We start from the raw sequence: 56,173 nt of genomic DNA, 5'->3' as shown, positions 1-56,173 counted from the left end.
ATTCGAATCAGGCAGCCCATGCGCGTCTTCAGTGTTCCCGTTTCTGCGCCGTTCCTGCGGACCGTCATCTCGGCGCTGGTCGATGGCCGGCTGGTGGCGGGATTCGAGGCGCGGAGCGATCCGGCAAGGCTCGCCAACGCCACGCTGTATCTGCCGACCCGCCGTGCCGGACGGCTGGCGCGGGAAATCTTCCTCGATGTGCTCGAGTCCGACGCCGCCGTGCTGCCGCGCATCGTCGCGCTCGGCGACATCGATGAGGACGAACTTGCCTTCGCCGACCAAAGCGAGGACGTCGGCGGCGCCGCGCCGCTGGAGATTCCGCCAAGGCTCGGCGAGCTCGAGCGCCGGCTGACGCTGGCGCATCTGGTCGCGGCCTGGGCCAAGACGCCGGTATCGGCGCCGCTGGTGGTCGGCGGCCCGGCCTCGACACTGCAACTCGCCGGCGATCTGGCGCGGCTGATGGACGACATGGTGACGCGCGGCGTCGACTGGCGCGCGCTCGACCGCCTGGTGCCGGACCAGCTCGACAAATATTGGCAGCACTCGCTCGACTTCCTGCGCATCGCGCGCGACGCCTGGCCGAACTACCTCAAGGAGATCGGCCGGATCGAGCCCGCGGCGCGGCGCGATCTCCTGATCGAGGCGGAAGCGGCGCGGCTCACCGCGCATCACGTGGGCCCGGTGATCGCCGCCGGTTCGACCGGCTCGATGCCGGCGACGGCGAAATTCCTGCACGCGGTGGCGAAGCTGCCGAACGGCGCCGTGGTGCTGCCCGGGCTCGACACCGATCTCGACGAGGACTCCTGGGGCACGATCGGCGGCGAGCGCGGCGACGACGGCAGGTTCACCACGCCGCCCTCGTCGAACCATCCGCAATTCGCGATGCACGCTTTGCTCGACCGCTTCGGCATCAAGCGCCGCGATGTCGAGAGCCTTGCCGAGCCCGCGCCACTCGGCCGCGAGGTGCTGGTGTCGGAGACGATGCGTCCCTCGACCGCGACCGCGCAGTGGCATGATCGGCTGGAGCGGCCGGAGATCGTGGCGCGGATTTCCGCAGGGATGACTAACCTCACCGTGGTCGAAGCGCCCAATCCGGAAATGGAAGCGCTGGCGATCGCGGTCGCGATGCGCGAGGCGCGGCACCTCGGCAAATCGGCCGCGCTGGTGACGCCGGATCGCGCGCTGGCGCGCCGCGTGATGGCCTCGCTGACGCGCTGGAAGCTCGAGTTCGATGATTCCGGCGGCGATGCGCTGATGGAAACGCCGGCCGGCGTGTTCGCCCGCCTCACCGCGGAGGCCGCGGCCAAGGGGCTGGAGCCGCCGACATTGCTCGCGCTGCTCAAGCATCCGCTGTTCCGGCTCGGCGGTTCGCATGGGGCGTTGCGGCGCGCGATCGAGGTGCTGGAGATCGCGCTGCTGCGCGGCACGCGGCCGCAAGCCGGGACCGGCGGTCTCGCCCGCGACTTCGCGCGTTTCCGCGCCGAGCTGGTCAAGCTGCACGGCGGCGAGACCTCGTCGCTGCACGCCATGGAGCCGCGCGCCCGGCTGCGCGACAACGAGCTCAACCAGGCCGAGGGCCTGATCGGCAGATTGCAGGCGGCGCTGGCGCCGCTCGAAGGCATGGCGTCGTCAAAGCCCTACGACTTCGCGGAGTTGGCGGCGCGCCATCGCGAGGCGCTGATCGCGCTGTCCGGCGACCAGAACGGCGTTGCGCTCGTGTTCGAGGAGCGCGCCGGTGCGTCGCTGGCGTCCGCGTTCGACGAGTTGCTCGCCAAGCAGCAGCCGAGCGGGCTGATGACGCCGCTCGCCGATTATCCCGAGGTGTTCCAGACCGCGTTCGCCGACCGCACGGTGCGGCGGCCGGAATCGGCGCGGGCGCAGCTCAACATCTTCGGCCAGCTCGAAGCACGTCTCACCGAATCCGATTGCGTCATCCTCGGCGGCCTGGTCGAGGGCGTCTGGCCGCCGGCGCCGCGGATCGATCCCTGGCTGAGCCGGCCGATGCGGCACGAGCTCGGGCTCGATCTCCCCGAGCGGCGCATCGGCCTGTCCGCGCACGACTTTGCGCAGCTGCTCGGCCATCACGAGGTGATCCTCACCCACGCCGCAAAGGTCGGCGGCGCGCCGGCGGTCGCCTCGCGCTTCCTGCACCGGCTCGAAGCGGTGGCGGGCGAAGCGCGCTGGAAGGCCGCGACATCGGCCGGCGAAACTTACGTGCAATATGCCGCCGAGCTCGACCGGCCCGACAAGGTCGAGCCGATCCCGCAGCCGGAGCCGCGGCCGCCGCGCGAGGCACGGCCGCTGAAAATGTCTGTCACCGCGATCGAGGACTGGCTGCGCGATCCCTACACGATCTATGCGCGCTACATCCTGAAGCTCGATCCGCTCGACCCCGTCGACATGCCGCTGTCGGCGGCCGATCGCGGCTCGGCGATCCACGAGGCGCTCGGCGAGTTCACGCAGGTCTATGCCGATGCGCTGCCCGCCGACACTCTGCGCACGCTGCGCGAGATCGGCGGCAAATATTTCGCACCGCTGATGGAGCGGCCCGAGGCGCGGGCGCTGTGGTGGCCGCGCTTCCAGCGCATCGCAGGATGGTTTGCCGAATGGGAGCAGGCCCGGCGCGGCCAGATCGAGGCCATCAAGGCCGAGATCCGCGGCGAGATCGGGATCCCGCTCGACGACGCCAGAACCTTCACCCTCTCGGCGCGCGCCGACCGCATCGAACGGCGCGATGACGGCAGCTTTGCGATCCTCGACTACAAGACCGGCCAGCCGCCGACCGGCAAGCAGGTGCGCATGGGCCTGTCGCCGCAGCTCACCCTGGAAGCCGCGATCCTGCGCGAGGGCGGCTTCGCTGAGATCCCGGCGGACTCCTCGGTCGGCGACCTCGTCTATGTCAGGCTGAGCGGCAACAACCCGCCGGGCGAGCAGCGTTCGCTGGAGCTGAAGATCAAGACCAGCGACACGCCGCAGCCGCCCGATGAAGCCGCCGACAGCGCGCGGCGCAAGCTCGAGGCCCTGATCCGCGCCTTCGACGACGAGCAGCAGGCCTACACCTCGCTGAACCTCTCGATGTGGGCGAACCGCTACGGCGCCTATGACGACCTCGCACGCATCAAGGAATGGTCCGCCGCCGGCGGCCTGGGGATCGAGGAATGGTGAAGGCTATCAGGCCCATCCCGCCCGCCGTGCGCGACGCGCAGGCGCGTGCGTCCGATCCGAAGGCGTCGACCTTCGTGTCGGCCAATGCCGGCTCGGGCAAGACCCATGTGCTGGTGCAGCGCGTGATCCGCCTGCTGCTGTCGGGCGTGCCGCCGGAAAAGATCCTCTGCATCACCTTCACCAAGGCCGCCGCGGCGAACATGGCCGAGCGCGTCTTCACGACGCTCGGCCATTGGGTGACGCTCGACGACGCCGGGCTCGACGCCGCGATCCGCGAGGCCGGTATCGCGCATCCAGATTCGAAGCTCCGCAAGGAAGCTCGCAAGCTGTTTGCCTGCGCGCTGGAGACGCCGGGCGGCTTGAAGGTGCAGACCATCCACGCGCTGTGCACCCGCCTGCTGCAACAGTTTCCGTTCGAGGCCAATGTGCCGGCGCGCTTTGCCGTGCTCGATGACCGCGACCAGAACGAGATGATGGAGCGCGCCAATCTCGCGGTGTTCCTCGAAGCGTCGCGGATTCCCGACAGTCCCATCGGCCGCGCGCTGCGGACGGCGATGGCAAATGCCGCCGACGTCACTTTCAAGGAGGTGGTCCGCGAGGCCTGCCTCAGCCGCGACCATTTCATGGCCTGGACCGATGCCGCCGGCAACGCCGCGGCCGCCGCCGCGCAGATGTCGGCCGCGCTCGGCGTCTCCGCCGATATTCGCATCGAGGATGTCGAGCGCGAGATCGTCGACGGCCCGAACCTGCCGCGGTCGAGCTGGAAGGAGATGGCTACACTCCTCGACACCAGCAGCAAGGCGGATCAGAAGCAGGCCGAGCGACTGCGAGCCGCGCTGACCTTCACCGGTGCAGCCCAGGTCGACGAGTATCTCGGCGTCTTCCTCACCGACGACCGCGCGCCGCGCGCGTCTGTTGTCACCAACAATTTCATCAAGAAGAATTCGGCCGCCGGCCATCGGTTCGAAGCGGAGATCGACCGTCTCGGTCCGTTGATCGAGCGCCGCCGCGCCGTGGTTGCACGCGACCGCACCGAGGCGCTGATCCACATCGCGACCGCGGCGGCCGCGCATTACCGGCGCGAGAAGCTGGAGCGCGGCCTGCTCGACTACGACGACTTGATCGACAAGACGCTGGCGATGCTCGACCGCGTCTCGTCGGGCTGGGTGCATTACAAGCTCGACCGCGGCGTCGATCACGTGCTGATCGACGAGGCGCAGGACACGAGCCCCCGGCAATGGGACATCGTCGCGCACATCATCTCGGAATTCACCTCCGGCGCCGGCGCGCGCGACGGCCTGGTGCGCACCGTGTTCGCGGTCGGCGACGAGAAGCAGTCGATCTTCTCGTTCCAGGGCGCGGCGCCGCGCGAATTCGACCTGCGCCGGCGCGAGTTGAAGCGGCGGTTCGAGGAAGCCGGGCTGAAATTCGACCCGGTGTCGTTCACCTATTCGTTCCGCTCGGGGCCGGTGATCCTGCACTCGGTCGACCATGTGTTCCGCGAGCAGGACATCTTTCGCAGCATCCATGCGGTCGAGAACGGCTACCCGATCCACAATGCGATGACTGACGCCGGCCCGAGCCTGATCGAGCTCTGGGATCTCGCGGTTGCCGACGATCGCCAGGACATCGAGGGCTGGCGCGCGCCGTTCGACGGCGTCTCGGTGACCAGCCCCGAGGTGAAGCTGGCAAGGCGCATCCAGGCCGAGATCAAGCGCCTCGTTGCCAGCGGCACCATGACCGGCAGCGCCGGCGGACGGCGGCCACTGAGCTACGGCGACATGCTGATCCTGGTGCGGCGGCGCGGCAACGCCTTCGACGCGGTGATCCAGGCGCTGAAGCACGCCGGCATCCCGGTCGCCGGCGCCGACCGGCTGAAGCTGACCGAGCACATCGCGATCATCGACCTGATGAACCTCGCCGATGAGCTGTTGCTGCCGCAGGACGATCTCGCGCTGGCGGTGGCGTTGAAGAGCCCGCTGTTCGGCCTCGACGACGACGATTTGTTCAAACTGGCGTACCAGCGTCGCGGCTCGCTGCGCGAGGCATTGGCCGCGCAGGCGCCAACCGATGAGCGATTCGCGGCCGCGCTGCGCCGTCTCGAACAATGCGAGCGCCGCTTCACCCAGGAGACGCCGTTCGCGTTCTACGCCTGGCTGCTCGGCGGCGACGGCGGGCGGGCGCGCATCCTGCGCCGGCTCGGCCATGAGGCCAACGACGCGCTCGACGAATTCCTCGAGCTTGCGCTGAGCTATGAGCGCAAGGCGCCGGCCTCGCTGCAGGGCTTCGTCGCCTGGCTGCGCGCCGCCGACACCGAGGTGAAGCGCGATATGGAGATTTCGCGCGACGAGGTCCGCGTCATGACCGTGCACGGCGCCAAGGGCCTCGAGGCATCGGTGGTGTTCCTGGTCGACACCACGACCTCGCCGTCGGACACGCAGCGGCTGCGGCTGATCCATCTGCCGCAGGGCAATGCCGCGCCGAACGCGCCCGGCGTCGTGGTGTGGGCCGGCAAGAAGGCCGAAGATCCGCCCAACGTCGCCGATGCCCGCAAGGCGATGCTCGGCGACACCGAGGACGAGTATCGCCGCCTGCTCTATGTCGCGATGACCCGTGCCGCCGATCGGCTGATCGTCGGCGGCTGCATGCCGGGCAACATGAACACGGTGCGGAAATCGTCCTGGTACGATCTGATCACCAGGGGGCTCGCCAATTCCGGGCTCAAGCTCGAGGAGCTGGAGACGCCGGCCGGCAAGGTGATGCGCTATTCGCGGCCGGACGACGTCGCCGATCTCACCGGTGCGACTGCGTCAGCGGCCGCGGTGCCGATCGCGTTGCCGTCCTGGCTGCGTGCACCGGCCGCACCGGAAGCATCAGCGGCGGGCATGCTGCGTCCGTCCGATCCGGCTGACGGCGACAGCCACCCGATCCGAACCGGCGAATCGGTGCTGCTGCGCGCCCGCGCCCTGCAACGCGGCACGCTGGTGCATCGCCTGCTGCAATCGCTGCCCGACGTGGCCCTCGAGCGGCGGCGCGCCGCCGCGCTCGGCTTCCTCGCGCGCAATGCCGACGGCTGGAGCGAACAGGAGCAGGCCGCGCTCGCGGATCAGGTGCTCGCCCTGATCGCCGATCCGCGCTTTGCCGCCGTGTTCGCGCCCGGCAGCCGCGCGGAAGTCTCGATCGTCGGGCGGCTGGAGCGCTCGGGCCAGCCGAAGGCGCTGGTCTCGGGCCAGATCGACCGCCTGGTGGTGACGCCGGACCATGTCCTGATCGTCGATTTCAAGACCAATCATGCCCCGCCGAGGACCGCCGCCGAGGCGCCGCAGGGCTATGTCCGGCAGCTCGCACTGTACCGCGCGGTGCTCGCCAGGCTTTATCCCCAGCTGCCCGTGCGGGCCGCCCTGCTCTGGACCGAAACGACTGAAATCATGGAGATTTCCGCCTCCGCGCTGGACGCCGCCCTGGCATAAGTTCATGTCGGCGTGAGCAACCTTGACCCGGCAAGGGGGCGTTCATAGGTTTGACCCATGCTCCCGGGCGCGATTCTCAACCGCGCCCTTTTGTCTCAACCGAACGAGGTACTCACATGGCCGTTGGCAAGGTTTCTGACGCCGATTTCGAAGCCGAAGTGCTCAAGGCGACCGGGCCGGTGGTCGTCGACTTCTGGGCCGAGTGGTGCGGCCCCTGCCGCATGATCGCTCCCGCTCTCGATGAGATTTCCGGTGCGATGGGCGACAAGGTCAAGATCGTGAAGCTCAACGTCGACGAGAGCCCGAAGACCGCATCGAAGTATGGCGTGATGTCGATCCCGACCCTGATGATCTTCAAGGGCGGCGAAATGGCGTCCCGTCAGGTCGGCGCCGCGCCGAAGGCCAAGCTGCAGCAGTGGATCACCGCTGCGGTCTGATCCGATTCGAATTAGCTGATTTGCGAAGCGGCCGGCGACAAGCCGGCCGTTTTGTTTTGCACCCCGATCCCTGCGGTTGCGCGGCAACGCTTAGGAACCCGAGCGGGTGGCCCACGTTCTGGTGTCAAATGGCCCTCGGGAGGGACCCATGTCGAACCCCAGATCAACCGCGCAGGTCGCGGGACATCCTATCCATCCGATGCTCATTCCGTTTCCGGTCGTATGCTTTGTTTTGACCTTCGTTGCCGATCTCGCATTCTGGAAGACGGGCACTGAGTTCTGGGCCAGCGCCTCGCTCTGGCTGCTTGGTATCGGCCTGATCATGGCCGCGCTCGCCGCCGTTGCCGGCGTGATCGATCTCCTCGGAGACGATCAGGTCCGCAACCTATCCGATGCGTGGCAGCACGCCGGCGGCAACGTCATCGCGGTATTGATCGCGCTGTACAACTGGTATTCGCGCTTCGAGCACGGCACATCCGCCATCGTGCCGACCGGCCTCGCGCTATCGTTCATCGTGGTCCTGATCCTGCTGTTCACCGGCTGGAAGGGCTGGGAGATGGTCTATCGCGAGCATGTCGGCGTCTCGGATGAGGCGCATATCCATTAGGAGTGCATCGTCTCCATCACGCCGAGGCCGGCCTATCGAATCTCGTTCGTCATGGCCGGGCTTGACCCGGCCATCCATCTGCGTTCGAAAAATGCCCTTGCGAAGATTGACGGATACGCGGGTCAAGCCCGCGTATGACGAAACGGGTTTGGGGCGCGGTTACCGGATCCATCCCGTCGCCAGCGCCGAGGCGAGTTCGGCCTGGCCGTGCTGGCGCGCCAGCGCCGCCATTGCCGCGTGGTCGTACGGAATGTGGCGGAAGGTTACGTCCCAGCCACCATCGACCTGCTCGAGGATCGCGTAGCGCGCGTCGGGCGAACCGGCCTCCACGACATGCGGATGCGGCTTGCCGACGCGATAGCCGGGCGAGCCGACGCTGCCGGGATTGACGATCAAGCGGCCGTCGCGAAGCCGCACGGCTCGCGCAGTGTGCGTGTGTGCGCAGAGGATCAGCGGCTGCCTCACGCCGGCGGCCCTTGCCTCGATCGCGTCAAGCGCAGACATGCAAACCTCGCCGCCCGGCAATACCGTCTCGAGCCAGTAGGTCTCGTCATCCTGGGGCGTTGCGTGACAGAGGAAAACCTCGTCGCGATAGACCGCATTCGCCGGCAGCGTGCGCAGCCAGTCGAGATGCCGCGGCTCGAGCCGGGTATAGGTCAGCCGCTCCCAGGAGCCCATTTTCTCGTGCGGGCGGTCGATCAGATAGCGGTCGTGATTGCCGAGCAGATGGACCGCATCGAGCGCCATCAGCATATCGATCGTCGGCCGGGCATCGAGCGGCCCGCTCACCATGTCGCCGAGGTCGACGATGTCGGAAATGCCCTGCGCGCGGATGTCCGACAGCACGGCTTCGAGCGCGAGATGGTTGCCGTGGATATCGGCGATCGCAGCAAAACGCATGATATTGTCCTGTCCTCAAGCGCGACGTCCCGTCCGGATGGAGCGAAGCGCAATCCGGGCTACGACACCGACATCATGCAGGAGGCGTGCCGTTGGCCGCAAGCACGGGACCGGCCAGATACAGCGAGCCCGTGATCAGGATGCGCGGCGGCACCTCATAGGCCAGCATCGCAAGCCGTTGCAGCGCGGCGGCGACGCCGTCAGCGATCTCGACCCGCATGCCGAGCGCCCGCGCGGCGTCAGCTAGTCTGTCCGGCGCCATGCCGTTGTCGCGGCCGGGCACCGGGACCGCGATGATGTGGCGGGTCAGCCCGGCAAAATTAGCGAGGAAAGCGTTGGCGTCCTTGTTGGCCATCATCCCTGCGATCACGACCAGCGGCCGCGACACGCGCTCCTCGAGATCGCCGAGCGCCGCGGCCGCAACGCGGCCGCCCTCGGCATTGTGTCCGCCGTCGAGCCAGACCTCGGAGCCCTGCGGCCCCTGGCCGACGAGCGCGCCGGAAACCAGCCGCTGCATTCGCGCCGGCCATTCCGCATTGACGATGCCGGCTTCAAAGGCCGCGATGTTGAGTTTGAACTTGTCGATCGCGCGCAGCGTCGCAATCGCGAGGCCCGCATTGTCGAACTGGTGCCGGCCGAACAGTTTCGGCGCGGCGAGATCCAGCAGGCCGCGCTCGTCTTGATACACCAGCCGGCCGCGCTCGACGCCGACATGCCATTGCTGGCCGGCCGCATGTAGCGGCGCGCGCATGCGGTTCGCCTGCGCCTCGATCACGGCCATCGCATCCGGCGCCTGCTCGGCCGAGATCACCGGCACCTTGCGCTTGATGATCGCGGCCTTTTCACCGGCGATCGCCGTCAGATTGTCGCCGAGGAATTCCATGTGGTCCATGCTGACCGGCGCGATCACCGAGGCGAGCGGCGTCTCGACCACATTGGTCGAATCGAGCCGGCCGCCGAGCCCGACCTCGAGCAGCGCGACATCGGCAGGATGCCTGGCGAACAGGCAGAATGCCACCGCCGTTTCCATCTCGAAGATGGTGATGGGATTGCCGCCGTTGACGCGCTCACAGTGCTCGAACGTCTCGCGCAGCTCATCGTCACCGACGAGCTTGCCGCCGCCTTTGGCGCCCAGCCGGTAGCATTCGTTGATCCGCACCAGATAGGGCGAGGTGAAGACGTGCACGCGCAGGCCCGACGCCTCCAGGATCGCGCGCAGATAGGCGATGGTCGAGCCCTTGCCGTTGGTGCCGGCGACATGGATCACCGGCGGCAGCTTGCGCTCGGGATGATCGAGCCGCTCCATCAGGCCGCGCATGCGATCGAGGCTGAGATCGATGCGCTTGGGATGCAGCGCCGATATCCGCGCGATCAACGCCTCGAACGAGGCCTGCGATGGGGCGGCGCTTGCGGTCACGCGTGCGGCGCGGCCGGCACCGTCTCCGGCGCCGTGACGATCTGGGCCGGCTCGGTGACCGGGGCCTTGGGCTTCGATGCGGATTCGAGCGGCGGCGCCTTGGTCAGCAGGCGGCACAGCCGCGCCAGCGTGGCCTTCATCTCGTGGCGATGCACCACCATGTCGACCATACCGTGCTCGCGCAGATATTCGGCGCGCTGAAAGCCGTCCGGCAGCTTTTCGCGGATGGTCTGCTCGATCACGCGCGCGCCGGCAAAGCCGATCAGCGCACCGGGCTCGGCGATCTGGATGTCGCCGAGCATCGCATAGGACGCGGTGACACCGCCGGTGGTCGGATTGGTCAGCACGACGATGTAGGGCTGGCGCGCCTCGCGCAGCATCTGCACGCCGACGGTGGTGCGCGGCATCTGCATCAGCGACAGGATCCCTTCCTGCATCCGCGCGCCGCCGGATGCGGCGAACACGATGAAGGGCGACTTCTTCTCGACCGCGAGCTCGAGCCCGCGCACCATGGCTTCACCGGCGGCCATGCCGAGCGAGCCGCCCATGAAATCGAAATCCTGCACCGCGACCACGACGCCGGCGCCCTCTAACTTGCCGTAGCCGACCTTGATCGCGTCGTTCAGCCCGGTCTTGGTGCGGGCGTCCTTGATGCGGTCGACATATTTGCGCTCGTCGCGGAATTTCAGCGGATCGGCCGTCACCTCGGGCAGCGCGACATCGAACCAGGTCTCGTTGTCGAAGATCGACTTCAGCCGGGCCACCGCGCCCATGCGCATATGGTAGTTCGAGCCGGGGATGACGAACTGGTTGGCCTCGACGTCCTTGTAGAACACGAGCTGTCCGGAATCCGGACACTTGATCCAGAGGTTTTCCGGCGTCTCGCGCCGCAGGATGTTGCGGATCTTCGGCCGGACGACGTTGGTGAGCCAATTCATGGTTCGCTCCGAAATGCGGATCGGTTCCGCACCAGCTGGATATATGGCGGGCCGGGCGAGCCCGGCAAGCCGCCATCGGCGGCCTTGTTGCCGCAAAATGTGGCTTATTCAGCGGCCTGTTTGGCGCCCCGGACCCCCTGCGCCAGCGCCGACACCAGGTCCGCCACCGCGCTCACGGTCTTCGGCGTCGCGCGGCCCTCGGCATCGAGATTGGCACGCACCACATCGACGATTGCGGTGCCGACCACCGCGCCGTTGGCGTTCTCGGCGATCGCGCGCGCCGTCTCCGGAGTGCGGATGCCGAAGCCGACGCAGACCGGCAGCTTGGTGTGCCGCTTGATGCGGGCCACAGCTTCCGCGACCACCTTCGAATCGGCCGTCGCAGCGCCGGTGATGCCGGTGATCGAGACGTAATAGACAAAGCCCGAAGTGTTGGCGAGCACCGCCGGCAGGCGCTTGTCGTCCGTGGTCGGCGTCGCCAGCCGGATGAAGTTCAGCCCGGCCTTCATCGCGGGGATGCAGAGCTCGGTATCTTCTTCCGGCGGCAGGTCGACGATGATCAGGCCGTCGACGCCGGCGGCCTTGGCATCGGCCAGGAAGCTGTCGACGCCGTAGATGTAGATCGGATTGTAGTAGCCCATCAGCACGATCGGCGTGGCGTTGTCGTCCCTGCGGAAGTCGCGGACCATCGCCAGCGTCTTGCGCAGCGTCATGCCGCCCTTGAGCGCGCGCAGGCCCGCGGCCTGGATCGACGGGCCGTCGGCCATCGGATCGGTAAAGGGCATGCCGATCTCGATGACGTCGGCGCCGGCCTTCGGCAGCGCCTTGAGGATGTCGAGCGAGGTCTTTGCGTCCGGATCGCCGGCCATCACGAAGGTGACGAAAGCGGAGCGGCCCTGCTGCTTCAGCTCGGCGAAACGTGCGTCGATACGGGTGGTCACTTCTTCCTGCCCTTCAAGATGTCGCCAACCTGCGGCACGTCCTTGTCGCCGCGGCCCGAGAGGTTGACCACCATCAGGTGATCCTTCGGCCGCTGCGGTGCGAGCTCGGACAGTTTCGCGATGGCGTGCGCCGATTCCAGCGCGGGGATGATGCCCTCGAGCCGCGACAGCAGCTGGAAGGCAGCCAGCGCCTCCTCGTCGGTCGCCGAGAGATACTTCACGCGGCCGGTCTCGTGCAGCCAGGCGTGCTCCGGGCCGATGCCGGGATAGTCGAGGCCGGCCGAGATCGAATGCGCTTCCTCGATCTGGCCGTCGGCGTCCATCAAGAGATAGGTGCGGTTGCCATGCAGCACGCCAGGACGCCCGCCGGCGAGCGAGGCGGCATGCAGCTGCGTCAGCCCGTGACCGGCGGCCTCGACGCCGAAGATCTCGATCAAGGGATCGTCGAGGAACGGATGGAACAGGCCCATCGCATTGGAGCCGCCGCCGATGCAGGCGATCAGCGAATCCGGCAGGCGGCCCTCGGCCTCCTGCATCTGCTTGCGGGTCTCGTGGCCGATGATCGACTGAAAGTCGCGCACCATCATCGGATAGGGGTGCGGTCCCGCCACCGTGCCGATGCAATAGAAGGTGTCGTGCACGTTGGTGACCCAATCGCGCAGCGCGTCGTTCATCGCATCCTTCAGCGTGCGCGCGCCCGACTGCACCGGGACGACCTTGGCGCCCAGCATCTCCATGCGGATCACGTTCGGCTGCTGCCGCTCGACGTCGACCGCGCCCATATAGACCACGCATTCGAGCCCGAACCGCGCGCACAGCGTTGCCGTCGCCACGCCATGCTGGCCGGCGCCGGTCTCGGCGATGATGCGCTTCTTGCCCATGCGGCGCGCGACCATGATCTGGCCGAGCACATTGTTGACCTTGTGCGAGCCGGTGTGGTTGAGCTCCTCGCGCTTCAGATAGATCTTGGCGCCGCCGAGATGCTCGGTGAGCCGCTCGGCGAAATAGAGCGGCGAGGGCCGGCCGACATAGTCCTTCAGATAGACGTTCATCTCGGCCTGGAACGCCGGATCGGCCTTGGCGTCGGCATAGGCTTTTTCGAGATCGAGGATCAGCGGCATCAGCGTTTCCGCGACGAAGCGTCCGCCGAAAATGCCGAAATGCCCGCGCTCGTCGGGGCCGCTGCGGAAGGAATTGGGCAGGTTTGGATTCATCGAACCATCAGTTCTTGGGTTGCGCGCGCGGCGCGGATGAAGGCGCGGATCAATTCGGGATCCTTGACGCCGGGCGTGCCCTCGACGCCCGACGAGACATCGACGCCGCCGGCGCGCGTGACGCGGACAGCTTCAGCGACGTTGTCGGCATTGAGCCCGCCGGAGACCATGTAGGGCAGCGCGAGATCGAGATTTTCCAGCACGTGCCAATCGAACGGCGCGCCGAGGCCACCCGGCCGCGTGGCATCCTTCGGCGCGCGGGCATCGAACAGGATACGATCGGCGACGCCGGCATAACCCGGCAGCGGGGCGAGATCGGCTGCGGTCTCGACCGGCAGCGCCTTCATCAGCGGCAGGCCGAACTTCGCCTTGATGTCGCGCAGCCGCGCCGTGGTCTCCTTGCCGTGCAATTGCAGGATATCCGGCCGCAGCGTCTCGACGATGTTCTCAAGCGTCGCATCGTCGGCATCGACGGTCAGCGCGACCTTGACGGCGCGGCCCTTGGCGCGGCTGCCGAGCTCGCGCGCGGTCTCAAGGCTGATGTGACGCGGCGACGGCGGAAAGAACACGAACCCCACCATGTCGGCGCCGCCCTCAAGCGCGACGTCGAGCGTCTCGCGCGTGGACAGGCCGCAGATTTTGACAAGCAGGGGCATGGTCTCGAAGCGGGTCTCAAAACGGGTTTTCGGGCGGCCGGAACCGGGGTGGATCCCGGTCCGACGGGGCGGGTTCTACAACGTCGCGCCCTGCTTGTCTCGCCCGGCGGCCCCGTAAAAACCTGATAGGGCTGGGGCCGGACGGCGCTGCGCGTCGTCCCGGGAGGCGGCGGCCCTGAGGTCGGCGAGCTCGGCGCGGACATGGCGGGCGTCAGCCTCGTGCTGCCGGGCCGCGCGGCGCCAGCGCCCTTGCTTGAACCAGGTTCCGATGCCGCCCGCGATCACGCCCAGGATCGCGGAGGCGATAATGACGACGAACAGCGGCAGTGTGACCGCAACCGTGGGGGTCACCGAATTGAAGGGATCGAACGACACCGTCACCCAGTGACGGTTGGCGACTGCAAAAATGATGAAGATCAGTCCGAGCGGAATGACGACCACTGCCGTGAAAAACTTTCGCATGACCATCTCTCGCAGCGATGGAGCAAATGCGGGCGCATCGCCCGCAACACGGCAACGCCTGACGTCGCGCCTTAGGCGTCGACCTTAAGCATCAGCCTTGGGCGCATCGACCTTGGCGGCGCCCGCCTCGGTTACGTCGCGGTTGAGGCGCTCGCGCATTTCCTTGCCGGTCTTGAAGAACGGCACGCTCTTCTGGTCGACCGGCACATGCTCGCCGGTGCGTGGATTGCGGCCGGCGCGCGCCGGACGGTGCTTCACCGAGAATGCGCCAAAACCGCGCAGCTCGACACGGTCGCCACGAGCCAGCGCCGCGACGATTTCATCGAGAATCGCATTCACAATGTTCTCGACATCCCGCTGGTAGAGGTGCGGGTTGTGCTCGGCGATACGCTGAACAAGTTCGGATTTGATCATCGAAAGTGGGATCCGGGCTCTTGCGGAAACCCATTTCCGTGAAAATGCCGTGCACTGTCAAGACGCTAAATCGATTTAGAGCGTCGTGAAATCACGTGACAAATAGCCCAATTGGGGCATGCGGCGATTCCCGCAAAGCGGGAATAGCCTGACGAGCACGCCTTTGGCAGCCGATCAGTTGGTTCCAGCCGGGCTCCACAGCGCCAGCATGCCGTCAAGCCCGAACCGGTCGACTGCCTCGGCCACGCCGCCCTGCTCGATCCGCCGCGCGATCGCGCCAAGACCGAACGCATCGAGCGTCACGGACGCCGCGGTGCGCAGGAAGGTCAGGTCGCCGAACCGCGGATTGAGCTTGTAATTGCGCACCGGCAGGTCGCTTTTGACCTTCTTCTCCGCAACCAGCCAGGCGATCGCGGTCTTCTCGTCTCCCAGCTGATCAACCAGCTTGAGATCGACTGCCTGCCGGCCGGTGAAAACGCGACCGTCGGCGACCTTCTCCAGCAGGGCGTCGTCCATGCCGCGCCGTTGCTTCACCAATCCACGGAACCATGCATAGGAGTCCTTGACGAGACCGTCGATCGCGGCGCGGGCCTCCGGGCTGGTCGGCTCGAAGCCGTTGGGTGCCGCCTTGAGCGGGGAAGATTTGATCTCCTCCATTTTCACGCCGACAGTCTTGAGCAATTCCGAAACGTTCGGATACTGGAACAGCACGCCGATCGAGCCGACCAGCGAGGTCTGCTGGGCGACGATATGATCGGAGGCGATCGCCGTGATGTAGCCGCCCGAGGCGGCCAATCCCTCGACCACGACGACAAGCGGCTTCTTCGCCTTCAGCTGCATCAGCGAGTCGTAAAGCTGCTCGGAGCCCGCCGTGGTGCCGCCGGGCGAATTGATGTGCACGACAACAGCCGCATAGCTCGACTTGCCGAGCCGCTCCAGCGCCTCGACGCGATCCTGGTCGCTGCGGATCAGTCCGTCGATATTGACCCGCGCGATGGTGTTCGATGTCGAAAAGGTGCCGCGCCCGCCGGCGGCGACCACGCCCACGCCGACGATGGCCGCGATCGCAATGACCGCGGCGGCGACGCGCCAGAACGTCAGTTTGCGCCTGATGCGGCGGCGATCGACGATCACGTCTGAATCCAGCGACATCCGATCTCTCCAGAAATGGTCAGCGCGCAATCTGCGCGTTTTGCAGTCGCAGCGTCACTATCAGCTTAGCCAAATACATCAATTGCGACGCAATATGAAGAAAACAAGGCCCGGTCTTTGGAGGTACCTGTAGCCCGGATGCACGTGCGCTTCGTCCCGGCTGCGCCCTAACCTCCCCTTGAAAAGGGGAGGTCGCTTTGCTCGCGAGAGCAAAGCGGGTGGGGATCTGCTCTCTCCATGAGCAGCATCGCCTGCGGCTGACCCCCATCCCGACCTTCCCCCTTTCAGGGGGAAGGAGAAGATAAATCCGTAGCCCGGATGGAGCGAAGCGTAATGCGGGAGGCTTCAGCAGCACGGATAGAAAGTCCCGGATTTCGCTTCGCTCCATCCGGGCTACGGATACCTCCAAACAAAAAGGGCCCCGGCTTGCGCCGGGGCCCCGATTGTTCGCTCAAATCGTGCGAACGCTTACTTGTCGGTGCCGCGGTTCTTCAGCGCGGTGCCGAGGATGTCGCCAAGCGTCGCACCCGAGTCGGAGGAGCCGTACTGCGCGATGGCTTCCTTCTCTTCGGCGACTTCGAGCGCCTTGATCGAGACCTGCACCTTGCGGGCCTTCTTGTCGAACTGGATGACGCGGGCATCGACCTTCTCGCCGACGGCGAAGCGCTCGGCGCGCTGGTCGTTGCGGTCGCGGGCCAGCTCGGACCGCTTGATGAAGGTGGTGAACTCGGTGCCCGAAATCCGGACCTCGATGCCGCTCTCCTTCACTTCGAGCACTTCGCAAGTCACGACCGCGCCCTTCTTGACGTCGCCCGGCTCGGCGAAGGGGTCGCCTTCGAGCTGCTTGACGCCGAGCGAGATCCGCTCCTTCTCGACATCGACATCGAGCACCACGGCCTTGACCATGTCGCCCTTCTTGAAGTTGTCGATGACCTGCTCGCCCGGAAGCTTCCAGTCGAGATCGGAGAGGTGGACCATGCCGTCGACATCGCCCTCGAGACCCAGGAACAGACCGAACTCGGTCTTGTTCTTGACCTCGCCCTCGACCACCGAACCGACCGGGAACTTCTCGACGAAGACTTCCCAGGGATTGCGCATGGTCTGCTTGAGGCCGAGCGAGATGCGGCGCTTGACCGAATCCACTTCCAGCACCTGCACTTCGACTTCCTGCGAGGTCGAAACGATCTTGCCGGGGTGCATGTTCTTCTTGGTCCACGACATCTCGGAGACGTGGATCAGGCCTTCGATGCCCGGCTCGAGCTCGACGAACGCGCCGTAGTCGGTGATGTTGGTGACGCGGCCGGTGAAGCGGGCACCCAGCGGGTACTTGGCTTCGATGCCCTGCCACGGATCATCCAGCAGCTGCTTCATGCCGAGCGAGATGCGGTGCGTCTCGTGGTTGATCTTGATGATCTTGACCTTCACGGTCTGGCCGATGGTCAGCACCTCGGTCGGGTGGTTGACGCGGCGCCAGGCGATATCGGTCACGTGCAGCAGGCCGTCGATGCCGCCGAGATCAACGAACGCACCGTAATCGGTGATGTTCTTGACCACGCCGTCGATCACCTGACCCTCTTCGAGGTTCTGCACCAGCTCCTGGCGCTGCTCGGCGCGGGTCTCTTCGAGAACCGTGCGGCGCGACACCACGATGTTGCCGCGGCGGCGGTCCATCTTGAGGATCTGGAACGGCTGCGAGTTGTTCATCAGCGGCGCAACGTCGCGGATCGGACGAATGTCGACCTGCGAGCGCGGCAGGAAGGCCACCGCACCGTCGAGGTCGACCGTGAAGCCGCCCTTGACCTGGTTGAAGATGACGCCGTTGACCTTTTCGTTGTTCTGGAACGCCTTCTCGAGCTTGCCCCAGCTTTCCTCGCGGCGCGCCTTGTCGCGCGACAGCACGGCTTCGCCGAGCGCATTCTCGATACGGTCGAGGAACACCTCGACTTCGTCACCGACCTTCAGATCGCTTTCACGGCCGGGGCCGGCGAATTCGCGCAGCGCAACGCGACCTTCGGTCTTCAGGCCGACGTCGATGACGGCCATGTCCTTCTCAATTGCAACCACCTTGCCCTTGATGACCGAGCTTTCCTGCAAATTGCCGCCGGCAAAGGACTCATCAAGCATCGCCGCGAAGTCGTCGCGGGTGGGAGTATAGGAAGACGCAGAATTCGAAACCATTTGTTCTCCAGATGCGGGATCTCGCCGGCAGTTCGGGTTGATGGGCGCACCGCGCGTGAAGTGTCAGGGTTCCGCAAACCCTGACGACCGCTCATTGCAGGAGGTGCAACAGCGGGCCGGCAGCAAGACTGCACGTTCGGTACGTTTGATAGATCCGGAGCCTGAAACGAAAATATCGACTGCAAGACCTGGGAGCGGGCGTTCCTCCAGATGCGGCGAGGGTTCAAACCCGGCGCCGGCCCGCTCGGACACGGCCTCGACATGGTCGACGGTGCTCCGAACGGCGCTGATATAGCCCCGCAGGCTGCTTTCGGCAAGCAGGAAATGCCCAATTTTGCTGGGTTTTCGGGCCAAAACCGCCCGCCATGCCTGCTGTTCTAGCGCCTGGCGCGCGCTGCCTCGACGATGGCGATGGCGGCGCGGACGCCGGCCTCGATGTCGAGATTGGAATTGTCCAGCGTGTGGGCGTCCGGAGCCGGCCGCAAGGGTGCAATCGCCCGGTTCTTGTCCCGCTCGTCGCGCTTGAGGATGTCGGCGAGCACCGCCTCTTCGTCGGCGTCCTCGCCGCGGGCGCGCGCCTCCAGCGTGCGCCGCCGCGCCCGCACGCGGGGGTCGGCGACCACGAAGATCTTCACGTCGGCATCGGGGCAGATCACAGTGCCGATGTCGCGTCCATCCAGCACCGCACCGGGCGGATCGGCGGCGAACTGGCGCTGAAAGTTCACCAGCACCTCGCGAACCTGCGGAATGGCCGACACCACCGAGGCGGCATCGCCGACCTTCTGGGTCTTCAGGATCGGATTGCCGAACTTTTCGGGGTCGAGCTCGAGCGCCGCGGCCACCGCCAGCACCTCGTTGTTGAGCTCGGCACCGGCTTGCATCATCGCATAGGCCACCGCGCGGTAGATCACGCCGGTGTCGAGATGGCGGTAGCCGTAGTGGTGGGCGAGCCGCTTGCCGAGCGTGCCCTTGCCTGAGGCGGCGGGTCCGTCGATGGCGATGATCATGCGAAATCAGCTCCGAGCGCGCGCATCATCGGGATGAAATCCGGAAAACTGGTGGCGATGAAGCCGGTGTCGTCGATCTTCACCGGCCGATCGGAGGCGCAGCCCATCACCAGCGCCGACATCGCGATGCGGTGATCCATATGGGTGGCAACAAGACCGCCGCCTGGAACATGGCCGCGGCCCTCGACGATCAGATCGTCGCCGGACACCTCGACCTTGACGCCGTTGACCCGCAGCATGTCGGCGGTGGCTTCAAGGCGGTCGGATTCCTTGACGCGCAGCTCCTGCAGGCCGCGCATGATCGTGGTGCCCTCGGCGAAGGCGGCTGCAACCGCCAGCACCAGATATTCGTCGATCATCGACGGCGCGCGCTCCGGCGGCACCTCGACGCCCTTCAGCTTCGAGGCCCGCACCCGCAGCTGCGCCATCGGCTCGCCGGCATCGCCGCGCACATCGCTCTCCTCGATCGAGGCGCCCATCTCGCGCAGCGTGGTGAACAGGCCGGTGCGCAGCGGATTGGTCATCACGTCGGAGAACACGACATCGGAGCCATCGACGATCAGTGCGGCCACGATCGGGAACGACGCGGAGGACGGATCGGCGGGCACCACGACGTTGGCGCCGCGCAGCTCCGGCTCGCCGTTCAGCGAGATTCGCCTGCCGTGGCTGCCTTCCTTCTCGGAGGAGATCTCGGCACCGAAATGCTTCAGCATCAGCTCGGTGTGGTCGCGGCTCGCCTCCTGCTCGATCACTGTGGTGATGCCGGGCGCGGAGAGCCCCGCCAGCAGCACCGCGGACTTGATCTGGGCCGAGGCGACCGGCGTCTTGTAGACGATCGGCACCGGATAGCGGGCGCCGTGCAGGGTGAGCGGCAGCCGGCCGCCCTCCCTTATGTCGCTGGTTCGGGCGCCCATCAGCTCCAGCGGGTCGAGGATGCGGCGCATCGGCCGCGAGCGGAGCGAGGCGTCGCCGTCGAAAATGGCGGCGATCGGGCAGCCGGCCACCGCGCCCATCACCAGCCGGCAGCCGGTGCCGGAATTGCCGAAATCGAGCGGCGCGGCAGGCTGGGCGAAGCCGCCGACGCCGACGCCCGCGACCGACCAGGTAAACGGCGCCGTCCGCTCCACTTTCGCGCCCAGCGCGCGCATGGATTTGGCGGTATTGAGGACGTCCTCGCCCTCCAGAAGGCCGGAAATGCGGGTTTCGCCGACCGAAAGCGCCCCCAGGATCAGCGCACGGTGGGAAATCGATTTGTCGCCGGGAACGCGGACCGTGCCGGCCAGGGGGCCGCACGCGCGCGATTCCAGCGGGGTCGGGGTGTCAGATTGGGCCAAGATTGTGTCCTCTCGCGCCGCGGCAGGTATCACATAGGCAACACCACGTCACGCGCCCGTCACTTGCGCGCAAACCGCTATTGACAGCAGCCTCTCAACTAGCCAAGTGAAGCTCCGTTTTTCAGGAAAATTCTGGGATTACCACGTGGCCAAGTCCGAGCTCGGAACCAAGCGCATTTGCCCGACCACGGGCAAGAAGTTCTACGACCTCAACAAGAATCCGGTGATCTCGCCCTATACCGGCGAAGTCGTGCCGATCGCGCCGGTCGCCCCGCCGCGGGGCCGTGGCGCGACCGTCACTTCGCCCGCGACCGCAGCCGACATGCCGGAGCCCGCCGAGGCCGAAGAGATGGTCTCGCTCGAGGAGGCCGATGCCGAGGAGAACACCGGGAAAGTCAAGGCCCAGGTTCCCGAATCCGAGGACGATATCGAAGTCGATGAGACCATCGACGACGATGACGACGACGATTCGACCTTCATCGCCGACGAGGAAGAGGGCGATGAGGACGTCACCGACATTATTGGTGACGTCGGCGGCGACGAAGAGACTTGAGATCGGCGCCGATCTATGATCAACGGTGCTGCCGCGCGAGTCGTGTAGGCCGCGCGGGCCGGGATTGATCCCCCAGGATCATCCCTACTGGATAAGGGGCCATAGCTCAGCTGGGAGAGCGCTTGCATGGCATGCAAGAGGTCGGCGGTTCGATCCCGCCTGGCTCCACCAGCCTTCGCTCGCTTCGCGAGCTACGGCTCGGCAAGCCCGGAAAATCCATCGTAGCGAAGTGAGCGAAGGCTGCCGCGGCGTAGCCCGAAGGGCGAAGCCGGGCTCTCACCGATATCCGAATGCGTTAGCATCCACCCCATCGACCCGTTGGGGGCTGGATGAAATACGTCTACATTCTCGAAAGCCTGGATGGCCTGCACTTCTATGTCGGGCTCACCGACGATCTGCGAGCGAGGCTGGCTAAGCACAATGCTGGCGAGGTGCCTCATACATCGAAGTATCGACCTTGGCGGCTCAAGACTTACGTCGCCTTCAGCGACGAGAAGCAGGCCGTCGCTTTTGAAAAATATCTGAAGTCGGCCTCCGGCCGCGCCTTCGCCAAGAAGCGCCTCTAACCGCCCGCCCCTACTCCCCCAGCACTGCATTCAGCCGGTCGCGCAGCGCGACGATCTCGTCCTTCATCGCCATCAGTTCGCCGACGGTGCAGTCCGAGGCCGCGAGGATCGACTGCGGCACGGCCTTGGCCTTTTCGCGCAGCGCGTGGCCCTGCGGCGTTAGCGCGATCAGCACCACCCGCTCGTCCGCGGTGCTGCGGGTCCGCTTGATCAACTCGGCCGCCTCGAGCCGCTTCAAGAGCGGCGTCAGCGTGCCGGAATCCAGGAACAGGCGCTCGCCGAGGTCCTTCACCGCCACGTCGTCGCGCTCCCACAGCGCCAGCATCGCGAGATACTGCGGATAGGTCAGCCCGAGCCGGTCGAGCAGCGGCTTGTAGACGCGGTTGAAGGCGTGCGCCGTCGAATAGACCGCAAAGCAGATCTGGTTATCGAGCCGCAGCGCCTGATCCGCCGCCGTCGGTTTCCTGGCCATGATTCCCATCGAATCCATCTCGTTTCCGGGTCATTCTGGGCTCTCGGGACCGCGGATTCAATTGCGAACAATTAAATGTGAGGCCGCATATTTTATATTGTGCACAATCTATTTGCGTGCAATACATGCGTCGTCGAATTCAAGTCCACACCCACCAAGGGAGACCACGATGTCTGTGAACGTGCTCTACAAGACCAGCGCCAAGGCAACCGGCGGCCGCGACGGCCATGCGGCAACGCTCGACGGCGCGCTCGACGTCAAGCTCACGACCCCGAAGGAGCTCGGTGGCGGCGGCGGTGCCGGCAACAATCCGGAGCAGCTGTTCGCGGCCGGCTATGCCGCTTGCTTCATCGGCGCGATGAAGTTCGTGGCCTCGCAGGGTGGCCCCAAGGTTCCCGCCGACGCCTCGGTGACCTCGACGGTCGGCATCGGCCCGCGCTCGGAAGGCGGCTTCGGCCTCGCCGTCGAGCTCGCGGTCTCGCTGCCCGGCCTTTCCCGCGCCGACGCCGAAGCGCTGGTCGAGAAGGCCCACCATGTGTGCCCCTATTCCAACGCGACCCGCGGCAATGTCGACGTCAAGCTGAGCGTCGTCTAATTCCACATCACGCAATGGTCCGCCGCGACACGTGGCGGACCATTGCTCTTTCAGCGGCTGGTTCGCTTGGCGAACGCATGCGCCGCCTGCTGCATGGGCCTGCGCCGACGGAAGCATTGCTGCCCCGGCTGAAGACCGTTAGCTCTGGGACCCTCGTTATCTGATCCCAACTGAGCGAAGGTTGTTTCCATGAATACCCCAGCGGCCACGGGCGCGATGACCGGCCTGCGCGTGATCGATCTGACGCGCGTGCTCGGCGGTCCGTATTGCACCCAGATTCTCGCCGACCACGGCGCCGACGTGATCAAGGTCGAGCCGCCCGCCGGCGACGAGGTGCGCGACTGGGGTCCTCCCTTCCATGACGAGGACGCGGCCTATTTCGTCGGCATCAACCGCAACAAGCGCTCGATCGGCCTCGACCTCGCTTCCGAGGGCGGACGCGCGGTGCTGATGAGGATGCTCGAGACCGCCGACGTGCTGATCGAGAATTTCAAGCCGGGCACGCTCGACAAATGGGGCATCGGCAACGACGTGCTGCGCGCGAAGTTTCCGCGCCTCGTGCATTGCCGGATCTCCGGCTTCGGCGCCGACGGCCCGCGCGGCGGCAATCCCGGCTATGACGCGATCATCCAGGCGATGACCGGCATGATCGCGGCGACCGGCTCGCCGGAGAGCGGCCCGATGCGGATCGGCGTGCCGCTGGTCGACATCACCACCGGGCTCTACGCCGCGATCGGCATCCTGATGGCGCTGTCGGAGCGGCAGCGCTCGGGGCTCGGCCAGTTCATCGAGACGACGCTGTACGAGACCGGGCTCGCGATCATGCATCCGCACACCGCAAACTATTTCATGCATGGCAAGCCGCCGTCGCTAACCGGCAACGAGCATCCCAACCTCGTGCCGTACGCGATCTTCCCGACCAAGACCGACAACATCTTCATCGGCGTCGGCAATGACGGCACCTTCCGCAAGCTCGCCAAGGAGATCGGCAAGCCCGAGCTCGGCACCGATCCACGCTTTGCCCGCAACAAGGACCGCATCGCCAACCGCGATGCGCTCCGCCTCGAGCTGGCCGCGGTGTTCAGCCAGCACGAGGCCGAGCCGCTGTGCAACCGGCTGCTCGCCGCCGGCCTGCCGGCCGGCCCGGTGCAGAAGATCGACCAGGCCCTGACCAACCCGCACACCATTCATCGCGGCGACGTCATCGAGAAGGATTGGTACAAGGGCGTCGCCTCGCCGATCCGCCTCGAACGCACCAAGCCGAACCTGCGCCGCACGCCGCCGAAGTTCAGCCAGCACGCCGCGGAAGTGCTCGGCGAGTTCGGCTACTCCAGGGACGAGATCAACGGCCTGGTTGAAAAGGGCGTGGTCTGCGGCCCCCAGCGCAAGCGCTAAAGGCGTGATGAGACTTACGTCGAATAGCGACCGCGACGGCGGTGCGCTCGCCCCCGTTCTTACGAGGTCGAGACAAGCGAAGCTTGCTCTTAGAGGGTTGGGGTGAGGGGCCGTCTCCGCGGATACGGTGATAGCTGTGATTGCGGAGAGTTCCCCTCACCCGGAACGCATTTAACGATGCGTCATAGCCGAAGCTCTGCTTCGGCGTTCTTGAGAACGGCCGCCGAAGGCGGCCTGCGCCTCTCCCCGCACACGGGGCGAGGTGATGCGCAGTCCGTTGCGCCGAGAAACTATCGGACCCTGCGGTGCAACGTCGCGTTTGGCGCTGCACCGCACGCCGGCTGCGGTCTTCGCCTTTTTTACCGCTTCCCTTCGCTTCGGCTTCCCCCCTACCATGACTTTCGTTTATACGGTCATTTGAACGTCATCCGGCGCTGATAACGCGCGCAACGAAAGATGACGTTCCAATTGGGAGGGGTTTTGATGTTCTTTCGACGACTAGGCGCTGCCGCGGCAGCCGCTGCCGCGCTTGCATTCGCGTCGCCCGCGTTTGCGGTGACCGAGATCCAATGGTGGCACGCGATGACCGGCGCCAACAACGACGTCATCGTCAAGCTGGCCAACGACTTCAACGCCTCGCAATCCGACTACAAAGTGATCCCGACCTACAAGGGCGGCTACGCCGACACCATGAACGCCGGCATCGCCGCGTTCCGCGCCGGCAACGCGCCGCATATCATGCAGGTGTTCGAGGTCGGCACCGCGACGATGATGGCCGCCACCGGCGCCGTCAAACCGGTCTACAAGCTGATGGCCGACGCCGGCGAGAAGTTCGATCCGAGCGTCTATCTGCCCGCGATCACCGGCTACTACTCGACCTCCAAGGGCGAGATGCTGTCGTTCCCCTTCAACTCGTCGTCGACGGTGATGTGGATCAATCTCGATGCGCTGAAGAAGGCCAACATCGCAGAGATTCCGAAGACCTGGCCGCAAGTGTTCGACGACGCCAAGAAGCTGAAGGCGGCCGGCTACGCCACCTGCGGCTTCTCCGGCTCGTGGGTCACCTGGGTCAATCTCGAACAGCTCTCGGCCTGGCACAATGTGCCGCTCGCCAGCAAGGCCAACGGCCTCGACGGCTTCGACACCGTGCTCGAGTTCAACGGCCCGCTGCAGGTCAAGCATCTTGAGAACCTGGTCGAGCTGCAGAAGGACAAGACCTACGACTATGCCGGCCGCACCAACACCGGCGAAGGCCGCTTCACCTCGGGCGAATGCCCGATCTACCTGACCTCGTCGGCCTTCTTCGGCAACGTCAAGGCGCAGGCCAAGTTCAACTTCACCGCCGCGCCGATGCCGTATTATCCCGACGCCAAGGGCGCGCCGCAGAACTCGATCATCGGCGGCGCCTCGCTCTGGGTGATGGGCGGCAAGTCGGCCGAGGAATACAAGGGCGTGGCCAAGTTCCTGACCTTCCTCTCGGACACCGACCGCCAAATCTGGATCCACAAGGCCTCGGGCTATCTGCCGATCACCAAGGCAGCCTACGCCAAGGCCAAGGAAGAGGGCTTCTACAAGGACCAGCCCTATCTCGAGACCCCGCTGCTCGAGCTCACCAACAAGGAGCCGACCGCGAATTCCCGCGGCCTGCGCCTCGGCAACATGGTGCAGCTGCGCGACATGTGGTCGGAGGAGATCGAGCAGGCGCTGGCCGGCAAGAAGACCGCCAAGCAAGCGCTGGACGCCGCCGTCGAACGCGGCAACCAGATGCTGCGGCAGTTTGAAAAGACCGCCGTCCGCTGACATGATGCCTTCGAGCATGATCGGGAAAAGCGCGAAGCGGCTTTCCGAAAAGATCATGCCCAGACGACAAGCTAAAGCGCGATGACGATCCAACCTCATCTCATCGCGCTTTAGGGCCATCAACCGGCAGGCCGCATCCGCGGCCTGCCCTTCCTCCGAGCCCATGCAAAAGCAAGCGATTTTCCAGTCAAAGCTGTTGCCTTACGCGCTGGTTGCCCCGCAGCTCGCGATCGTCCTGATCTTTTTCTACTGGCCGGCCGTGCAGGCGGTGATCCAATCCTTTCTGCTGCAGGACGCTTTCGGTCTCTCCACCAGCTTCGTCTGGTTCGAGAACTATCTCGATCTGTTCAAGGAGCCGGCCTATTTCTCGGCGATCGTCCGAACCTTCGTGTTCTCGTTCGCGATCGCGGTCTCCTCGCTGTCCTTCGCGCTGCTGCTCGCGGTCATGGCCGACAGGCCGCTACGCGGCTCGACGCTGTATCGCACGCTGCTGATCTGGCCCTATGCGGTGGCCCCGCCGGTGGTCGGCGTGCTCTGGGTGTTCATGCTGCACCCCTCGCTCGGCGTGCTGTCGCGCTATCTGCGCGGCATGGGCATCGACTGGAATCCGCTGCTCGACGGCAACCAGGCGGCAGCCCTGATCATCCTCGCCGCGGCCTGGAAGCAGATCTCCTACAATTTCCTGTTCTTCCTCGCCGGGCTGCAGAGCATCCCGAAAAGCGTGATCGAGGCCGCCGCGATCGACGGCGCCCGTCCGATGCGGCGGTTCTGGACCGTGATCTTCCCGCTGCTGTCGCCGACCATCTTCTTCCTCTTGGTCATCAACATCGTCTACGCCTTCTTCGACACTTTCGGCATCATCGACACCATGACCCGCGGCGGTCCCGGCAAGGCGACCGAGACGCTGGTCTACAAGGTCTATACGGACGGTCTGCTCGGCGGCAATCTCGGCTCGTCGGCGGCGCAGTCGGTCATCCTGATGGTCATCGTCGTCATGCTGACGGCGATCCAGTTCCGCTTCGTCGAACGCAAGGTGACCTACTGATGGTCGAGGAGGAGGGCTTCCAGCGCTATCTGGCTCACGCCATCCTGTGGATCGGGATCGCGATCGTCGCCTTCCCGGTCTATCTCGCGCTGGTCGCCTCGACCCAGGACAACGCCGTCATCGCCAACGGCCAGATGTCGCTGCTGCCCGGCGGCCATTTCCTCGAGACCTACTACCAGACGCTGTTTGTCGGCACGAGCGGCTCGACCCGCGAGCCGGTGCTCAACATGATGCTGAACTCGCTGATCATGGCGCTGCTGATCGCGGTCGGCAAAATCGCGATCTCGATCATCTCGGCCTATGCGATCGTGTATTTCCGCTTTCCGTTCCGGATGGCGATCTTCTGGATCATCTTCATCACCTTGATGCTGCCGGTCGAGGTGCGCATCTATCCGACCTACAAGATCGTCGCCGATCTGCATCTGCTCGACAGCTATGCCGGCCTCTCGCTGCCGCTGATTGCGTCAGCCACCGCGACGCTGCTGTTCCGCCAGTTCTTCATGACAGTGCCGGATGAATTGCTGGAGGCTTCGCGGATCGATGGCGCGGGCCCGTTCCGCTTCTTCTGGGATACGCTGTTGCCGCTGTCGCGCACCAACATGGCCGCGCTGTTCGTGATCCTCTTCATCCTCGGCTGGAATCAGTATCTTTGGCCGCTTCTGATCACGACGCGCGACGACATGCAGACCATCCAGGTCGGAATCCGCAAGATGATCACGACGACCGATGCGCTGACCGAATGGCCGATCGTGATGGCGACCGCGCTGCTCGCGATGCTGCCGCCGGTGTTCGTCGTCGTCGTGATGCAGAAACTGTTCGTGCGCGGATTGGTGGAGACGGAAAAATAATCCATGGCTAACGTCACGCTGCGCAGCGTCCGCAAGACCTATCCCGGCGGCTTCGAGGCCATCAAGGGCGTCGATGTCGATGTCGGCGACGGCCAGTTCTGCGTGCTGGTCGGCCCATCCGGCTGCGGCAAGTCCACGCTGCTGCGCATGGTCGCGGGGCTCGAGACCATCACCGGCGGCGAGATCGACATCGGCGGCCGCGTCGTCAACCAGGTCGAGCCCGCCGATCGCGACATCGCGATGGTGTTCCAGAACTACGCGCTCTATCCGCATATGAGCGTCTACAACAACATGGCCTACGGCCTGCGCAACCGCGGCATGGCCGAGGCCGAGATCAAGACCCGCGTCGAGGAAGCCGCGCGCGTCCTCGAGCTCTCGCCGATGCTGGAGCGCAAGCCGCGCCAGCTTTCCGGCGGCCAGCGCCAACGCGTCGCGATGGGCCGCGCCATCGTGCGCCAGCCGAAAGTGTTCCTGTTCGACGAACCGCTGTCGAACCTCGACGCCAAGTTGCGCATCGCGATGCGGGTCGAGATCCGCAAACTGCAGCGCCGGCTCAACACCACGTCGATCTACGTCACCCACGACCAGCTCGAGGCGATGACGCTCGCCGACATTCTCGTCGTCATGAACGGCGGCCAGGTCGAGCAGGTCGGTAATCCGCTGGACATCTACCAGAAGCCGGCGACCACCTTCGTCGCCTCCTTCATCGGCGCCCCGCCGATGAACCTGATGCCGCTGCGCGCGGACGAGCTGAAGTCCCAGATCACGGGCGCCGACGGCGCGGGCATTGTCGGGATCCGGCCGGAGGATTTCGTGATCTCGAGCGAGACCGGATCCGGCGGCGTCGCGCTTGGCCTCACCGTCGAGGCGATCGAGCATGTCGGCGCCGAGACCTTCGTCTATGGCAGCCGCCAGCGCGAGGAGCAGGGCGTTGCCGCCAATCCGGGCGAGCTGCCGCCGGGCGAGGTGATCGTCCGGGTTCCCGGCGTCTCGGGTCCCGCCATCGGCGAGCGGATCCGGGCCGTCGCCCCCCGCGACAAGCTGCATCTTTTTACCGCCGACGGCCGCAAGCGCGTCGGGGAGTAACCGATCGGGAAGAATTTACCCCCATGTTGCGGGCGTTTAGGCTGGTTTCGGGGCTGCTTGAACGCTATCCAGATCGCCCCCATATCCCTCACTGACCGGAGGCCAGACGGCCCACCGGTTGCATGGGGCGCCGCAAGGGCCCCTCAAAGTCGCTTCGAGAGGACTTTGTAATGTCTCGTGTTCCATCGTTGTCCAGTCCGTTCCTTCTGGGATTCGACGAGATCGAGCGTGCGCTCGATCGCGTCGTGAAGGGCGCCGACGGCTATCCTCCGTACAACATCGAGCGGTGCGACCGTACCAACGGGCAGCCTGAACGGCTGCGCATCACGCTAGCGGTGGCGGGCTTCACCCGTGACCAACTCGATGTAACTATTGAGGAAAATCAGCTCGTCATCCGCGGCCGCCAGCAGGACGACAAGGCTCGGCAATACATCCATCGCGGCATCGCCGCGCGCCACTTCCAGCGCACCTTCGTGCTGGCGGAGGGGATGCAGGTGCTGGGCGCGGATCTGAAGAACGGGTTGTTGTCGATTGACCTAGCCAGGCCGGAACCTGAACGGGTCATTAAGACAATCGCTATCAGTGAGCACGAATAATAGAAACAACGAGCGGACTCGACCGCTTATCTGACTGAGGAGTCGAGACCATGAGTGAACTGAGTACCACCACCATCGAATCCGAGAGCGTCACGCCGGAAGCGCTGGCCCATCTGGGTGAAGGTCATATCGCCTATGTGAAGCAGGTCCGCTCCGAGGACGTGCCAGATCTCTTTCCGCAGGCGCCGAAGATCGCGCCGGGCCTCAAACTGTTCGCACTGCACGCCGCCGACGGCACGCCGATCATGCTGACCGACAGCCGCGAAGCCGCAGTCGCGAACGCATGGAGCAACGAGTTGCAGGCCGTCAGCGTCCACTGACGCAAATCTACGGCTGAATTCAGCATCCGCGAATTCAATGCGCGGGCCTGCCTCGTCACCGAGGCGGCCCGCGCATTTTTTATGGCGATGTGGTCGACGTGGCGAGCAGCGGGCCCATGCTGAGCTGCACCTCGCCGGGCACGTTGTAGTCGCGCATCAGCATGCGGTTGTTGCGCAGCCCGCAGGCCTCCCGCTGCACCACGAACATCCAGAGCACATGGCCGGCCTCCCGCACCAGGAGGCGCCGTGCTTGTTGTGTGGACGTCGATACTTCATCGCGCGGATGGGCGGCATCGAACTCGCGCAGCCTGGCGAGCGCCTGTTCCAGCGCGCGGCCCATGCGGCCGAGCGCACTCGCCCTCTCCTCGGCGAGCTCGTAAGCGAGAACGTCGACGGGAACGCGATCAAGGCGAAAATCGCGGGACATCAGTCATCCCTTGGTTCGCGCACGCAATGTTGCGCGCGTCCGTCTTCCGGCGTCATCGGCTGGTTGTCAATACACGTTCGGGACAAAGCACTTTCGAGCGAAGTGGATCAGAACCGTTGCACCAGCCGCGCGCGGATGTCCGGCTTCAGCACCTTGCCGACCTTGGAACGCGGAAGATCGTCCCAGACCTCGATCTGCTTCGGCGTCTTGATGCTGCCGATCTGCTGCTTGACGAAGGCGGCGAGCGCTGACGCATCGACGGTGTGGCCGGCGCGCGGCTGCACCACGGCGACGATCCGCTCGCCCCATTTGTCGTCGGGCAATCCGATGACGGCGCAATCCTGCACCGCCTCGTGGGCACGCAACGCGTTCTCGACCTCGATCGAGCACACGTTGAAGCCGCCGGTGATGATCATGTCCTTGGCGCGATCGACGATGTACAGGTAGCCGTCGCCGTCGACGTAGCCGATATCGCCGGTGTGGTGCCAGCCATGCGCCGAAGCCTCGCGCGTGGCCTCCGGGTTCTTGTAGTAGCCTTCCATGACCAGCGAGCCGCGCACCACGATCTCGCCGCGCGATCCCGCCGGCAACAGCTTGCCGTCGCCATCCATGACGCCGGCCTGCACCAGCGGGCCGATCCGCCCGGCCGACGAGAGTCGCTCCATCGCGATGGTGCCGTCCGGATTGTAGTGATCGGCGGGCGGCATCATCGAGATCATCATCGGCGCCTCGGTCTGGCCGAACAGCTGCGCCATCGGCCCGATCCGCTTCAGGGCTTCGGCGAGCCGCGTCGCCGAGATCGGTGCCGCGCCGTACCAGAAACATTGCAGCGAGCTGCGATCGGCCGCATCGAGTCCGGGATGATCGAGCAGCATGTAGATCACGGTCGGCGGCAGGAAGGTGTGGGTGACGCGATAACGCTCGATCAGCGCCAGGAACTCGCCGATGTCAGGGTGGTGCATGATCACGACGCGGCCGCCCAGCGTCATGATCGGAAAACAGAGCACGCCGGCGGCATGCGTCAGCGGCGCCAGCGCGAGATAAATCGGGCGGCCCTTGAACGGGTAACCCATCAGGGTCAGCGCGGTCATCGCCTCGATGTTGCGTCCCGACAGCATCACGCCCTTCGGCTTGCCGGTGGTGCCGCCGGTGCCCGGGATCATCGCGAGATCGTCGATCGTGGCGCGCTGATAGACTTCATCGGCGAGCCCGCCGAGCCAGCGCTCGAACGACGGCGCGAATGGCAACTCGGCGTCGAGACAGACCAGCGCGCGCAGCTTGGGCAGGTCCTGCCGGACCGCCTCGACCATCGGCGCAAAGCTCGAATGAAACAACAGCAGGCTGCAGTCGAACTGGTCGAGAATGAACTTGTTCTCGGCCGCCTCGTTACGCGGATTGATCGGGCACCACACAGCAGCCGCACGCGAGATGCCGAACACGCAGGCGAAAGCAAGCGGATCGTTGCCGGACAGGATCGCGACCTTCTCGCCGGGAGCGATGCCTGACTGCTCGAGCCCGCGCGCGATCCGGTAGCTCAGCCGCTGCACGTCGCCGTAACTGAGGTTTCGCCCGTCCATGGTGAGACACGGCGCGTCGGCGCCGAGCGAGGTACCCTTGTCGAGATAATCGATGAAGCGCATGACAGGTCTCGCGCAAGAGGCGGGTGACGCGCTACGCGTCACCCGCGGGAGGAGCGTTTTCGAGCAAGACGAAAACGCTTCAGGGAGCGGAGTGTTGAGCCCCGATCCGAGCGGGGCTCAAGCTCAATCATGCACGGTCAGGACCGGCTTGCCGACCAGCCCAAAACTGCGCAATTGCCCGAGCAGCTCGCGATGGCCGAACGCCTGGCAGCCGGAGGCGAAACCCACCCGCTTGGGCGGCTGCTGCAGCAGGTGCGCGGCAGCATAGGCCTGCAGCATGCCGGTTTGCTTGTAGTTGCTGTTGCCGTAGATGACGCAGTGCGCGCGCCCCAGCGGGCCGGAAGCATACACCGAATCCAGCGACTTGTTGACGCGCGGATTCTCGCGCGGCGGCATGGTGTTCATCACGCCGGCAGCGGTCTGCGCCAGCGCGGCGTAGCGCTCGTCGGGCTTCATGTCCTTGGTCGCCTCCAGCGCGGCGGCGACGATCTGCGGCACGCCCAGCATGAGCGCACGATTGAACACGCCGCCCAGCACCTTCACGTTGGCGACGCGCGGATCCTGCTTGAACCACACCGGGTGCGAGGTGCCGCCCCAGGGCAGCGCCAGCGCCAGCTCGTGCTGGCCGGGGATGGCGAGGTTGTAGAGGCCGGCATCGGGCTGATGCTCGACGTACTTGTTCTGCTCCAGGTAGTACGCCTTGGCCATCGCGGCGTTGACCAGGATGGTCTGCGTCGAGGCGATGGTCGGGCTCCCGCCCCAGAACACGGCGATATCGAGCGTGTCGAGGCCGGGCGTCTCAAGGCACAGCTGCGCGGCAATCTCGCCGGTGGTGTACATCTGCGCGATGCCCGGCGCCAGCAACAGGCCGGCATTGGCGAATTTCGTACCAAACTCGTGCTCGAGCGTGATCAGCCAGTCCTGCTCGCCGGTCGTGTCGGTGTAGTGGCACCTGGCAGCCAGGCAGGCCTGCACCACCTCGCCGCCGAACTTGGCGAAGGGGCCCACGGTGTTGAGCACCACCGAGGCGCCCTTGAACAATTCAGTCAGCGCGGCCACGGTGTGCGGCACCGACACGACCTCGTAGTCGGCGGTCTCGATGCCGGCCACGTTCGACTTCATCGCGGCGTCGAGCTTCTCGGCGCTGCGGCCGGCGGCGATGAAGGGAATGTTGTACTCGCGCAGATATTCGCAGACCAGCCGGCCGGTATAGCCGGAAGCGCCATAGACGATGACGGGCTTCTTCTCGCTCATTGCGATCCTCCGAAATGCTTATTGTCGGCGTTGTTGCTACATGCCCATGCCGCCATCGACGGGCAGGCCGATGCCGGTGATGAAGCGCGCATCGTTCGAGCACAGGAACACGGCGGCGTCGGCGATGTCGGAGACCTCCGCGAGCTTGCCGAGCGGCGTCTGCTCCACCACCGAACCGACCGCGGCGTTGACGTCGGGCGCGAGACCGATCTTCACGATGTCATTAGCGAGCTGCAGACCCATGTCGGTCGGGATCAGGCCGGGATAGATGCAGTTGACGCGCACGCCGTAGCCGAGCTTGCCGGCTTCCATCGCGCCGACGCGCGTCATGCGGTCGACCGCGGATTTGGTGCCGGAATAGACCGCGATGCTCGGAAACGCGATCGTCGCCGCCACCGAAGCGATGTTGACGACCGCGCCGCCCTTGCCCGCGGCGCCGCCCGGCCGCATCGCGCGGAAGGCGTGCTTCATGCCGAGCACGGTGCCGACGATGTTGACGTCGCACATGCGGCGCGCGTCCTCGGCCTTGATGTCGGCAACCAGCGAGGTGATCTCGATGCCGGCATTGTTGATCAGGATGTCGAAGCCGCCGAGGGTTTCGACCGTCGCTGCGGCGGCCCGTTCCCATTGCCCATCGTCAGTGACGTCGAGCTTGACGAAGCCGGTCTTCACCCCGGCCTTGGCGATCTCGGCGGCGCTGGCCTTGCCGGTGTCGTCGAGAATATCGCCGATCATGACCGCGGCGCCGGACCGCGCCAATGCCTGCGCGATCGCCGCGCCAATCCCCCGGGCGCCGCCGGTGACCAGGGCTTTCCTGCCTTCAAGGCTCTTCCCACTCATCACTTAGTCCTCCCTTTGCTTGGTGATTTGATCGGCGTGCCGTTGGCCGCGGCAGCATGGGACGGCGGTCTGCGCATTCTGGGTGCACTGGTGGTGGCGGCCGGCGTCAGCGGGGCGCAGCGTTGGCGCGCCCGGCGGTGCATCTCCTCCTATTTCTCGATTGGTCAGCCGTCTTGACGGTTGTCCAAATTATTGCGCCAACCCTCATCCAGAAACTTGACACTTGTCAAGTCTGAATTTGACAAGTGTCAAAGAGGATGATTGTGAAGAGATGGAGCGCGCCGCGGTCGCCGCGGTATAGTTGCTCGAGGGAAGAAGCAGAGGGAAGGCACGGAATGGCGCGGCAAGCGACAGGGGCGGCCCAACGCGTGGCTGTGGCGGCCGAGGCGTTGCGCGACGAGAAGTTCAACGCGCGGCGCGTCGAGCTCGCAGAGGCCGCGCTGGAAACGCTTGGCGAACTCGGCTTCGCGCGCACCAGCCTGCGCGAGATCGCGCAGAACTCCGCATTCACGCACGGCGTGTTTCACTACTACTTCAGCGACAAGCTCGACCTGATCTGCTGCTGCGTCCGTCACTACAAGGCGAAATGCGTGACGCGCTATGACGAGGTGGTGACGACAGCACGCAGCCGCGACGAATTGACCGAAGGCTTCCTCGCCAAGCTCGCGGCCACGCTCGAGAACGAAGCGCGCATGCATCGGCTCTGGTACGATCTGCGCTCGCAGGCGATGTTCGAGCCGGCGTTCCGCAAGGACGTGCTCGAGATCGACAAGAGCCTGGAAGCGATGATCTGGCGTATCGCCACGCGCTACGCCGAGCTCGGCAACAAGCGGCCGGCATCGTCGCCGGCGGCGCTTTATGCGCTGTTCGACGGCCTGTTCCAGAGCGCGCTGCTCCGGCATCTCGCCAATGACGAGAAGGCCGTGCCCGATCTGCTCGACGAGGTCCGCCGTCTGCTGCCGACGATCTGTTGAGAGAATCGCGAAGTGCAGCTTCGTAGCCCGGATGGAGCTTCGTAGCCCGGATGAAGCGCAGCGAAATCCGGGATTCGCGCCAGTTGCGAGATTTCCCCGGATTGCGTTTCGCTCCATCCGGGCAACGGAGATTGAAACGATCGCGCATTGATGTGCGCCACCGCGTGGCGCGCAGTCTATGTCTTGGTGACAGTTGCGCGAAGACGAATTCGCGAATTCGGATGATTAAGCCGCGCTCGCCGGCGGCAGCGCGAGCACGGAGTAGATCGCCTGCGCATCGCGCGAGGCACGCAGCTTCTTGGCGACGTCCTGGTCGCGCAGCAGGCGGGCGATCCGCGCCAGCGCCTTGAGATGGTCGGCGCCGGCGCCTTCCGGTGCCAGCAGCAGGAAGATCAGGTCGACCGGCTGTCCGTCCATCGCCTCGAAATCGATCGGGCGCTCGAGGCGGGCGAAGAAGCCGAACAGCTTCTCCAGCTTGGGCAGCTTGCCGTGCGGAATGGCGACGCCATAGCCGACCGCCGTGGTGCCGAGCTTCTCGCGCTGCAGCAGCACCTCGAAGATGGCGCGCTCATTCTGCCCGGTCAGAGCGGAGGCACGCGCAGCGAGTTCCTGCAGCGCCTGCTTCTTGCTGATGACTTTCAAAGCCGGGAGAATCGCCTCGGGTGCGACCAGATCGGTAATCGGCATTGGGACGTTCCGAGGTGAATGACCGTCAGGTTGCGAAATAGGCTTTACAGCGGCGGCGTCAAGAAGATGAGGTGGGATGCGGGCTTAGCCCGGGTCCGGTTGGCAGGGCTTCTACTCCAACGTATCGGCGGTGCCAACACCTGCGAACCCTGTTCCGCCCCCCTTGTTCCTGGAGGCGGCGGACCATAAGCAGGGCTGGCTTCGGACGTCAATGCCATCTGCCAACTATCCTCAAGGGCTCACCGCCGGCGGATCGACCCAGCCGACATTGCCATCCGTACGGCGGTAAATGATGTTCAACCGGCCGCTGCCGCCATGCTGGAACACCAGGCAGGAGGCGCCGGTCAGATCGAGCTCCATCACGGCTTCGCTGACCGACAGCCGCTTCAACGCGGTGGTTGCCTCGGCAATGATCACCGGGCTGTATTCGGTGACCTCGTCCTCGTTCTCGGGCGCCTCGATGACGTAGCTCGGCGCGTCGAGCCCGACGCCGTTCAATTCGGCAAGCGCGGCAGTCGCGGCGTAGGTCTTGCGGGCGGAACGATCCTTGAGCCGGCTCTTGTAGCGGCGCAGACGCTTCTCGATCATCAAGAGCGCGGCGTCGGCGCTGGCATAGGCGTCGGTGGCATTGGATTCGGCTTCCAGCGTAATGCCGGAATCCAGATGCAGCGCGCAATCGGTTCGGAAGCCGAAGCCATCCTTGCTCAGCGTGATGTGACCCGAATAGTTGCCATCAAAATACTTTCGCAGGACCTCGTCGGTGCGCTCGCTGACGCGCGCGCGAAGCGCCTCGCCGATGCTGATGCTCTTTCCCGAGATTCGAAGGGTCATTTGATGCCTCAATTGCTGGATGCCTCGATCACTCTTGCAGGAGCATGATGCTTGCTTCCGGTTACCTCCCTTTCTGGACGACGCTCGACCTGGAAAGATTGAGACTATCCCGATTTGGCGCGAACGCAACGAGCGCATGGCCCGCTCCGTACCCGGATGGGGTCACGCTCAAGAAGTAACCTAAACGGGGGCTGTATCGCGCGACCGGTCGGACGAGGAGGCAGGGGCCGAAAGGGCATTACCGAGCATGCTCTGTTTGTCACGGCGGCGCTGCACCGAGGATGGTATCCGCATCGCCTCGCGGTACTTCGCAACGGTGCGGCGGGCGATATCAATGCCCGAGGCGCGCAAACGTTCCACGATCGTGTCGTCGGACAGGATTGCCGACGGCGCCTCGCCGTCGATCAATTGCTTGATGTGGTGACGCACCGCCTCGGCCGAATGCGCCTCGCCGCCGTCGGCCGACGCGATCGAGGCGGTGAAAAAATACTTCAATTCAAAACTGCCGCGATTGGTCGCCATGTATTTGTTGGCGGTGACGCGCGACACCGTCGATTCATGCATCTGGATCGCGTCCGCGACCGCCTTCAGATTGAGCGGCCGCAAATGCGCGACGCCATAAGTGAAGAAGCCATCCTGCTGGCGGACGATTTCGGTCGCGACCTTCAGGATGGTGCGGGCGCGCTGATCGAGCGCGCGGACCAGCCAGGTCGCGTTCTGCAGGCAGTCGGTGAAGTACGACTTGTCACCGTCCTTGCGGATCGTCTTCGACAGCTCAGCGTAATAGGTCTGGTTGACCAGAACGCGCGGCAGAGTGTCGCTGTTGAGTTCGACGTGCCAGCCGCCGTCGGGACCCGGACGCACATAGACGTCGGGCACCATCGTTTGCGTCCGCGCAGTGCCGAACTTCAGCCCGGGCTTCGGATCGAGCCGGCGGATCTCGGCGATCATGTCGGTGATGTCTTCGTCGTCGACGCCGCAGAGCTTTCGCAAGGCCGCGATGTCGCGCTTGGCGAGCAGGTCGAGATGCTCGACCAGTGCCTGCATCGCCGGATCGTAGCGATCGAGCTCGCGCAGCTGGATCGCGAGGCATTCGCTCAGGTTTCGCGCGCACACGCCCGGCGGATCGAATTTCTGCAGCACGGCGACGACATCGTCGACCGCTTGCTGCGACGCACCGAGCCGCTCGGCGGCCTGGCCGAGATCGGCCGGCAGGTAGCCGGCGTCGTCGACCAGGTCGATCAGATACTGCCCGATCATGCGCTGCGCCGGCGCCGAGAACGCCACCGCGAGTTGTTCGGCGAGGTGGTCGGCAAGCGTCAGCTCGGCCGCCACGAAAGCTTCGAGATTGTACTCGTCGTCGCTGGAGGCGCCGCCGCCCCATTCGGTGTAGACCGATGGCGGTGCATCCTGTGCGGCGCGCGCCGCCGCTTCCGCCGGCTCCTCGGAAAACACGTTGTCGAGGCGGGTATCGAGCGTTTGCTCGATCTCGGCGCGGCTGCCGAGGTCGCGGTTCAGCCATTCCTCCTGGCCGGGCTCGAAGGCGGCCTCGCCGCCTGGGCCGGCGGCCATGTCGGAAACGTCGCCATCGTCCCCATAGCTGCCGGAACCGTCGGAATCGCCGTAGTCCGGCCGCTCCATGGCCGGCTCGCCCGCCACCGGCGGCTCCGGCCCGTCGGCGGCCCGCTCCAGCAGCGGATTGCGCTCCAGCTCTTCCTCGACAAAGGCCGACAGGTCCAGGTTCGACAGTTGCAGCAGCTTGATCGCCTGCATCAGCTGCGGCGTCATCACCAGCGACTGCGACTGGCGGAACTCTAGTCTTTGGGTCAGCGCCATGGAGGCAAGAACGATCCTAAAAGTTGGCTCGATTCTTGCTTATATTAGTCCGAAGCCCTTGTACACGGCTTGACGGATCGGAAAATAGCGCTAGAGGCGGAATTCCTCGCCAAGGTAAAGCCGGCGTACATCGGGATCATTAACGATCTCCTCCGGGCTTCCCTCAGTCAAGATTTCACCGGCATAGACGATATAGGCGCGATCGGTCAGGCCGAGCGTCTCGCGGACATTGTGGTCGGTGATGAGCACGCCGATGCCGCGGTTGGTGAGATGGCGGACGAGGTCCTGGATGTCGCCGACCGCGATCGGGTCGATGCCGGCGAACGGCTCGTCGAGCAGCATGTAATTGGGGCGCGTCGCCAGCGCGCGCGCAATCTCGACGCGGCGGCGCTCGCCGCCGGACAGCGCGATCGACGGGCTCTTGCGCAACCGCGTGATGTTGAACTCGTCGAGCAGCGAATCCAGCTCGTGCTCGCGCTTCTTCTTCGAGGGCTCGACGACCTCGAGCACCGCGCGGATGTTCTGCTCGACCGACAGGCCGCGGAAGATCGAGGCTTCCTGAGGCAGGTAGCCGATGCCGAGGCGCGCGCGCTGATACATCGGCAGCTTGGTGACGTCGTGGCCATCGAGCTCGATGGCGCCGCGATCGGCCTTGATCAGCCCGGTGATCATGTAGAACACGGTGGTCTTGCCGGCGCCGTTGGGCCCGAGCAGGCCGACCGCTTCGCCACGCCGCACATAGATGCTAACGCCGCGCACGACCTGGCGGCTGCCAAAACTCTTTTCCACGCTATGCACAGCCAGATAGCCCGGCCGCTTGATCAGCTGCGGCGCGGCGGGCGCGCTGTTCCTGGCCGGCCTCGCACGCGCCGGTGCTGCTGCCGGTTGGGATCGCGGCAGCTCGACGCCGGGAGCCGACGCGGCGCGCGCCATCGGCGGCGCATCACGCACCGGAGACGTCAGCATCTCGCCGAACTGGTCGTCGAGCGCCGTGATGTCGTCATGCGAGCGCGCAAATCCGGTACTGCGTTTCGCAGAGCGCCGCCGGAACATGCCGAGAAAATCCACCATCCCCGCTTCGCTTCAGCCTTTCACGGTGATCCCGCGACCTTGCCTGCGCATCGATCGATTCGCATGCGACGCCGCAAGCATGAGCCGGAAATCTGAATACCGGCCTTCCCGCGCGACAAAAGCGGACGCGTTTGCGCGGAGATCATGCTCGAACAACACGGCAAAGCGCGATCACCCGCGCCTTGAATGAATGGATGCCCCTGTCCCGGCCAACATAATCCCCTCGAGGCGCATTGTTCGGCCGGGCCGCTGCAGTAGATACAGTCTCGCCCCGCCGGCTTCAACCTCGCGGCCGCAGAATATTATCTAACTGATTGATTCTGCTTGACCTTACGTGAGGCTTACTTGGACTTGCCGCCTGGAATCAGCTGCAGCGGCGACGGGGCCGGGGCTGAGCCGGGGGCGGCCGGCGTGCCGCACTTGCCGCTCTGTCCGCCCGGCGACTGGATGAACAGGCCCTGCACCTTGCCATTGTCGGCTTCGACGCGCGAGACACCGGTGGTCATGTCGACCAAAAGGCGGTCGCCGCGCAGCACATTCTGGCACTGGGTCAGCACCACCTGGCTGCCGCCGCCGCCGAGCATCGTGATCAAATTTGTCTTGGTGTCGAAGATCGCGGTCTCGCCGGTGACGACCTGGTCCTTCTGGGTCACGACAACATTGCCCTTGGCCTCCAGCCGCTTGATCGAGGAGGCGCCGCCGGGGCCCGGGGTTGCCGATTGCATCGGCGCGGCGCCCTTGGCGGCCGCCCCCTTGGTGCCGGTCGGGGCGGGCGCCGGCGCCTGGGTCGATTTATCCTCGTAGAACACGACCAGCGTCTTCGACGTCATGGTGGTGTCGCCCTGCACGACCTTCACGTTGCCGGCGAAGGTCGCCTCCTTTTTCTTGTCGCGCATTTCCAGCGAGGCAGCCTCGATCTGGATCGGCTGGTCGCGGTTCTGCGAGAAGCCCTGCATGGCGTTGGGCACGCCGCTCATCGAGCCCTGCGCGAACGCAGCACTCGCGGCGAAAAGCGCGAACAGGAACGCCGCAATTGCCATGCCGTGCGGAAAACGTCTCATCATCAAAATCATTTCGTGTTGGCGGACTTGCGTGGCTTCGGTGACGGCGGCGGCGGCGGTGGAGCGGGCTCAGCCGGCGGGGCGGCATTGTTGTCGCCGAGCTTGTCGAGATTCATCACGACATTGCCTTCGAACCGCACCAGCTCGCCGCTGTTGTAGATCCGGAGCCTGTCGGCGGTCAGCGTGCCGTCGAGCAGCTTGACGTCGACATGCTCGTCCGACGACACGTTGCCCTTGTTGATGTCGACGAAGGCCTGCGTCAGCCTGGCCTCATAGCCGGTGGACGACTGCAGGAAGATGTCCTGGCGCAGGTCGAGCAGCTGCTTCTTGTTGTCGAAGAAGCCGGTGCGCGCATCCATTGTCACTGTCGACTGATCCTGTTGCGCCACCTTGGCGCGGATCGTCTTCAGCTCGACATGGTCAGGATCGGTGACATCCTGGATCGCCGCCTTGGCCCACATTTCATAAGGCCGTCCGTCGTTGGAGAAGCCGGCGATATGCGGCGCTTCCATCGTGATCTTGGTGCCGGACACGACGAGGTTATCCATCTCGAGCGGCAGCTTGGGGATCAGGTCGTGGAACGGATTGAAGAGCGCGATGTAGATAACCACGGCCATCGCCAGCCCGACCATCGCGGGCACCGCGACGCGCAGTATCCGCACCATGCGGCTGTGCCGCGCGGCGGCGGCAAAGCGCGCCTCGAGGCCCGTGACATAGGCTGGATTCTGAACCGAATTCACCTGAGCTCCAGAGGCGCGAAACTGCCCCTATTCTAGCCGGAGCCGCCCAAATATGCAGCCCGGACCTCGCCTCGCGCCCCCGCACCGGACCACGCGTGAACAGTTTGGCCGAAACGGGGCGGAACTGCCCCCGCCGCGACGAATTCGGCGCGCATCATGAATGGGCGAAAATGTCCTCGGCCTCCCAGCCGTCGAGATCGAGCCTGGCGCGGGCGGGGAGGAAGTCGAAGCAGGCCTGGGCGAGATCTGTCCGTCCCTCGCGCGCGAGCATGACATTCAATCTGTCGCGCAGCGCATGCAGGTGCAGCACGTCGGAGGCGGCGTAGGCGAGCTGGGCCTCGCTGAGGCTTTGTGCACCCCAGTCGCTCGACTGCTGCTGCTTCGACAATTCGACGTTCAGCACCTCGCGCACCAGGTCCTTCAGGCCGTGGCGATCGGTGTAGGTGCGCGACAGGCGCGAGGCGATCTTGGTGCAATAGACCGGCGTCGGCATCACGCCGAACGTGTTGTAGAGCACCGCGACGTCGAACCGTGCGAAATGGAAGATCTTAGTGATGCCGGGATTGGCGAGCAGCGCCTTCAAGTTCGGCGAATCGGTGTGGCCCTTCGGAATCTGGATCACGTCGGCGGTGCCGTCGCCGTTCGACATCTGCACCACGCAGAGCCGGTCACGGTGCGGATGCAGCCCCATGGTCTCGGTGTCGATCGCCACCGAGTCGGTGTAGCGGGACAGATCGGGCAGGTCGCCGCGATGCAGGCGGATGGTCATGCTGTCAAAAACCTCGTCGAATCGCCGTCGGAATAAACTACCGTCCAATCCGCCGACAGGCGAGCATGCGCCAGTCTTCGGATCGCACTGGCATCGGGGCCGGTCAGGACCGGACACGAGCAGCGGGAATCCTTAATTGTTCCGGCACAGATAGTTCAGGGTGTACCGCCATTGTGCAGCGGAGACAATGGGTTGCTATCCCGCCGCGCGCCCCCACGCGGGCGCGCCATCACTGCCAGCTGACGCGCAGGCCGAAGCGGCCGGTGATGTCCTCGCGATGGAGGCTGTCCACCGAGGTCGTGTAGCCGGCGCTTGCATAGGCGCTGATCGTGCGATTGAGCTGCGCGGAGACGCCGGCACCGATCTCGACGGCGGTGCCGCGGCTTTGCACGCCGATCAGGTCCGTCGTCGCGAACGCGATGCTGCGGTCATTCGCGGCGGTGTGCCAGAGATTGGCCTCGAGATAGGGACGCAATTCGGCCGTGCCGACGACGAACGTTGCCGGAACGCGCACGCCGAGCCGCCCGGTCAGCGTATCGGCACTGCCGAGCGCGACGCTCGAGAACATGTCGTTGAAGCTGTCGAACGACTGGCGCTGCCAGATCAGCTGCGCCTGCGGCTCGATCGCGAGAAAGCTGTTCAGCGGGATCGGCGCGCCGGCCTCCAGCGATGCGGCGACGCCGGTGCCCGACACCCGCGCGCCGACCTGACGATCCGACTGCGGGCTTGCGCCGTAGAAGCTGCCCATCAGCACGGCGTCGACATACCAGCCCGACGGGCCGACATGGGTCCAGTAGCCGCCGATATTCTGGCTGTCGATCGAGAGCGTGCCGGTGCGGACGTCGTTCAGGCCGAGCGCGAAGCCGTTGATGGTGCCGCTGGCCCAGCCATACGCGTAGAAGAATCCGGCGCGATCATGATGCTCGGGCGCGGACTGGAAGCGCAGGATGTCGACGCCGACCTGCACGCCGGCCATGGTGCCGTCGAAGGCGGGGCTGACCGTGCCGGCCCAGCTCTGCGAGCTGTGCGAGCCGTAGGCACGCGCCCACGCCGCCGGCTGTTCGCCGCCGCTGGTCAGCAAGGCTTGATCGCCCTGGCGCTGATGGAAGGTGCCGAGCGTCGCCAGCCCGAGCTTTTGTGCCACCTGCGGCAGCGCCGAATAGACCGACACCTCTTCACGGTAGAGCTGGACCGGCGCGGCGCCTGCCGGCGGCGGCGTCAGCGACGATAGATCTTCCGCGGGCAGCCCCGGAGGCGGCGGCACCACGTTGGGCGATGAAGGCGGCGCCGGTGCAGGCGCAGCCGGGGGCGCAGGCGAGGCCGTGCCGGGCAACAATGCCGAGCGCAGATACCAGTTGTTGGCGCTGCCGGCGGAGACGCCGCCGCGGAACAGCAGATATTCATGCGCGCCCGCCACGACGGCGTTGGAGAGGCCGAATGCACCCGCAGCCGTGGTGCCGCCGTTGACCGCCTGCACCACCATGATGCCGTCGGCGGTGGTCAACGCGCCCGCGCCGCCGGCATTGGTGACGGTCACCGCGGTCGAGCCCGACGCATTGCCGCCGGAGATGACGAGCCGATCCGACGGCGAACCATCGCCACCGAGCACGGTGCGCAGATAGAGCCCGCCGCCATTGCCGACATAGTTGCCCGCGATCGTCAGGCTGTTCGCCGCAATGGCGCCGCCATTGGTCAGGTTGATGACACCGGCATTGGTGACGGTGATCGGCGGGCCGCCCGGAAACGGCGTGCTCGACGGATTGGCGCCGTTGCCTGCCAGCAGGCTGGTGCCGGCCGCAATCGACACATTGCCGGTCAGCGACGTCTGCAGCGTCAGCGAACCGCTGTTGACGAAGGTGTTGGCGAAGGTGCCGGTACCGGCCCAGGTCCAGTCATTGCCTTCCATCGTCAGCGTCTGGAATCGCGCGAACGCATTGTCGACCGTGCCGCTGCCTTGCAGCCGCACCTGGTTGCCGCCGCCGCCGCCGTCGGCAAGGCCGACGATCTGCGAGCCGGTTTGCAGGATCATCGTCACCGCGCCGCCGCCGCCCGCGAGCGCCGTGCCGCTGTTGCCGGCGATCAGGCCGGCATTGACGATGGTGGTGGCGCCGTTGAGCGTGCGGATCGCAGGTCCCGCCTGGCTGATGATCTTGCCGCCGGCGAGGTTCTCGATGCGGGCGGTGAACGACGATCCGGCGGTGTTGGAGAACACGCCGTCGGCATTGACGCCGCGCGCCTCGATCGTGCCGCTGTTGCGCAGGACGCCGGCATTGCCTTGCATGAACACGGTGTTGTTGGCGGTGCCGCCCGCGTCCCCACCGGTCGTCAGCAGCGTGCCGGTATTGGTGATGGTCGCAAACTGGCCGGCGGAGAAGATGGCACGGGCGCCTGCGCCGGCCGTGGTGATGGTGCCGCTATTGGTGAAGGTGTTGCTGTCGCCGGTCTGCACAAAAAGGCCGTGCGATTGCGGGCCCTGGGTGGTGATCGTCCCGGTATTGATCAGCGTGTTGTTGTTGTGCTGCGTGAGACCGGTGATGGCAAGGCCGCGCGAGGTGCCGTTCTGCGTCGTGATCGTGCCGTTGTTGATCAGCGTGTTGCCGTTGCTGCTGGCGGCGATCGCATTGCTGCCGGCGCCCGAGGTCGTGATCACGCCCGACGCGCCGTTGGTGAAGACATTGCCGTCGCCGCTGCCGAAGATGCCGGTGCCACCGCCGCTGATGGTCAGCGTGCCGTTGTTGGTGGCGGCGCTGCTGGAGACAAGGCCGATCGCGGTCGCTCCGGCGCCCGGCGTGATGCCGGCGCCCTGCAGCACGTTCACGGTGACGTTCGAGCTGCCGGCAACGGCCTGCACGCCGGTCGGCGAGGGATTCGGCGCTGCGGTCGAGCAGGTTACCGTCTGCCCGCTCGCTGGCGCGAGACTGTCGCAGGCCGCAAACGCCGGCGACGTGGACAACAGACAACCGCCACCCAAGGCCGTGCACGACAGGATCGCCGCGAGCCGCGAGGAAACCATGCCCCTACTCCACCGTCGGCGCGAAGCCGAGCCCCCGGCCTCGCCGCCATCTGCTACCCCCGCCCCGCTCTCAGCTCCGCTGATCCGCTCCGTTCAAGCTTGAAGCGATTTGCAGCGACCTGTTGCGCAGCCGCCACAGACGGAACCATTAGATGCATCGGTCTGATTCACACGCTTGACGTGCGTACTCTTCCAAGGTTGTGAAGTACAGCATTCACCCGTTGCAGTTATCGACCGACACAACCGGAAACAATCGCCATGGCGTCTCGGGCGCGCCGCTGCCCCCATTTTCTCGCCAAGTTCGACGTGGGCACGCGGCCAGGTCGGGGCCAAGTCATTGCCGCTACGCGTTCGATTTCGAGGGAACTGTTGCCCGCGTGCCCCATGAAATCCGGCCGCGCCCTCCCTATCTGTTGCCGGCCAGCACCGGCCTCCCCAATGAAACGAGCCTTATGTCCGACCAGACCATCGCTGCGCCGATCGACGACGACCAGCAGGAGCGTGGCTTCTCGCGTTACCAATCGTTCCTGATCGCGCTGCTCGCCTTCACGCAATTCACGCTGATCCTCGATTTCATCATCATGTCGCCGCTCGGCGCCATCCTGATGCCGTCGCTGAACATCACGGCCGGGCAATTCGGCGTCGCGGTCTCGGCCTACGCGTTCGCGGCCGGCATTTCCGGCGTCCTCGCCGCCGGCTTTGCCGATCGCTTCGACCGCAAGCGGCTGCTGCTGTTCTTCTATGTCGGCTTCATGCTCGGCACCGTGCTCTGCGCGCTGGCGCAGAATTTTCACGTGCTGCTGCTCGGCCGCATCGTCACCGGCGTTTTCGGCGGGGTGATCGGCTCCGTCGTGCTTGCCATCGTCACCGACCTGTTCCCGCTGCAACAGCGCGGCCGCGCGATGGGCGTCCTGCAGACGGCGTTCGCCGCGAGCCAGGTGCTCGGCGTCCCGGCCGGCCTGTTCCTGGCCAATCACTGGAACTGGCACATCTGCTTCGTGGCCATCGTCGGCCTGTCGATTGCCGCGATCGCGGCGATTGCGATCGCGATGCATCCGGTCGATGCCCATCTCAAATTGCAGCACGACAGCAATCCGTTCCGCCATCTGATCGCAACCGTGGGCCAGCCGCGCTACACGCTGGCCTTCCTGGTGACCACGCTGCTCGCGACCGGCGGCTTCATGCTGATGCCGTTCGGCAGCGCCTTCACCGTGCACAATCTCGGCATCGACATCGTCCACCTGCCGACGATCTATCTCGTCTCAGGCCTGTTCAGCATCATCATCGGGCCGCTGGTCGGCCGCGCCAGCGATGCGTTCGGCAAATATCCGACCTTCGCATTCGGCTGCGTGGTGACGGTGATCATGGTGCTGATCTACACCAATCTCGGCCACGTCTCGCTGCTGACCGCGATCGTGGTCAATGTGCTGATGTTCATCGGCATTTTCTCGCGCATGATCCCGTCCCAGGCGCTGATGTCGGCGATTCCCGACGCCAGCCAGCGCGGATCGTTCAGCGCGATCTCGGCATCCGTGCAGCAGCTGTCGGGCGGGCTGGGCTCGGTCTTTGCAGCCGCGATCGTCGCCGAAAATCCGGACGGCTCGCTGCTGCATTTCAACCGGATCGGCTATGTCGTGGTCGCGAGCACGATGATCTCGATGATCGCGATGTATTTCGTGCAGAAGCCGATCGCGCGGCGTGCGGGGCGGCAAATCGTGTGATCGTACCCGCCCGTCTCAGGTGTCGGAATGAAGATCGGGGACAGAGTCGAAGTCGTGGCGATTCCGGATGCGCTACCGGAAGACAGCTGACCTTGCCGGTCGCCGCGCGGCCGGACGACATGCCCAATGCGAAAGGCCGCCCGAGGCGGCCCTTCTGCATCATTTGACGTTTCCGATGTACCTGGGCCCTGTACGGGGGCCGCTAGCGGAGAAACCCGCGCTGTTCGGATTCATCGTCTGCGGAGCTGTCGAGGGACGGCTGTCAAAATAAGTATTGTTGGGCGGCTTGATGTTCTGATTCAAAGCGCCCCCTTGGATCGTCGGTCGCGGAACTTGCGCACCAACGCCTTGCGCAAGCACATCTGAAGCGGCGGTAACGCCGCCTGTCATCAAAACCGCCGCCCACACGACGATCTGCCTCTTCATCATGATGATCTATCTCCTTGAAATACATTCAAATCGACCACCGGCGAAGCCTACAACAGAGGCGCATTCTTCTCCAAGATCGCTCGAATGTCTGGCTGCCGCTCGAGCATGCATCGCGTGGACGGCAGAGGGGCTCGATGTCCCCTATTCGCCATCCGTTACCGCGCGATCGAGCGCCTTGATGTTCTATGCAAGCGCCCTTCGAGCCAGGATCATGCTGGAAGGCTTCGACGTAACGCTCACGGATGGCACACGGCACACCGAACGCGAGCGATTTCAATCGCTTAAAAAGGGGGTGGTGCCCAGGAAAGGACTCGAACCTTCACGGCCGTTAAGCCACTGGCACCTGAAGCCAGCGCGTCTACCAATTCCGCCACCTGGGCATGTGGAGCGGCTTAGTAAGGATCGGTTGCGCGCTTGTCAAATTCGCGATTGGAAATTCAAATACCCTGTACAGGATAAGGCCGATGGCGTATCGCCAGACGGTTAACCCACGTCAATCGCTCTCGAATCCCACAGGAATCACCCCATGGCATCGAACCTGGACACGCTCGTCACGGTCTTCGGCGGATCGGGTTTTCTGGGGCGGAACGTGGTCCGGGCGCTCTGCAAGCGCGATTACCGCGTCCGAGTCGCGGTGCGGCGGCCTGAACTGGCCGGCCATCTGCAGCCGCTCGGCCGTGTCGGGCAGATTCATGCCGTCCAGGCCAATGTGCGCTACCCGGCCTCGGTCGAGGCGGCGATGCGTGATTCGCATATCGCCATCAACCTGGTCGGCATCCTGGCCGAGGGCGGCGGGCAGAGCTTCAATGCCGTGCAGGTGAAGGGCGCCGAGAGCATCGCCAAGGCGGCGGCCGCTGCCGGCGGGCGGATGGTCCACGTCTCGGCGATCGGAGCCGACGCGGATTCGCCCTCGAGCTATTTCCGCGCCAAGGCGGAGGGCGAGGCGGCGGTGCTGGCGGCCTTGCCACAGGCCACCATCATGCGGCCGTCGCTGCTGTTCGGACCCGAGGATCAGTTCACCAACCGCTTTGCGGCGCTGGCGCGGATGTCACCGGTGCTGCCGCTGGTCGGCGGCGGGGTCAACACGGTGCAGCCGGCCTATGTCGGCGACGTCGCGGTCGCCGTGGCCAATGCCGTGGACGGCAAGGCGAAGCAGGGCGCGGCTTACGAGCTCGGCGGGCCGGAAGTGCTGACCATGCGCGAGGTGATGCAGATCATCCTCAAGATCACCCAGCGCGATCGCATGCTGGCGCCGCTGCCGTTCGGCCTCGCCAAGTTCCAGTCGTACTTCCTGCAGTTCGCACCGGGGCCGTTCACGCTGACGCCGGACCAGGTCGCGATGCTGCGTTCGGACAATGTGGTGTCCGACGCCGCCAAGGCCGCCGGCCTGACCTTCGCGGGCCTTGGCATCTCGCCGGATTCGATGGAAGCGATCGCCCCGCAATATCTCTGGCGCTTCCGCGCCACCGGCCAGTTCCAGAAGAAGAGCGCGTAGCTCCCCCAACTTGTCGTCCCGGCCAAGCGAAGCGCGAGCCGGAACCCATAACCAAGAATGTCCGATTTGTGCAGAGCTGTGGCCACAGATCTTCGGAACTGAAAGAGCTGTGGTTATGGGTCCCTGCTTTCGCAGGGACGACAGAGTGCCCTTACCGTCCCATCGCCAGCGCGATCAGGCCGAGCGTGCCGACGATCACACGCCACCAGGCGAAGAAGGTGAAGCCGCGGCGGGTGACGAAGTTGAGGAACGCCCGCACCACGATCATCGCCGTGATGAACGACACCACGAAGCCGACCGCGATGACGCTGAGATTGTCGGACGTGAAGTCGGCGCGGTTCTTGTAGAAATCATAGGCGAACGCGCCGACCATGGTCGGGATCGCGAGGAAGAACGAGAACTCCGCCGCCGAGCGCTTGTCGGCGCCGAGCAGCATCGCCGCCACGATGCTGGCGCCCGAGCGCGACACGCCGGGAATCATCGCCAGGCACTGCGCGACGCCGATCCAGAAATACATCAGCAGCGGGAAGCGGGTCGCATCGTCCTCGTACACTTTGAGATCGAGCTGATCGACCCACAGCAGCACGGCGCCGCCGACGATCAGCGTGAAGCAGACCACCCACGGATTGAACAGGAACTCCTTGATGTATTTGCCGGCGATCAGGCCGATCACGACGGCAGGCAGGAACGCCACCAGCACGCCGATGACGAAGCGGCGGTCGTCGGGATTGGTGAACATGCCGAGCGCGACGCGCCACAATTTGACGAAGTAGAGCGCGAGGATCGCGAGGATCGCGCCGAGCTGAATCAGGATCGCAAAGCTCTTCCAGAAATTGCCTTCGCCCAGATTGAAGAAGCGCTCCGCAAGCAGCAGGTGGCCTGTCGAGGAGACCGGCAGGAACTCCGTGACGCCCTCGATGATGCCGAGAATCACCGCCCGCAGCATATCCGTCATCATGTTGTGGCCTGCCCTGTGTGGAAAACGGGATTCTTCTCGCTTATTCGCACATTGGCCGCAATCGCAAAAAATCGTCAAACAATGGGTTACCCGGCCGATTTGCTGAGCTATAGCGTTTTTGTGACCCGCACCATCTGCGGGGATGGCTACCGGTTTGCGTGCTGACGCGACATAGAGACGACCGGAACTGGTCTGGCCAAGGCACAGGTCCAGGCCGCACAGGTTGATGATTTCTTAAGCGCCGCGAAACTACCAAGGGCTTCATGTATACGCTGTATCACCATCCCTTCTGTCCGCATTCGCGCTTCATTCGGCTCGTGCTCGGCGAGTATGGGCTCGATTTGCGCCTTGTGGAGGAACGGGTGTGGGAACGGCGCGAGGCGTTCCTGGCGCTCAATCCGGCGGCCACCACGCCGGTGCTGATCGCCGAGGGTTTTCCGCCGATCCCGGGCGCGCCTGTGATCGCCGAATATGTCGACGAGGCGCACGGCCTCGATGCCGGCGATCGGCGGCTGCTGCCGACATCGACGGCCGAGCGCGTCGAGGTGCGCCGGCTGATGGCTTGGTTCAACGAGAAATTCTTCGAGGAAGCCTCCAACCCGCTGGTGACCGAGCGGATCTACAAGCGCTTCATGAGCGAGGACAATGGCGGTGGTCCGCCGGCCCCCGACGTCATGCGCGCCGCCAAGGTCAATGTGCGCTATCATCTGAGCTATATCGGCTGGCTGGCGAAGACGCGGAACTATCTCGCCGGCGACCGCCTCACCTACGCGGATCTCGCCGCCGCGGCGCATCTCTCGGCGATCGATTATCTGGGCGACGTGCCATGGAGCGAGGACGACGCGGCAAAGTCGTGGTACGCGCGGGTGAAGTCCCGCCCGTCGTTCCGCCCGCTGCTCAGCGAATGGCTGGCGGGGGTGCCGGCGTCGCGCACCTATGTGGACCTCGACTTCTGAACCCGGCGGTCAGGCTCTCCCCTTCCGATCTCAAGGCCGCGCTTCAGCGCGAGGCGCATGCGCTCGGCTTCGATGCCATCGGCTTCACCGCGCCTGACGCGACCAGCGAGGCCGGAAAATATTTTCTCGAATTCCTCGGCTCCGGCGGCCATGGCGACATGGACTGGCTCGCCGCCAATCCGGAGCGGCGCGCCGATCCGCGCGTGCTGTGGGGCGGCGTGCGCTCGATCATCATGCTCGGCGTCAATTACGGGCCCAACGACGACCCGCTCGACATCCTCGCGCGCCGGTCGCATGGCGCGATCTCGGTCTATGCGCAGGGCGACGACTATCACGACGTGATCAAGAAACGGCTGAAGATCCTGGCGCGCTGGCTCGCCACCATCACCGGCGACGAGGTGAAGGTGTTCGTCGACACCGCCGCGGTCATGGAGAAGCCGCTCGCCCAGGCAGCCGGCATCGGCTGGCAGGGCAAGCACACCAATCTCGTGTCGCGCGAATTCGGCTCGTGGCTGTTTCTCGGGGCGATCTATTCGGCGACCGAGCTGCCTCGCGATGATGCCGCGGCCGATCATTGCGGCAGCTGCCGCGCCTGCCAGGACATCTGCCCGACCGCGGCGTTCCCCGCGCCCTACAAGCTCGATGCGCGGCGCTGCATCTCGTATCTGACGATCGAGAACAAGGGTCCGATCCCGCACGAATTCCGCAAGAGCATCGGCAACCGCATCTATGGCTGCGACGATTGCCTCGCGGTGTGTCCATGGAACAAGTTCGCGCAAGCAGGGCGCGAGCAGAAGCTCGCCGCGCGCGATGGTTTGCGCGCGCCTGAACTCGGCGAGTTGGCGCGGCTCTATGATGCCGCCTTCCGCGCGCTGTTCACGAAGTCGCCGGTCAAGCGCATCGGCCGCGACCGCTTCATCCGCAATGTGCTGATCGCGATCGGCAACTCCGGCGATGCAAGCCTTGCCTGTGACGCACGGCGCTTGCTCGACGACGCTAGCCCGCTGGTGCGCGGCGCCGCGGTGTGGGCGCTGTCGCAGCTGATCACCCGCGATGCGTTCGCGGCGCTGGCGTCGCGGGCCGGCGGCGAGCCCGACGTCACCGTACAGCAGGAGTGGCGCACGGCTCTGTCCCCTCATCCTGAGGAGCGCGCAGCGCGTCTCGAAGGATGAGGCCACAGACCGGGCCTCATGGTTCGAGACGCCGCTACGCGGCTCCTCACCACGAGGGTGAAGAGTCTTGATTTCATCGCGCCATTCCCGTCATGGTCGCGCGCCATGAAAAACCAGCCCTTCTTCACCAGGCACGGCGACGGCTTCATGCCGACGGCCGTTGCGAACGGACCGTGGAGTCCGGAATCCCTGCACGGCCGCGTCGTGATCGGCCTGCTCGCCTTCGTCATCGAGGAGCGCCACGGCTCCGACGATTTCGTCCCCGCGCGGCTGACGGTCGACATGTTCCGGCTGCCCAACATCACGACGCCGATCGAGGTGACGACCAAGCTTGTGCGCGACGGCATGCGCATCAAAATGATCGAGGCCGAGTTTGTCTCCGGCGGCACCAGCATGGCGCGCGCCTCCTGCCAATTGTTGCGCCGGGCGGAAAATGCCCCCGGCAATGTGTGGTCGCCGCCGAACTGGAACGTGCTCGCGCCGGCGGAGATTCCGAAGCCGACCGATCCGAGGCTCGGCATGAACGGCAAATGGGAGACGCGGCCGATCGTCGGCCATATGGGTTCGCTCGGCGAGCGCCGGCTCTGGATGAGCGAAGTGCGCGAGCTCGTTGACGGCGTGAGGATGACGCCGTTCGTCCATGTCGCAACCGGCGCGGATTTCGCCAGCCCCTTTGCGAACGCCGGCGACCAGGGCCTCGGCTACATCAACAGCGACGTCACGATCTATCTGCATCGTTTGCCGGTGACCAACTGGATCGGCTTCGAGGTCGTCAACCACCACGCCACGGACGGCATCGCGATCGGCGAATGCTGGCTCTATGACGAGAAGGGCCCGATCGGCACCTCCACCGTGGCGGCGCTCGCCCAGCGCAAGCCGATGACCAATCCGCCGCCGCCGTAATTCTCCGCCGTCATTCCGGGGCATCGCGCAGCGATGAACCCGGAATCTCGCGCCAACACTTCTGGATTCCGGGTTCGCGCTTCGCGCGCCCCGGAATGACGTCAAACCAGATGCCGCTGCATCTCCGGCCGCGCTTTCAGCTCCGCGCCCTGCTTGCCGACGATCTTGGCGATGCGCTCCGGCGCGAAGTTCAAATCGACGAAGGCCGGCGCGGTGTTGGCGACCTCATGGTACTCCGTGATCTTGCCGTCACGCAGCCGCATGATCGCGACACCCTCGAACATCGCGCGGGCCCCCTTGGCTTCCGGCAAGGTCGAGCGGTAGCTGAACGTGTAGCGCGCGTAGAGCGTTGCGCCGTCACTGACGGGATCGTGCATCACCCAGCGGAAATCGGTCGCAGTGCGGTAGAACCAGTCGTCGATCATCTCGGCGATTTTGCCGTGGCCCTTGAAGGCACCGTAGAACACATCGTGATAGACGCCGTCCTCGGTGAAGAGACTTGCAAAGGCCTTGCCGTTGCGCTGCTCGACCGCGTCGCAGAACGCACGCAGCATTGTTGTCGTGTCCATGGCTTCTCTCCCTGAGCGGAAAGCTTAGCCGACCTCCGCCACCGCGGCGATGATCCGGGCGATGTCCGGGGGACGCGACAGGCGGTGGTCGCCGTCCTGGATCATGGTCAGCACGACGTCCTCGGCCGGCAGGCGGTGTACCAGCGCGAAGGCATGCTTCCACGGCACGTCGGGATCCTGCGCGCCCTGCAGGATGCGCACCGGGCAACCGACGTCGATCTTGCTGCCGAGCAGCAGGTGGTTGCGGCCCTCCTCGATCAGGTTGCGGGTGATCGGATAGGGCGTGCCGTCGCCATATTCGGACGGACGCAGCCACATGCCATTGGCCTCGATCTCGGCGCGGACCTCCGGCGAGAAGGCCTTCCACATCAGCTCCTCGGTGAAGTCGGGTGCCGGCGCGATCAGCACGAGGCCGGCGAGCGAAGCACTGCCGCCGCCGGCATTGGCCCGTTTGGCGATCTCACGCGCAAGCAGCAGCGCCATCCAGCCGCCCATCGAGGACCCGATCACGACCTGCGGCCCGCTGCAGAACTGCGAGAACACGGCCACGCTCTCCTCGAGCCAGCGGCCGATGGTGCCGTCGGCGAACTCGCCGCCGGATTCGCCGTGGCCGGAATAGTCGAACCTGACCGAGCTGCGGCCGTGCTCGGCCGCCCACGCATCGAGCGTGAGCGCCTTGGTGCCGGCCATGTCGGACTTGAAGCCGCCGAGCCAGAAAAGGCCGGGATTGCTGCCGGCACGGGCCCGCACCGCGATCCGGCGCGCCTCACTGCCCTCACCGACCTCGATGAAGGCAGGTTCCTGTTCCGATGCGGCGGTTTGGCTCATGGTTCGGTCACTCGCGTGTCAGAGATCTGCTTTTCAATTGTCGCGCGGCACCGGTCAACGGCTGCAAGCCCCGCCTTGCGGAGCAGACGCGCCCGCTATATGTGCCGGGCGTGGCCAAAATGCCTCGCAATTGGCGGTTTTGCCGCTTAAAGAAGCGAGTTCGCTTGCCCGTCGCAGCATCTTGCTTCAAAATATCCGCCTTCCCTTTCACAACTTTGGAGAGTTACCCATTCGCCGTCCCAATAGAGCCCCGCCCACAGTCGCCAAAGAAGGGCCGCGCACCAATGACGAGATTCGCAACGCACAGATCCAGCTGATCGATGCGGAGGGTGTCAATCAGGGCACCGTCGAAACCATGGTGGCCATCAAGATGGCCATGGAAGCCGGCATGGATCTCGTCGAGATTTCGCCGAATACCAGCCCTCCCGTCTGCAAGATCATGGACTACGGGAAGTACAAGTATTCCGCGCAGAAGAAGGCTGCCGAAGCTCGCAAGAAGCAGAAGGTCGTCGAGATCAAGGAGATCAAGCTCCGCCCGATGATCGATGATCACGACTACGACGTGAAGATGCGCGCGATGCAGCGCTTCTTCGAGGAAGGCGACAAGGTCAAGATCACCTTGCGCTACCGCGGTCGTGAGATGGCGCACCAGGAGATCGGCACCAAGCTGTTGGACAAGGTGAAGGCCGACGTCGCCGAATTCGCCAAGGTCGAGCAGGACGCGAAGTTCGAGGGCCGCCAGGTCGTGATGGTGCTGGCGCCGCGCTAGTTCGAATTTGTCGCTTTGTTGAAATGAAATGGCCCGTCAGGCGATCTGGCGGGCTGTTTCGTATCTCGGGCGCCCCTTATGGCGCGGTGGTGCCAACCTCCCCTTGAAAAGGGGAGGTCGATTTGCTCGCCAGAGCAAAGCGGGTGGGGATCTACTCTCTCCACGAGCAGCGACGCCGCGGCCGACCCCCATCCCGGCCTTCCCCCTTTCAGGGGGAAGGGGAAGACCGTTCCGCCCGGTTCCCCGCCTGAAACGTTGCAAAACCGCCGATCCTCTGTCATAAGCCGGGCCTTCGCCGCCCGGCTGATCAAGGGCTGCCGTGGCGACGGTTCGTGCAGGTTCTTTCAATTCGGAAAAAACCTTAGCACTTTCAACGCTCTAACGAGCATTTTAGCCGGCCGGACGCCCCTCGGGGCGATTTTCGTGCTGTGCGACAGGAGAGCCAAATGCCCAAGTTGAAGACCAAGTCGGGCGCTAAAAAGCGCTTCAAGGTGACTGCCACTGGCAAAGTCATGCACGCCCAGCGCGGCAAGCGCCACGGCATGATCAAGCGGACGAAGAAGCAGATCCGTCAGCTGCGCGGCACCCGCGTGCTGTTCAAGACCGACGGCGACAACGTCAAGAAGTACTTCTTGCCGAACGCCTGATCGCACCGATCGCTTGAACCCTCGCCGCGACTGCGCGGCGCCCCGTCACCTCTTCCAGATCAAGGATTTCCGTCATGTCTCGCGTCAAACGCGGTGTGACCGCTCACGCCAAGCACAAGAAAGTCTACAAGGCCGCCAAGGGCTATTACGGCCGCCGCAAGAACACCATCCGCGTCGCCAAGCAGGCCGTCGAAAAGGCCGGCCAGTACGCCTTCCGCGACCGCAAGCGCAAGAAGCGCACCTTCCGCGCGCTCTGGATCCAGCGCATCAACGCCGCGGTCCGTCCGTTCGGCATGACCTACAGCGTGTTTATCAACGGCCTGTCCAAGTCGGGCGTCGTCGTCGACCGCAAGGTGTTGTCGGATCTCGCGATCCACGAGCCGGTTGCGTTCCAGGCGATCGCCGAGAAGGCCAAGGCCGCGCTGGCCGCCTGATCCTGGCGGGCGGCCCTAACGCGATTTGGGGCCCGCCTTCAGCGCCTTCTGCGAATAGCGCTGGGCGACGATCGCCCGGCAGAACGCGGTGAACGAGCGGTACATGGTGCCGCTTTCGTTGTCGTATTTGTGGTCGCAGCGCTTGAGCTGGCCGGCATAGGCCTTCTTCTGCGACGCTCCGAGGCCGGACAGGAAGTCCCCCTCGCACCTCTTCTCGACCACGGCGCCGAACTGGACGTCTCCGCTGGCGCCGTATTCGCACGCCTCGAAGATCTTCATCGCGCGGTTGCAGCTCGGCGCCTTCTGAAGCTCCGCGATGATGTCGTCCATCTGGGTCGATTTGGCGGGGCATTCCTCGGTCGCGGCATGCACCGCGGTGAGCATCAACAGCACCGCCGGCACAGCCAGGCAAGATCGCAGCAACATCGCGTGGGCCTCCTTGAACTCCCCCTTGGGTAGCCCGGCCTCCGCGCGGGGTTCAATGCTGCCGGCCATCGGCCCGAAATGATCGGCTTTTTGCTTGACGTTACCGCCTTCGGGCGGCGACAACCCAGCCGAATTTTGGCGCATGGTACCGGTTC

Annotated in this window: 53 protein-coding genes and 2 tRNA genes; 24 read left to right on the top strand and 31 right to left on the bottom strand. The window is 65.2% G+C overall.

What is annotated here, in order from left to right:
• The first annotated feature begins 18 nt into the window (after positions 1–18).
• The 4 genes from addB to QJT82_RS23605 all read left to right on the top strand — a co-directional run bounded on the left by addB (position 19) and on the right by QJT82_RS23605 (position 7,679).
• Complete coding sequence (addB, locus tag QJT82_RS23620) at positions 19–3,165, top strand: double-strand break repair protein AddB (RefSeq protein ID WP_028341695.1); 3,147 nt, start codon at positions 19–21, stop codon at positions 3,163–3,165.
• Positions 3,159–6,635, top strand: coding sequence for a double-strand break repair helicase AddA (gene addA / locus QJT82_RS23615; RefSeq protein WP_028341696.1), 3,477 nt, complete (start codon positions 3,159–3,161; stop codon positions 6,633–6,635). Before addB ends, addA begins: the two co-directional genes overlap by 7 nt.
• Before the next feature lie 116 nt (positions 6,636–6,751).
• On the top strand, positions 6,752–7,072 hold the full coding sequence (gene trxA, locus QJT82_RS23610; protein WP_016847387.1) for a thioredoxin: 321 nt from the start codon (positions 6,752–6,754) through the stop codon (positions 7,070–7,072).
• A gap of 148 nt (positions 7,073–7,220) precedes the next feature.
• Positions 7,221–7,679: a DUF2231 domain-containing protein gene (locus QJT82_RS23605; RefSeq protein WP_028341697.1), complete on the top strand. Its 459-nt coding sequence runs from the start codon at positions 7,221–7,223 to the stop codon at positions 7,677–7,679.
• A 159-nt stretch (positions 7,680–7,838) separates the two neighbouring features.
• Here the strand turns inward: QJT82_RS23605 and QJT82_RS23600 are convergent, their stop codons facing one another.
• The 12 genes from QJT82_RS23600 to aroA all read right to left on the bottom strand — a co-directional run bounded on the left by QJT82_RS23600 (position 7,839) and on the right by aroA (position 20,292).
• On the bottom strand, positions 7,839–8,579 hold the full coding sequence (locus QJT82_RS23600; protein WP_028341698.1) for a metallophosphoesterase: 741 nt from the start codon (positions 8,577–8,579) through the stop codon (positions 7,839–7,841).
• A gap of 73 nt (positions 8,580–8,652) precedes the next feature.
• Positions 8,653–9,897, bottom strand: coding sequence for a folylpolyglutamate synthase/dihydrofolate synthase family protein (locus tag QJT82_RS23595; RefSeq protein ID WP_245288769.1), 1,245 nt, complete (start codon positions 9,895–9,897; stop codon positions 8,653–8,655).
• Positions 9,898–9,992: 95 nt separating this feature from the next.
• The gene (gene accD / locus QJT82_RS23590; RefSeq protein WP_028341700.1) at positions 9,993–10,934 is read right to left on the bottom strand and encodes an acetyl-CoA carboxylase, carboxyltransferase subunit beta; all 942 of its coding nucleotides are present in this window, start codon (positions 10,932–10,934) and stop codon (positions 9,993–9,995) included.
• Between the two features lie 104 nt (positions 10,935–11,038).
• A complete protein-coding gene (gene trpA / locus QJT82_RS23585) occupies positions 11,039–11,875 on the bottom strand; it encodes a tryptophan synthase subunit alpha (RefSeq protein ID WP_028341701.1) in 837 nt (278 codons plus the stop codon).
• The gene (trpB, locus tag QJT82_RS23580; protein ID WP_028341702.1) at positions 11,872–13,089 is read right to left on the bottom strand and encodes a tryptophan synthase subunit beta; all 1,218 of its coding nucleotides are present in this window, start codon (positions 13,087–13,089) and stop codon (positions 11,872–11,874) included. The genes trpA and trpB overlap by 4 nt, the downstream gene beginning before the upstream one ends.
• Positions 13,086–13,745, bottom strand: a complete 660-nt coding sequence (locus tag QJT82_RS23575) for a phosphoribosylanthranilate isomerase (protein ID WP_028341703.1) — start codon at positions 13,743–13,745, stop codon at positions 13,086–13,088. Before QJT82_RS23575 ends, trpB begins: the two co-directional genes overlap by 4 nt.
• A gap of 75 nt (positions 13,746–13,820) precedes the next feature.
• Positions 13,821–14,207, bottom strand: coding sequence for a LapA family protein (locus tag QJT82_RS23570; RefSeq protein WP_028341704.1), 387 nt, complete (start codon positions 14,205–14,207; stop codon positions 13,821–13,823).
• 84 nt (positions 14,208–14,291) lie between these two features.
• On the bottom strand, positions 14,292–14,621 hold the full coding sequence (locus QJT82_RS23565; protein ID WP_016847379.1) for an integration host factor subunit beta: 330 nt from the start codon (positions 14,619–14,621) through the stop codon (positions 14,292–14,294).
• Between the two features lie 174 nt (positions 14,622–14,795).
• Complete coding sequence (gene sppA / locus QJT82_RS23560; protein WP_028341705.1) at positions 14,796–15,773, bottom strand: signal peptide peptidase SppA; 978 nt, start codon at positions 15,771–15,773, stop codon at positions 14,796–14,798.
• Between the two features lie 468 nt (positions 15,774–16,241).
• Positions 16,242–17,951, bottom strand: coding sequence for a 30S ribosomal protein S1 (gene rpsA / locus QJT82_RS23555; RefSeq protein ID WP_018269280.1), 1,710 nt, complete (start codon positions 17,949–17,951; stop codon positions 16,242–16,244).
• Between the two features lie 377 nt (positions 17,952–18,328).
• Positions 18,329–18,958 carry a (d)CMP kinase gene (gene cmk / locus QJT82_RS23550; protein ID WP_028341706.1) on the bottom strand — a complete coding sequence of 210 codons (630 nt, stop codon included), beginning with the start codon at positions 18,956–18,958 and terminating at the stop codon, positions 18,329–18,331.
• Positions 18,955–20,292 carry a 3-phosphoshikimate 1-carboxyvinyltransferase gene (aroA, locus tag QJT82_RS23545; protein ID WP_028341707.1) on the bottom strand — a complete coding sequence of 446 codons (1,338 nt, stop codon included), beginning with the start codon at positions 20,290–20,292 and terminating at the stop codon, positions 18,955–18,957. The genes cmk and aroA overlap by 4 nt, the downstream gene beginning before the upstream one ends.
• Before the next feature lie 145 nt (positions 20,293–20,437).
• Here aroA and QJT82_RS23540 point away from each other — a divergent pair, with 145 nt between their 5' ends.
• The 3 genes from QJT82_RS23540 (at position 20,438) to QJT82_RS23530 (ending at position 21,411) form a co-directional block, all read left to right on the top strand.
• Positions 20,438–20,845: a TIGR02300 family protein gene (locus QJT82_RS23540; protein WP_028341708.1), complete on the top strand. Its 408-nt coding sequence runs from the start codon at positions 20,438–20,440 to the stop codon at positions 20,843–20,845.
• 95 nt (positions 20,846–20,940) lie between these two features.
• Positions 20,941–21,016 (top strand) — tRNA-Ala (locus QJT82_RS23535).
• A gap of 158 nt (positions 21,017–21,174) precedes the next feature.
• Positions 21,175–21,411 (top strand): GIY-YIG nuclease family protein, encoded by a 237-nt coding sequence (locus QJT82_RS23530; protein ID WP_028341709.1) that lies wholly within the window; start codon positions 21,175–21,177, stop codon positions 21,409–21,411.
• Positions 21,412–21,421: 10 nt separating this feature from the next.
• Here the strand turns inward: QJT82_RS23530 and QJT82_RS23525 are convergent, their stop codons facing one another.
• Entirely contained in the window at positions 21,422–21,883 is a 462-nt protein-coding gene (locus QJT82_RS23525) for a MarR family transcriptional regulator (RefSeq protein WP_028341710.1), read from the bottom strand.
• A gap of 169 nt (positions 21,884–22,052) precedes the next feature.
• Here QJT82_RS23525 and QJT82_RS23520 point away from each other — a divergent pair, with 169 nt between their 5' ends.
• The 8 genes from QJT82_RS23520 (at position 22,053) to QJT82_RS23485 (ending at position 29,568) form a co-directional block, all read left to right on the top strand.
• Positions 22,053–22,478, top strand: a complete 426-nt coding sequence (locus tag QJT82_RS23520) for an organic hydroperoxide resistance protein (RefSeq protein WP_028341711.1) — start codon at positions 22,053–22,055, stop codon at positions 22,476–22,478.
• 189 nt (positions 22,479–22,667) lie between these two features.
• Positions 22,668–23,873, top strand: coding sequence for a CaiB/BaiF CoA-transferase family protein (locus tag QJT82_RS23515; RefSeq protein WP_028341712.1), 1,206 nt, complete (start codon positions 22,668–22,670; stop codon positions 23,871–23,873).
• 483 nt (positions 23,874–24,356) lie between these two features.
• Positions 24,357–25,673 (top strand): sn-glycerol-3-phosphate ABC transporter substrate-binding protein UgpB, encoded by a 1,317-nt coding sequence (ugpB, locus tag QJT82_RS23510; protein ID WP_028341713.1) that lies wholly within the window; start codon positions 24,357–24,359, stop codon positions 25,671–25,673.
• A 163-nt stretch (positions 25,674–25,836) separates the two neighbouring features.
• A complete protein-coding gene (gene ugpA, locus QJT82_RS23505) occupies positions 25,837–26,718 on the top strand; it encodes a sn-glycerol-3-phosphate ABC transporter permease UgpA (protein ID WP_028341714.1) in 882 nt (293 codons plus the stop codon).
• Positions 26,718–27,566, top strand: a complete 849-nt coding sequence (gene ugpE / locus QJT82_RS23500) for a sn-glycerol-3-phosphate ABC transporter permease UgpE (RefSeq protein WP_028341715.1) — start codon at positions 26,718–26,720, stop codon at positions 27,564–27,566. The genes ugpA and ugpE overlap by 1 nt, the downstream gene beginning before the upstream one ends.
• Before the next feature lie 3 nt (positions 27,567–27,569).
• A complete protein-coding gene (locus QJT82_RS23495; protein ID WP_028341716.1) occupies positions 27,570–28,652 on the top strand; it encodes a sn-glycerol-3-phosphate import ATP-binding protein UgpC in 1,083 nt (360 codons plus the stop codon).
• 170 nt (positions 28,653–28,822) lie between these two features.
• Positions 28,823–29,248: an Hsp20 family protein gene (locus QJT82_RS23490; protein WP_028341717.1), complete on the top strand. Its 426-nt coding sequence runs from the start codon at positions 28,823–28,825 to the stop codon at positions 29,246–29,248.
• Between the two features lie 50 nt (positions 29,249–29,298).
• Positions 29,299–29,568, top strand: coding sequence for a DUF1150 domain-containing protein (locus tag QJT82_RS23485; protein ID WP_016843536.1), 270 nt, complete (start codon positions 29,299–29,301; stop codon positions 29,566–29,568).
• A gap of 79 nt (positions 29,569–29,647) precedes the next feature.
• Here the strand turns inward: QJT82_RS23485 and QJT82_RS23480 are convergent, their stop codons facing one another.
• From QJT82_RS23480 to QJT82_RS23465, 4 genes are all read right to left on the bottom strand, one after another.
• Positions 29,648–29,995, bottom strand: a complete 348-nt coding sequence (locus tag QJT82_RS23480; RefSeq protein WP_028341718.1) for a DUF6665 family protein — start codon at positions 29,993–29,995, stop codon at positions 29,648–29,650.
• Between the two features lie 107 nt (positions 29,996–30,102).
• Positions 30,103–31,635 carry an AMP-binding protein gene (locus tag QJT82_RS23475; RefSeq protein ID WP_028341719.1) on the bottom strand — a complete coding sequence of 511 codons (1,533 nt, stop codon included), beginning with the start codon at positions 31,633–31,635 and terminating at the stop codon, positions 30,103–30,105.
• Positions 31,636–31,758: 123 nt separating this feature from the next.
• A complete protein-coding gene (locus tag QJT82_RS23470) occupies positions 31,759–32,889 on the bottom strand; it encodes a DUF5938 domain-containing protein (protein ID WP_028341720.1) in 1,131 nt (376 codons plus the stop codon).
• A gap of 36 nt (positions 32,890–32,925) precedes the next feature.
• Positions 32,926–33,729, bottom strand: coding sequence for an SDR family oxidoreductase (locus QJT82_RS23465; protein WP_028341721.1), 804 nt, complete (start codon positions 33,727–33,729; stop codon positions 32,926–32,928).
• Between the two features lie 335 nt (positions 33,730–34,064).
• Between QJT82_RS23465 and QJT82_RS23460 the strand changes: the two genes are divergently transcribed.
• A complete protein-coding gene (locus QJT82_RS23460; RefSeq protein WP_051002754.1) occupies positions 34,065–34,703 on the top strand; it encodes a TetR/AcrR family transcriptional regulator in 639 nt (212 codons plus the stop codon).
• A 225-nt stretch (positions 34,704–34,928) separates the two neighbouring features.
• On the opposite strand, the gene ptsN is transcribed toward QJT82_RS23460, so the two are convergent.
• The 8 genes from ptsN to QJT82_RS23420 all read right to left on the bottom strand — a co-directional run bounded on the left by ptsN (position 34,929) and on the right by QJT82_RS23420 (position 44,711).
• Positions 34,929–35,390 (bottom strand): PTS IIA-like nitrogen regulatory protein PtsN, encoded by a 462-nt coding sequence (gene ptsN / locus QJT82_RS23455; RefSeq protein ID WP_016843543.1) that lies wholly within the window; start codon positions 35,388–35,390, stop codon positions 34,929–34,931.
• Positions 35,391–35,621: 231 nt separating this feature from the next.
• A complete protein-coding gene (gene raiA, locus QJT82_RS23450; RefSeq protein WP_028337939.1) occupies positions 35,622–36,221 on the bottom strand; it encodes a ribosome-associated translation inhibitor RaiA in 600 nt (199 codons plus the stop codon).
• A 180-nt stretch (positions 36,222–36,401) separates the two neighbouring features.
• Complete coding sequence (rpoN, locus tag QJT82_RS23445) at positions 36,402–38,057, bottom strand: RNA polymerase factor sigma-54 (protein WP_028341723.1); 1,656 nt, start codon at positions 38,055–38,057, stop codon at positions 36,402–36,404.
• A 90-nt stretch (positions 38,058–38,147) separates the two neighbouring features.
• Entirely contained in the window at positions 38,148–39,128 is a 981-nt protein-coding gene (gene lptB / locus QJT82_RS23440) for an LPS export ABC transporter ATP-binding protein (RefSeq protein WP_028341724.1), read from the bottom strand.
• 341 nt (positions 39,129–39,469) lie between these two features.
• Positions 39,470–40,168 (bottom strand): LptA/OstA family protein, encoded by a 699-nt coding sequence (locus tag QJT82_RS23435; protein ID WP_080686797.1) that lies wholly within the window; start codon positions 40,166–40,168, stop codon positions 39,470–39,472.
• A gap of 29 nt (positions 40,169–40,197) precedes the next feature.
• Positions 40,198–40,929, bottom strand: coding sequence for an LPS export ABC transporter periplasmic protein LptC (gene lptC, locus QJT82_RS23430; protein ID WP_028341726.1), 732 nt, complete (start codon positions 40,927–40,929; stop codon positions 40,198–40,200).
• Between the two features lie 154 nt (positions 40,930–41,083).
• Positions 41,084–41,698, bottom strand: a complete 615-nt coding sequence (locus tag QJT82_RS23425) for a ribonuclease D (protein ID WP_028341727.1) — start codon at positions 41,696–41,698, stop codon at positions 41,084–41,086.
• A gap of 229 nt (positions 41,699–41,927) precedes the next feature.
• Complete coding sequence (locus QJT82_RS23420; RefSeq protein WP_051447941.1) at positions 41,928–44,711, bottom strand: autotransporter outer membrane beta-barrel domain-containing protein; 2,784 nt, start codon at positions 44,709–44,711, stop codon at positions 41,928–41,930.
• Between the two features lie 452 nt (positions 44,712–45,163).
• On the opposite strand from QJT82_RS23420, the gene QJT82_RS23415 reads away from it, so the two are divergent.
• A complete protein-coding gene (locus tag QJT82_RS23415) occupies positions 45,164–46,432 on the top strand; it encodes an MFS transporter (protein ID WP_028341728.1) in 1,269 nt (422 codons plus the stop codon).
• A 159-nt stretch (positions 46,433–46,591) separates the two neighbouring features.
• Here the strand turns inward: QJT82_RS23415 and QJT82_RS23410 are convergent, their stop codons facing one another.
• Complete coding sequence (locus QJT82_RS23410; protein WP_035631882.1) at positions 46,592–46,861, bottom strand: hypothetical protein; 270 nt, start codon at positions 46,859–46,861, stop codon at positions 46,592–46,594.
• 293 nt (positions 46,862–47,154) lie between these two features.
• Positions 47,155–47,241: transfer RNA gene (locus QJT82_RS23405), tRNA-Leu, on the bottom strand.
• Positions 47,242–47,387: 146 nt separating this feature from the next.
• On the opposite strand from QJT82_RS23405, the gene QJT82_RS23400 reads away from it, so the two are divergent.
• Positions 47,388–48,356, top strand: coding sequence for a complex I NDUFA9 subunit family protein (locus QJT82_RS23400; RefSeq protein WP_028341729.1), 969 nt, complete (start codon positions 47,388–47,390; stop codon positions 48,354–48,356).
• A gap of 151 nt (positions 48,357–48,507) precedes the next feature.
• On the opposite strand, the gene QJT82_RS23395 is transcribed toward QJT82_RS23400, so the two are convergent.
• The gene (locus QJT82_RS23395) at positions 48,508–49,314 is read right to left on the bottom strand and encodes an undecaprenyl-diphosphate phosphatase (RefSeq protein WP_028341730.1); all 807 of its coding nucleotides are present in this window, start codon (positions 49,312–49,314) and stop codon (positions 48,508–48,510) included.
• 263 nt (positions 49,315–49,577) lie between these two features.
• On the opposite strand from QJT82_RS23395, the gene QJT82_RS23390 reads away from it, so the two are divergent.
• From QJT82_RS23390 to QJT82_RS23380, 3 genes are all read left to right on the top strand, one after another.
• Positions 49,578–50,270: a glutathione S-transferase family protein gene (locus tag QJT82_RS23390; RefSeq protein ID WP_028341731.1), complete on the top strand. Its 693-nt coding sequence runs from the start codon at positions 49,578–49,580 to the stop codon at positions 50,268–50,270.
• Positions 50,219–51,442: a tRNA epoxyqueuosine(34) reductase QueG gene (gene queG / locus QJT82_RS23385; RefSeq protein WP_051447942.1), complete on the top strand. Its 1,224-nt coding sequence runs from the start codon at positions 50,219–50,221 to the stop codon at positions 51,440–51,442. The genes QJT82_RS23390 and queG overlap by 52 nt, the downstream gene beginning before the upstream one ends.
• Positions 51,443–51,547: 105 nt before the next feature.
• Positions 51,548–52,345, top strand: a complete 798-nt coding sequence (locus QJT82_RS23380; protein ID WP_028341732.1) for an acyl-CoA thioesterase domain-containing protein — start codon at positions 51,548–51,550, stop codon at positions 52,343–52,345.
• A gap of 101 nt (positions 52,346–52,446) precedes the next feature.
• Here QJT82_RS23380 and QJT82_RS23375 read toward each other — a convergent pair whose 3' ends face one another.
• A complete protein-coding gene (locus QJT82_RS23375) occupies positions 52,447–52,914 on the bottom strand; it encodes a nuclear transport factor 2 family protein (protein ID WP_028341733.1) in 468 nt (155 codons plus the stop codon).
• 24 nt (positions 52,915–52,938) lie between these two features.
• Entirely contained in the window at positions 52,939–53,742 is an 804-nt protein-coding gene (locus tag QJT82_RS23370) for an alpha/beta hydrolase (RefSeq protein ID WP_028341734.1), read from the bottom strand.
• A 229-nt stretch (positions 53,743–53,971) separates the two neighbouring features.
• Here QJT82_RS23370 and infC point away from each other — a divergent pair, with 229 nt between their 5' ends.
• From infC to rplT, 3 genes are all read left to right on the top strand, one after another.
• Positions 53,972–54,511: a translation initiation factor IF-3 gene (infC, locus tag QJT82_RS23365; RefSeq protein ID WP_026192043.1), complete on the top strand. Its 540-nt coding sequence runs from the start codon at positions 53,972–53,974 to the stop codon at positions 54,509–54,511.
• 446 nt (positions 54,512–54,957) lie between these two features.
• Positions 54,958–55,158, top strand: a complete 201-nt coding sequence (gene rpmI / locus QJT82_RS23360; protein ID WP_008539890.1) for a 50S ribosomal protein L35 — start codon at positions 54,958–54,960, stop codon at positions 55,156–55,158.
• A 74-nt stretch (positions 55,159–55,232) separates the two neighbouring features.
• Entirely contained in the window at positions 55,233–55,592 is a 360-nt protein-coding gene (gene rplT / locus QJT82_RS23355; protein WP_018269297.1) for a 50S ribosomal protein L20, read from the top strand.
• Positions 55,593–55,607: 15 nt separating this feature from the next.
• Here the strand turns inward: rplT and QJT82_RS23350 are convergent, their stop codons facing one another.
• Positions 55,608–56,162, bottom strand: coding sequence for a hypothetical protein (locus QJT82_RS23350; protein ID WP_338132186.1), 555 nt, complete (start codon positions 56,160–56,162; stop codon positions 55,608–55,610).
• Positions 56,163–56,173 lie beyond the last annotated feature (11 nt).

It is taken from the genome of Bradyrhizobium sp. Mp19 (genome assembly GCF_029952935.1).
GTDB lineage: Bacteria > Pseudomonadota > Alphaproteobacteria > Rhizobiales > Xanthobacteraceae > Bradyrhizobium > Bradyrhizobium elkanii.
This window is presented reverse-complemented; position numbering and strand designations above follow the sequence as displayed.

What these genes read in the sequence shown, in the direction of transcription:
- trxA (WP_016847387.1), top strand. Translation starts at nt 6,752, where the DNA reads ATGGCCGTTGGCAAGGTTTCTGACGCCGATTTCGAAGCCGAAGTGCTC.
- QJT82_RS23410 (WP_035631882.1), bottom strand. Translation starts at nt 46,861, where the DNA reads ATGATGAAGAGGCAGATCGTCGTGTGGGCGGCGGTTTTGATGACAGGC.
- QJT82_RS23390 (WP_028341731.1), top strand. Translation starts at nt 49,578, where the DNA reads ATGTATACGCTGTATCACCATCCCTTCTGTCCGCATTCGCGCTTCATT.
- QJT82_RS23480 (WP_028341718.1), bottom strand. Translation starts at nt 29,995, where the DNA reads ATGTCCCGCGATTTTCGCCTTGATCGCGTTCCCGTCGACGTTCTCGCT.
- QJT82_RS23485 (WP_016843536.1), top strand. Translation starts at nt 29,299, where the DNA reads ATGAGTGAACTGAGTACCACCACCATCGAATCCGAGAGCGTCACGCCG.
- trpB (WP_028341702.1), bottom strand. Translation starts at nt 13,089, where the DNA reads ATGAATCCAAACCTGCCCAATTCCTTCCGCAGCGGCCCCGACGAGCGC.
- QJT82_RS23495 (WP_028341716.1), top strand. Translation starts at nt 27,570, where the DNA reads ATGGCTAACGTCACGCTGCGCAGCGTCCGCAAGACCTATCCCGGCGGC.
- rpsA (WP_018269280.1), bottom strand. Translation starts at nt 17,951, where the DNA reads ATGGTTTCGAATTCTGCGTCTTCCTATACTCCCACCCGCGACGACTTC.
- QJT82_RS23425 (WP_028341727.1), bottom strand. Translation starts at nt 41,698, where the DNA reads ATGACCATCCGCCTGCATCGCGGCGACCTGCCCGATCTGTCCCGCTAC.
- QJT82_RS23380 (WP_028341732.1), top strand. Translation starts at nt 51,548, where the DNA reads ATGAAAAACCAGCCCTTCTTCACCAGGCACGGCGACGGCTTCATGCCG.
- ugpE (WP_028341715.1), top strand. Translation starts at nt 26,718, where the DNA reads ATGGTCGAGGAGGAGGGCTTCCAGCGCTATCTGGCTCACGCCATCCTG.
- rplT (WP_018269297.1), top strand. Translation starts at nt 55,233, where the DNA reads ATGTCTCGCGTCAAACGCGGTGTGACCGCTCACGCCAAGCACAAGAAA.
- QJT82_RS23570 (WP_028341704.1), bottom strand. Translation starts at nt 14,207, where the DNA reads ATGCGAAAGTTTTTCACGGCAGTGGTCGTCATTCCGCTCGGACTGATC.
- QJT82_RS23375 (WP_028341733.1), bottom strand. Translation starts at nt 52,914, where the DNA reads ATGGACACGACAACAATGCTGCGTGCGTTCTGCGACGCGGTCGAGCAG.
- ptsN (WP_016843543.1), bottom strand. Translation starts at nt 35,390, where the DNA reads ATGCCGATTACCGATCTGGTCGCACCCGAGGCGATTCTCCCGGCTTTG.
- queG (WP_051447942.1), top strand. Translation starts at nt 50,219, where the DNA reads ATGGCTGGCGGGGGTGCCGGCGTCGCGCACCTATGTGGACCTCGACTT.
- QJT82_RS23575 (WP_028341703.1), bottom strand. Translation starts at nt 13,745, where the DNA reads ATGCCCCTGCTTGTCAAAATCTGCGGCCTGTCCACGCGCGAGACGCTC.
- QJT82_RS23415 (WP_028341728.1), top strand. Translation starts at nt 45,164, where the DNA reads ATGTCCGACCAGACCATCGCTGCGCCGATCGACGACGACCAGCAGGAG.
- QJT82_RS23350 (WP_338132186.1), bottom strand. Translation starts at nt 56,162, where the DNA reads ATGCGCCAAAATTCGGCTGGGTTGTCGCCGCCCGAAGGCGGTAACGTC.
- addA (WP_028341696.1), top strand. Translation starts at nt 3,159, where the DNA reads ATGGTGAAGGCTATCAGGCCCATCCCGCCCGCCGTGCGCGACGCGCAG.
- ugpB (WP_028341713.1), top strand. Translation starts at nt 24,357, where the DNA reads ATGTTCTTTCGACGACTAGGCGCTGCCGCGGCAGCCGCTGCCGCGCTT.
- cmk (WP_028341706.1), bottom strand. Translation starts at nt 18,958, where the DNA reads ATGATCATCGCCATCGACGGACCCGCCGCCTCAGGCAAGGGCACGCTC.
- sppA (WP_028341705.1), bottom strand. Translation starts at nt 15,773, where the DNA reads ATGTCGCTGGATTCAGACGTGATCGTCGATCGCCGCCGCATCAGGCGC.
- QJT82_RS23420 (WP_051447941.1), bottom strand. Translation starts at nt 44,711, where the DNA reads ATGGTTTCCTCGCGGCTCGCGGCGATCCTGTCGTGCACGGCCTTGGGT.
- QJT82_RS23600 (WP_028341698.1), bottom strand. Translation starts at nt 8,579, where the DNA reads ATGCGTTTTGCTGCGATCGCCGATATCCACGGCAACCATCTCGCGCTC.
- QJT82_RS23595 (WP_245288769.1), bottom strand. Translation starts at nt 9,897, where the DNA reads ATGCGCGGCCTGATGGAGCGGCTCGATCATCCCGAGCGCAAGCTGCCG.
- QJT82_RS23525 (WP_028341710.1), bottom strand. Translation starts at nt 21,883, where the DNA reads ATGGCCAGGAAACCGACGGCGGCGGATCAGGCGCTGCGGCTCGATAAC.
- QJT82_RS23490 (WP_028341717.1), top strand. Translation starts at nt 28,823, where the DNA reads ATGTCTCGTGTTCCATCGTTGTCCAGTCCGTTCCTTCTGGGATTCGAC.
- rpoN (WP_028341723.1), bottom strand. Translation starts at nt 38,057, where the DNA reads ATGGCGCTGACCCAAAGACTAGAGTTCCGCCAGTCGCAGTCGCTGGTG.
- QJT82_RS23470 (WP_028341720.1), bottom strand. Translation starts at nt 32,889, where the DNA reads ATGAGCGAGAAGAAGCCCGTCATCGTCTATGGCGCTTCCGGCTATACC.
- raiA (WP_028337939.1), bottom strand. Translation starts at nt 36,221, where the DNA reads ATGACCCTTCGAATCTCGGGAAAGAGCATCAGCATCGGCGAGGCGCTT.
- QJT82_RS23465 (WP_028341721.1), bottom strand. Translation starts at nt 33,729, where the DNA reads ATGAGTGGGAAGAGCCTTGAAGGCAGGAAAGCCCTGGTCACCGGCGGC.
- QJT82_RS23400 (WP_028341729.1), top strand. Translation starts at nt 47,388, where the DNA reads ATGGCATCGAACCTGGACACGCTCGTCACGGTCTTCGGCGGATCGGGT.
- QJT82_RS23605 (WP_028341697.1), top strand. Translation starts at nt 7,221, where the DNA reads ATGTCGAACCCCAGATCAACCGCGCAGGTCGCGGGACATCCTATCCAT.
- rpmI (WP_008539890.1), top strand. Translation starts at nt 54,958, where the DNA reads ATGCCCAAGTTGAAGACCAAGTCGGGCGCTAAAAAGCGCTTCAAGGTG.
- ugpA (WP_028341714.1), top strand. Translation starts at nt 25,837, where the DNA reads ATGCAAAAGCAAGCGATTTTCCAGTCAAAGCTGTTGCCTTACGCGCTG.
- QJT82_RS23395 (WP_028341730.1), bottom strand. Translation starts at nt 49,314, where the DNA reads ATGATGACGGATATGCTGCGGGCGGTGATTCTCGGCATCATCGAGGGC.
- QJT82_RS23530 (WP_028341709.1), top strand. Translation starts at nt 21,175, where the DNA reads ATGAAATACGTCTACATTCTCGAAAGCCTGGATGGCCTGCACTTCTAT.
- QJT82_RS23460 (WP_051002754.1), top strand. Translation starts at nt 34,065, where the DNA reads ATGGCGCGGCAAGCGACAGGGGCGGCCCAACGCGTGGCTGTGGCGGCC.
- QJT82_RS23475 (WP_028341719.1), bottom strand. Translation starts at nt 31,635, where the DNA reads ATGCGCTTCATCGATTATCTCGACAAGGGTACCTCGCTCGGCGCCGAC.
- accD (WP_028341700.1), bottom strand. Translation starts at nt 10,934, where the DNA reads ATGAATTGGCTCACCAACGTCGTCCGGCCGAAGATCCGCAACATCCTG.
- addB (WP_028341695.1), top strand. Translation starts at nt 19, where the DNA reads ATGCGCGTCTTCAGTGTTCCCGTTTCTGCGCCGTTCCTGCGGACCGTC.
- QJT82_RS23565 (WP_016847379.1), bottom strand. Translation starts at nt 14,621, where the DNA reads ATGATCAAATCCGAACTTGTTCAGCGTATCGCCGAGCACAACCCGCAC.
- QJT82_RS23515 (WP_028341712.1), top strand. Translation starts at nt 22,668, where the DNA reads ATGAATACCCCAGCGGCCACGGGCGCGATGACCGGCCTGCGCGTGATC.
- lptB (WP_028341724.1), bottom strand. Translation starts at nt 39,128, where the DNA reads ATGGTGGATTTTCTCGGCATGTTCCGGCGGCGCTCTGCGAAACGCAGT.
- QJT82_RS23435 (WP_080686797.1), bottom strand. Translation starts at nt 40,168, where the DNA reads ATGGCAATTGCGGCGTTCCTGTTCGCGCTTTTCGCCGCGAGTGCTGCG.
- QJT82_RS23520 (WP_028341711.1), top strand. Translation starts at nt 22,053, where the DNA reads ATGTCTGTGAACGTGCTCTACAAGACCAGCGCCAAGGCAACCGGCGGC.
- QJT82_RS23370 (WP_028341734.1), bottom strand. Translation starts at nt 53,742, where the DNA reads ATGAGCCAAACCGCCGCATCGGAACAGGAACCTGCCTTCATCGAGGTC.